General features: G+C 30.3%; 54 protein-coding genes, 1 tRNA gene, 1 rRNA gene and 1 pseudogene. 14 read left to right on the top strand and 43 right to left on the bottom strand.

What is annotated here, in order from left to right:
• Positions 1–12 precede the first annotated feature (12 nt).
• The 7 genes from C1715_RS03445 to C1715_RS03415 all read right to left on the bottom strand — a co-directional run bounded on the left by C1715_RS03445 (position 13) and on the right by C1715_RS03415 (position 8,605).
• On the bottom strand, positions 13–972 hold the full coding sequence (locus C1715_RS03445) for a LysR family transcriptional regulator (RefSeq protein ID WP_180963975.1): 960 nt from the start codon (positions 970–972) through the stop codon (positions 13–15).
• Positions 973–1,057: 85 nt separating this feature from the next.
• Positions 1,058–2,011 carry a transketolase family protein gene (locus tag C1715_RS03440; protein ID WP_102399269.1) on the bottom strand — a complete coding sequence of 318 codons (954 nt, stop codon included), beginning with the start codon at positions 2,009–2,011 and terminating at the stop codon, positions 1,058–1,060.
• Positions 2,012–2,023: 12 nt separating this feature from the next.
• Positions 2,024–2,845 carry a transketolase gene (locus C1715_RS03435; RefSeq protein WP_102399268.1) on the bottom strand — a complete coding sequence of 274 codons (822 nt, stop codon included), beginning with the start codon at positions 2,843–2,845 and terminating at the stop codon, positions 2,024–2,026.
• Between the two features lie 504 nt (positions 2,846–3,349).
• A complete protein-coding gene (locus C1715_RS03430) occupies positions 3,350–4,612 on the bottom strand; it encodes a PTS ascorbate transporter subunit IIC (RefSeq protein ID WP_102399267.1) in 1,263 nt (420 codons plus the stop codon).
• A gap of 64 nt (positions 4,613–4,676) precedes the next feature.
• On the bottom strand, positions 4,677–4,955 hold the full coding sequence (locus tag C1715_RS03425; protein WP_102399266.1) for a PTS sugar transporter subunit IIB: 279 nt from the start codon (positions 4,953–4,955) through the stop codon (positions 4,677–4,679).
• 165 nt (positions 4,956–5,120) lie between these two features.
• A complete protein-coding gene (locus tag C1715_RS03420; protein ID WP_102398934.1) occupies positions 5,121–6,347 on the bottom strand; it encodes an IS701 family transposase in 1,227 nt (408 codons plus the stop codon).
• 125 nt (positions 6,348–6,472) lie between these two features.
• Positions 6,473–8,605: a BglG family transcription antiterminator gene (locus C1715_RS03415; RefSeq protein WP_180963974.1), complete on the bottom strand. Its 2,133-nt coding sequence runs from the start codon at positions 8,603–8,605 to the stop codon at positions 6,473–6,475.
• A gap of 467 nt (positions 8,606–9,072) precedes the next feature.
• Here C1715_RS03415 and C1715_RS03410 point away from each other — a divergent pair, with 467 nt between their 5' ends.
• The gene (locus C1715_RS03410; protein ID WP_102399487.1) at positions 9,073–9,372 is read left to right on the top strand and encodes a DUF5661 family protein; all 300 of its coding nucleotides are present in this window, start codon (positions 9,073–9,075) and stop codon (positions 9,370–9,372) included.
• Between the two features lie 145 nt (positions 9,373–9,517).
• Here the strand turns inward: C1715_RS03410 and C1715_RS03405 are convergent, their stop codons facing one another.
• Together C1715_RS03405 and C1715_RS20265 are read right to left on the bottom strand one after the other, a co-directional pair.
• Positions 9,518–10,774, bottom strand: coding sequence for an alkaline ceramidase (locus tag C1715_RS03405; RefSeq protein WP_102399264.1), 1,257 nt, complete (start codon positions 10,772–10,774; stop codon positions 9,518–9,520).
• 360 nt (positions 10,775–11,134) lie between these two features.
• On the bottom strand, positions 11,135–11,230 hold the full coding sequence (locus tag C1715_RS20265) for an IS3 family transposase (protein WP_146005364.1): 96 nt from the start codon (positions 11,228–11,230) through the stop codon (positions 11,135–11,137).
• A gap of 112 nt (positions 11,231–11,342) precedes the next feature.
• On the opposite strand from C1715_RS20265, the pseudogene C1715_RS20260 reads away from it, so the two are divergent.
• A pseudogene (locus C1715_RS20260) lies at positions 11,343–11,475 on the top strand (IS982 family transposase); the annotation flags it as partial.
• Between the two features lie 102 nt (positions 11,476–11,577).
• On the opposite strand, the gene dhaL reads toward C1715_RS20260, so the two are convergent.
• From dhaL to C1715_RS03370, 6 genes are all read right to left on the bottom strand, one after another.
• Positions 11,578–12,210: a dihydroxyacetone kinase subunit DhaL gene (dhaL, locus tag C1715_RS03395; RefSeq protein WP_102399486.1), complete on the bottom strand. Its 633-nt coding sequence runs from the start codon at positions 12,208–12,210 to the stop codon at positions 11,578–11,580.
• A 234-nt stretch (positions 12,211–12,444) separates the two neighbouring features.
• Positions 12,445–13,449, bottom strand: coding sequence for a dihydroxyacetone kinase subunit DhaK (locus C1715_RS03390; RefSeq protein ID WP_102399263.1), 1,005 nt, complete (start codon positions 13,447–13,449; stop codon positions 12,445–12,447).
• A gap of 5 nt (positions 13,450–13,454) precedes the next feature.
• Entirely contained in the window at positions 13,455–14,117 is a 663-nt protein-coding gene (locus C1715_RS03385; protein ID WP_102399262.1) for a class II aldolase/adducin family protein, read from the bottom strand.
• A 30-nt stretch (positions 14,118–14,147) separates the two neighbouring features.
• Positions 14,148–15,506 (bottom strand): PTS galactitol transporter subunit IIC, encoded by a 1,359-nt coding sequence (locus C1715_RS03380; RefSeq protein WP_102399261.1) that lies wholly within the window; start codon positions 15,504–15,506, stop codon positions 14,148–14,150.
• Between the two features lie 122 nt (positions 15,507–15,628).
• Complete coding sequence (locus C1715_RS03375; RefSeq protein WP_341457733.1) at positions 15,629–15,919, bottom strand: PTS sugar transporter subunit IIB; 291 nt, start codon at positions 15,917–15,919, stop codon at positions 15,629–15,631.
• A 51-nt stretch (positions 15,920–15,970) separates the two neighbouring features.
• On the bottom strand, positions 15,971–16,441 hold the full coding sequence (locus C1715_RS03370; protein WP_102399260.1) for a PTS sugar transporter subunit IIA: 471 nt from the start codon (positions 16,439–16,441) through the stop codon (positions 15,971–15,973).
• A gap of 512 nt (positions 16,442–16,953) precedes the next feature.
• Between C1715_RS03370 and C1715_RS03360 the strand changes: the two genes are divergently transcribed.
• Positions 16,954–19,776, top strand: a complete 2,823-nt coding sequence (locus C1715_RS03360) for a sigma-54-dependent transcriptional regulator (protein ID WP_102399258.1) — start codon at positions 16,954–16,956, stop codon at positions 19,774–19,776.
• A gap of 571 nt (positions 19,777–20,347) precedes the next feature.
• On the opposite strand, the gene C1715_RS03355 is transcribed toward C1715_RS03360, so the two are convergent.
• From C1715_RS03355 to yedF, 15 genes are all read right to left on the bottom strand, one after another.
• Complete coding sequence (locus tag C1715_RS03355; RefSeq protein ID WP_102399257.1) at positions 20,348–21,232, bottom strand: DUF4351 domain-containing protein; 885 nt, start codon at positions 21,230–21,232, stop codon at positions 20,348–20,350.
• Positions 21,233–21,503: 271 nt separating this feature from the next.
• A tRNA-Thr gene (locus C1715_RS03350) sits at positions 21,504–21,579 on the bottom strand.
• 230 nt (positions 21,580–21,809) lie between these two features.
• On the bottom strand, positions 21,810–22,664 hold the full coding sequence (locus C1715_RS03345; protein ID WP_102399256.1) for a DMT family transporter: 855 nt from the start codon (positions 22,662–22,664) through the stop codon (positions 21,810–21,812).
• Positions 22,665–22,881: 217 nt separating this feature from the next.
• The gene (locus tag C1715_RS03340; protein WP_102399255.1) at positions 22,882–24,216 is read right to left on the bottom strand and encodes a replicative DNA helicase; all 1,335 of its coding nucleotides are present in this window, start codon (positions 24,214–24,216) and stop codon (positions 22,882–22,884) included.
• Between the two features lie 13 nt (positions 24,217–24,229).
• Positions 24,230–26,146, bottom strand: a complete 1,917-nt coding sequence (gene lonC / locus C1715_RS03335) for a Lon family ATP-dependent protease (RefSeq protein ID WP_102399254.1) — start codon at positions 26,144–26,146, stop codon at positions 24,230–24,232.
• Between the two features lie 30 nt (positions 26,147–26,176).
• Entirely contained in the window at positions 26,177–26,620 is a 444-nt protein-coding gene (gene rplI / locus C1715_RS03330) for a 50S ribosomal protein L9 (RefSeq protein ID WP_102399253.1), read from the bottom strand.
• Positions 26,620–28,602 carry a DHH family phosphoesterase gene (locus C1715_RS03325; RefSeq protein WP_102399252.1) on the bottom strand — a complete coding sequence of 661 codons (1,983 nt, stop codon included), beginning with the start codon at positions 28,600–28,602 and terminating at the stop codon, positions 26,620–26,622. The genes rplI and C1715_RS03325 overlap by 1 nt, the downstream gene beginning before the upstream one ends.
• A gap of 24 nt (positions 28,603–28,626) precedes the next feature.
• Positions 28,627–29,619, bottom strand: coding sequence for a DUF2232 domain-containing protein (locus C1715_RS03320; RefSeq protein ID WP_102399251.1), 993 nt, complete (start codon positions 29,617–29,619; stop codon positions 28,627–28,629).
• 10 nt (positions 29,620–29,629) lie between these two features.
• Positions 29,630–29,947 carry a MazG-like family protein gene (locus tag C1715_RS03315; RefSeq protein WP_035293108.1) on the bottom strand — a complete coding sequence of 106 codons (318 nt, stop codon included), beginning with the start codon at positions 29,945–29,947 and terminating at the stop codon, positions 29,630–29,632.
• 107 nt (positions 29,948–30,054) lie between these two features.
• On the bottom strand, positions 30,055–30,291 hold the full coding sequence (rpsR, locus tag C1715_RS03310) for a 30S ribosomal protein S18 (protein ID WP_102399250.1): 237 nt from the start codon (positions 30,289–30,291) through the stop codon (positions 30,055–30,057).
• A 26-nt stretch (positions 30,292–30,317) separates the two neighbouring features.
• Positions 30,318–30,770, bottom strand: a complete 453-nt coding sequence (locus C1715_RS03305; RefSeq protein ID WP_102399249.1) for a single-stranded DNA-binding protein — start codon at positions 30,768–30,770, stop codon at positions 30,318–30,320.
• Positions 30,771–30,781: 11 nt separating this feature from the next.
• Positions 30,782–31,069 (bottom strand): 30S ribosomal protein S6, encoded by a 288-nt coding sequence (rpsF, locus tag C1715_RS03300; protein WP_102399248.1) that lies wholly within the window; start codon positions 31,067–31,069, stop codon positions 30,782–30,784.
• Positions 31,070–31,179: 110 nt separating this feature from the next.
• Positions 31,180–31,383: a DUF951 domain-containing protein gene (locus tag C1715_RS03295; protein ID WP_102399247.1), complete on the bottom strand. Its 204-nt coding sequence runs from the start codon at positions 31,381–31,383 to the stop codon at positions 31,180–31,182.
• 330 nt (positions 31,384–31,713) lie between these two features.
• Positions 31,714–31,962: a putative Se/S carrier protein gene (locus tag C1715_RS03290; RefSeq protein WP_102399246.1), complete on the bottom strand. Its 249-nt coding sequence runs from the start codon at positions 31,960–31,962 to the stop codon at positions 31,714–31,716.
• 94 nt (positions 31,963–32,056) lie between these two features.
• Entirely contained in the window at positions 32,057–32,650 is a 594-nt protein-coding gene (yedF, locus tag C1715_RS03285; protein ID WP_102399245.1) for a sulfurtransferase-like selenium metabolism protein YedF, read from the bottom strand.
• A 242-nt stretch (positions 32,651–32,892) separates the two neighbouring features.
• Here yedF and C1715_RS03280 point away from each other — a divergent pair, with 242 nt between their 5' ends.
• Genes C1715_RS03280 through yyaC form a run of 3 tightly spaced genes read left to right on the top strand, consistent with a single transcriptional unit; the run spans position 32,893 to position 35,743 of the window.
• Complete coding sequence (locus C1715_RS03280; protein WP_102399244.1) at positions 32,893–34,047, top strand: aminotransferase class V-fold PLP-dependent enzyme; 1,155 nt, start codon at positions 32,893–32,895, stop codon at positions 34,045–34,047.
• Between the two features lie 4 nt (positions 34,048–34,051).
• Positions 34,052–35,104, top strand: a complete 1,053-nt coding sequence (gene ytvI / locus C1715_RS03275; RefSeq protein WP_102399243.1) for a sporulation integral membrane protein YtvI — start codon at positions 34,052–34,054, stop codon at positions 35,102–35,104.
• Positions 35,105–35,152: 48 nt separating this feature from the next.
• Positions 35,153–35,743, top strand: coding sequence for a spore protease YyaC (yyaC, locus tag C1715_RS03270; RefSeq protein WP_102399242.1), 591 nt, complete (start codon positions 35,153–35,155; stop codon positions 35,741–35,743).
• Positions 35,744–36,389: 646 nt separating this feature from the next.
• On the opposite strand, the gene C1715_RS03260 is transcribed toward yyaC, so the two are convergent.
• From C1715_RS03260 to rpmH, 13 genes are all read right to left on the bottom strand, one after another.
• Positions 36,390–36,641: a YkuS family protein gene (locus tag C1715_RS03260; protein ID WP_102399240.1), complete on the bottom strand. Its 252-nt coding sequence runs from the start codon at positions 36,639–36,641 to the stop codon at positions 36,390–36,392.
• Positions 36,642–36,718: 77 nt separating this feature from the next.
• Positions 36,719–37,213, bottom strand: coding sequence for a DUF4446 family protein (locus C1715_RS03255; RefSeq protein ID WP_423240819.1), 495 nt, complete (start codon positions 37,211–37,213; stop codon positions 36,719–36,721).
• 159 nt (positions 37,214–37,372) lie between these two features.
• Entirely contained in the window at positions 37,373–38,233 is an 861-nt protein-coding gene (locus tag C1715_RS03250; protein ID WP_102399238.1) for a ParB/RepB/Spo0J family partition protein, read from the bottom strand.
• 52 nt (positions 38,234–38,285) lie between these two features.
• Positions 38,286–39,059: a ParA family protein gene (locus C1715_RS03245; protein ID WP_102399237.1), complete on the bottom strand. Its 774-nt coding sequence runs from the start codon at positions 39,057–39,059 to the stop codon at positions 38,286–38,288.
• Between the two features lie 540 nt (positions 39,060–39,599).
• Complete coding sequence (gene noc, locus C1715_RS03240; RefSeq protein ID WP_102399236.1) at positions 39,600–40,379, bottom strand: nucleoid occlusion protein; 780 nt, start codon at positions 40,377–40,379, stop codon at positions 39,600–39,602.
• 154 nt (positions 40,380–40,533) lie between these two features.
• Positions 40,534–41,253 carry a 16S rRNA (guanine(527)-N(7))-methyltransferase RsmG gene (rsmG, locus tag C1715_RS03235; RefSeq protein WP_102399235.1) on the bottom strand — a complete coding sequence of 240 codons (720 nt, stop codon included), beginning with the start codon at positions 41,251–41,253 and terminating at the stop codon, positions 40,534–40,536.
• Positions 41,254–41,279: 26 nt separating this feature from the next.
• Positions 41,280–43,175: a tRNA uridine-5-carboxymethylaminomethyl(34) synthesis enzyme MnmG gene (gene mnmG / locus C1715_RS03230; RefSeq protein ID WP_102399484.1), complete on the bottom strand. Its 1,896-nt coding sequence runs from the start codon at positions 43,173–43,175 to the stop codon at positions 41,280–41,282.
• Positions 43,176–43,183: 8 nt separating this feature from the next.
• Positions 43,184–44,563, bottom strand: coding sequence for a tRNA uridine-5-carboxymethylaminomethyl(34) synthesis GTPase MnmE (mnmE, locus tag C1715_RS03225; RefSeq protein WP_102399234.1), 1,380 nt, complete (start codon positions 44,561–44,563; stop codon positions 43,184–43,186).
• Positions 44,564–44,857: 294 nt separating this feature from the next.
• On the bottom strand, positions 44,858–45,484 hold the full coding sequence (gene jag / locus C1715_RS03220; RefSeq protein ID WP_102399233.1) for an RNA-binding cell elongation regulator Jag/EloR: 627 nt from the start codon (positions 45,482–45,484) through the stop codon (positions 44,858–44,860).
• A 36-nt stretch (positions 45,485–45,520) separates the two neighbouring features.
• Positions 45,521–46,198 carry a membrane protein insertase YidC gene (yidC, locus tag C1715_RS03215; protein WP_102399232.1) on the bottom strand — a complete coding sequence of 226 codons (678 nt, stop codon included), beginning with the start codon at positions 46,196–46,198 and terminating at the stop codon, positions 45,521–45,523.
• 24 nt (positions 46,199–46,222) lie between these two features.
• Positions 46,223–46,432, bottom strand: coding sequence for a membrane protein insertion efficiency factor YidD (gene yidD, locus C1715_RS03210; protein WP_102399231.1), 210 nt, complete (start codon positions 46,430–46,432; stop codon positions 46,223–46,225).
• The gene (rnpA, locus tag C1715_RS03205; protein ID WP_102399230.1) at positions 46,404–46,772 is read right to left on the bottom strand and encodes a ribonuclease P protein component; all 369 of its coding nucleotides are present in this window, start codon (positions 46,770–46,772) and stop codon (positions 46,404–46,406) included. Before rnpA ends, yidD begins: the two co-directional genes overlap by 29 nt.
• A 53-nt stretch (positions 46,773–46,825) precedes the next feature.
• On the bottom strand, positions 46,826–46,960 hold the full coding sequence (rpmH, locus tag C1715_RS03200) for a 50S ribosomal protein L34 (protein WP_035293155.1): 135 nt from the start codon (positions 46,958–46,960) through the stop codon (positions 46,826–46,828).
• 622 nt (positions 46,961–47,582) lie between these two features.
• On the opposite strand from rpmH, the gene dnaA reads away from it, so the two are divergent.
• From dnaA to C1715_RS03160, 8 genes are all read left to right on the top strand, one after another.
• Positions 47,583–48,932: a chromosomal replication initiator protein DnaA gene (gene dnaA / locus C1715_RS03195; RefSeq protein WP_102399229.1), complete on the top strand. Its 1,350-nt coding sequence runs from the start codon at positions 47,583–47,585 to the stop codon at positions 48,930–48,932.
• A 257-nt stretch (positions 48,933–49,189) separates the two neighbouring features.
• On the top strand, positions 49,190–50,293 hold the full coding sequence (gene dnaN, locus C1715_RS03190) for a DNA polymerase III subunit beta (protein WP_102399228.1): 1,104 nt from the start codon (positions 49,190–49,192) through the stop codon (positions 50,291–50,293).
• A gap of 23 nt (positions 50,294–50,316) precedes the next feature.
• Entirely contained in the window at positions 50,317–50,523 is a 207-nt protein-coding gene (gene yaaA, locus C1715_RS03185; protein WP_102399227.1) for a S4 domain-containing protein YaaA, read from the top strand.
• Between the two features lie 70 nt (positions 50,524–50,593).
• Complete coding sequence (recF, locus tag C1715_RS03180; protein ID WP_102399226.1) at positions 50,594–51,694, top strand: DNA replication/repair protein RecF; 1,101 nt, start codon at positions 50,594–50,596, stop codon at positions 51,692–51,694.
• Between the two features lie 18 nt (positions 51,695–51,712).
• Entirely contained in the window at positions 51,713–51,976 is a 264-nt protein-coding gene (remB, locus tag C1715_RS03175; RefSeq protein ID WP_035293163.1) for an extracellular matrix regulator RemB, read from the top strand.
• Between the two features lie 24 nt (positions 51,977–52,000).
• Entirely contained in the window at positions 52,001–53,908 is a 1,908-nt protein-coding gene (gene gyrB, locus C1715_RS03170) for a DNA topoisomerase (ATP-hydrolyzing) subunit B (RefSeq protein WP_102399225.1), read from the top strand.
• A gap of 21 nt (positions 53,909–53,929) precedes the next feature.
• Entirely contained in the window at positions 53,930–56,485 is a 2,556-nt protein-coding gene (gene gyrA / locus C1715_RS03165; protein ID WP_102399224.1) for a DNA gyrase subunit A, read from the top strand.
• 326 nt (positions 56,486–56,811) lie between these two features.
• A 16S ribosomal RNA gene (locus C1715_RS03160) occupies positions 56,812–57,671 on the top strand; the annotation flags it as partial.

Here is a 57,671-nt window from a genome sequence, read left to right as displayed (position 1 = left end):
AACAACGCTAATTTAATCATTAGAAGTTGCTTCTTTACAAAAACTCATAAAGTCTTTTGAAAACTCTGGCTCTTTATTACCTTTATATATAAAATTAAATTCTCTTTTCATGTTAAATCCCTTTATGGGTACCCTTATTAATGTACCCTTTTTTAATTGCTCTTTAACTGCTTCCTTAGATATAACTGTACAGCCTAGATTCTCACACACTAAAGACACCGTAGCACTTATATTAGATATTTCCATATGAATATGTTCATCTGTAAGCATGTGACCGGATTTTATTAAATATTTTTCAAATACCTCTCTAGTTCCAGAGCCTTTTTCTCTTAAAATAAGTTTGTCTCTTAAAACCTCTTCCACATTAACTTCCCCTCTGCCAGCGAAGGGATGCTTTGGCGATGCAACTAATATAAGTTCATCCTTTTTAAAAGTAGTGTACTTAACCTTAGTTTTATCAAAAGGTCCTTCTACTGCTCCCAAATCTATATTTCCATCTAAAAGCTTATTTACTATATTTTCTGTATTATCTATAGTCAATATTATATCTATATTGGGATTCTTATTCATGTATGTACTTATTAAATTAGGTATAGTAAAACCTCCTATAGTGAGACTTGCCCCTAATCTATATTTTTTAATAAAAGATGTACTGTTTTCTAAAGAGTTTTCTATAAATTTACTAAGTCTATCTAGTTCTAAGGCATTTTGATAAAGAAATTCCCCTTGAGACGTGAGCTCTATTTTATTTTTACTCTTTCTAAATAATTTCACCTTATAATATTGTTCAAGAAATTTAATATGTTGAGAAATAGCTGGTTGGGTCATATTTAGAATATTTGCAGCCTTAGTAAAATTTTTAGTTTGTGATACAGTTATAAAAGTTTTTAATTTTATATCTATCATAACTATAATTCCTTTCATTATTATAACTAAACATACTTTACTAACTATATTATCATACTTAAACATTCTAAATCTTAAAAAATAAAGAAGGAACTGCATATAATAAATAGAAATACATTATATACAGCCCCCTGGCATAAATTTCTTTAAATTAAATAGTTCTTATAAGTTTTTTACTTATAACTTCCTTTGCAGCTTTAATTATATCCTCTGATGTCATATGATATTTTTCCTTTAAAAAATCTAAACTTCCCACTTCTCCAAAATGATCTTGAACACCCACTGCCTTTAATGGAACTGGACATTCCTCAGCTAAAACCTCTGCCACAGCACTTTTTAATCCACCTACTACATTATGGTTTTCACAAGTTACCACAGCACCAGTTTTCTTTGAGGATTCAATTATTGTTTCTCTATCTATTGGCTTAATTGTGTGTATGTTAATAACTTCTGCCTCTATATTTTCCTTTTTAAGCTTATCTGCCGCTTCTAATGCTTCTGCTACCATAATTCCTGAAGCAAATAATGTGACATCATTGCCCTTTCTTATATAATCTGCTTTAAATAAATTAAATTCATAATTTTCATCAAATACTATAGGTGAGACTTTTCTAAACAATCTTATATAAATAGGTCCTTCATACTCTATTACCTTAGGAAGAGCTTTTTTAAGTTGCACTATATCTACTGGTTCAAATATAACCATATCTGGAATACTTCTTAATACTCCTATATCCTCCATGCTCATATGAGTGCCACCATTCAATTGTGCGGCAATTCCTGGTGCTGTACCTAATATCTTAACATTTTGTTTTGCATAACATATGGATACCGCAATTTGATCACAAATTCTTCTTGAAGTAAATGGTGTAAAACTAGCTATAAATGGTATACATCCATAGGACGCCATTCCTGCTGCCATGGAAGCCATGTTTTGTTCTGCAATACCCACATCAAAAGCTCTGTCTGGAAATTTACTTCTCAAAGGCATAGTACCGTTTGGCTTAGCTAAATCTGCATCTATAACTACTATTCTCTCATCCTCAGTCATTAATTTTTCTAACTCTTCACACAATACTTTTCTCATCTCTTTATTTTCTAACATTAAGTTCCCCTCCTATTCTAACTCTTTTAATGCTTGTACTCTTTGTTCTTCCGTAATTGGCATACTGTGATTAGCAGTTCCCATTTTCTCTATAAATGAAACTCCTTTACCTTTTATAGTTTCTAAAATAATCATTGTAGGCTTTGATTTAGATTCTTTAGCTTCTTCAATTGCATTATAAATTTTCTCTATGTCATGTCCATCAACAGTTATAACATTCCATCCAAAAGCTTCCCATTTTTTATCTAATGGAGCTACATTCATTATTTCCTCTAAAGTACCATCTAACTGAATCTTATTATAATCTGTAAAACATATAAGATTATTTAATTTAAACTGTACAGAAGTCATGGCTGCTTCCCAAACCTGTCCTTCCTGACTCTCACCATCTCCAACCATACAATAAATATATGCATTATCCTTCATTATTTTTGATGCTTTAGCCATACCTACTGCACAAGATATACCTTGTCCTAATGAACCAACTGTCATGTCAACACCTTTGGTTTTATTCATATCGCAGTGACTAGGTAAGTTAGTTTCCGGCTTATTTAAAGTATCTAATTCTGAAATGTCAAAATATCCCTTCTCCGCTAAAACTGAGTATACTGCCGGACCTGCATGTCCTTTTGACATTACAAACCTATCTCTTCCCTTCATTTTAGGATTTTTAGGGTCTATATTCATTACCTTATTATATAAAACTACTAGAGCTTCCACAGCTGAAAGACTTCCGCCTACATGTCCCTGTCCTAGTTTTGCTATTTGATTAATAATAAGCCTACGTATTATCTTGCTTTTTTCTTCCAACAATTGAATTTCCTTCTTATCCATTTTTATTCCTCCTTTTATTGCATTTAATATTAAGTCACATTCAAATAAATAATAAGTCAGTATACTAGTCTATTTTGCGTCATACTGCGTCAGCAGAACCCGACGATAGTCCTACTATCGACAGAACCTGCTTCCTTGTCTGACACAAAATATACTAGCATCTTTGACTTGTTATTTCTTTTCATGTACCTAAATAACCTTTTATGCATTAAATATTTATTTAATATAAATATTGGGGTTAAAAATATAGGATTTGCTAAAGATACTTAAAGCAAATCCTATATTAAAGCACTATATAATATATTATTATTCATGGGCTTAACTCTCATTATGTCTATTTTTATATAATACTTAATAACTACAGTAAGCATCCATAAAATAAATATTTTTAAATATCTTTGTTTACTAGTTCAATTTTATATATTAAAATATATTTGTGTTTTTTATATAATTTATTTTATTTTCAGGATAGATAATGATCCATTACCTATCCTATTTTTTGTATTAGTGAATAAATATCTTTAATAAATTTCCAAGAAGTATACCTACTATACCAAAATCAGCATCACTAAATGTAGTGTTTGCATATCCTAATCCGCCAAGTACTGGAAGTAATAATACTGGTAGGAAAGTTATAAGTAAACCATGAACAAATGCTCCAAAGAAGGCACCTCTTTTACCACCTGTAGCATTACCAAATACACCAGCTGTGGCACCACAGAAGAAGTGAGGAACAACCCCTGGAAGAATAACTGGAGCTTTTAATGCTATCAATATAACCATTCCAACTATACCACCAAGAAAACTTGATAAGAATCCTATAAGAACTGCATTAGGTGCATATGGATAAACCACTGGACAGTCAAGTGCTGGTTTTGCGTTTGGCACTAATTTCATTGCGATTCCTCTAAATGCTGGAACTATTTCTGCAAGTATCAATCTAACACCAGAAAGTATTACATATACTCCACCTGCAAAAGTTATAGCCTGAATAATTGAAAATACTATAAAGTTTTGTCCACCACTTAATTTTGTTTCAACATATGTGCTGCCACAAGCTATAGCAACAATTACATAAAGAATACCCATTGTTAAACTAACAGCTACTGAACTATCTCTTAAAAATGATAATCCTTGAGGGAAGTTCATATCTTCTGTAGATTTTGAACCTTTTCCTACTAACTTACCAATACCTGCTGAAACTAAATATCCTGTTGTACCGAAATGTCCAAAAGCTACGTCATCTGTACCTGTAATTTTTCTCATAATAGGTTGTGCCATTGCTGGGAAAACAGCCATTATAAATCCTAAAATTATTGAACCCACAACTATTAGTGGAGTTCCTTTCATTCCTCCAGCTACTAATATAGCTGCTATCATACATGCCATATATAAAGTATGATGTCCTGTTAAAAATATATACTTTAGCTTTGTAAATCTAGCTATTAATATATTTGCTATCATACCAAAAGCCATTATAAGCGCTGTTTGTGTACCATAGGTTTTAAGTGCAAGCGCAACTATTGCTTCATTATGTGGTACTATTCCTCTAATACCAAATCCTTGTTGAAACATAGTTCCAAAATGATTTAATGCGCCAACTGCTATTCCTGCACCACCGCCAAGAACTAGAAATCCAAGTATTGTTTTTATTGTTCCTTTAAAAATGTCTGATTTTGATTTTTGTTGTGCTATAAGTCCTATCATCGCTATAAGTCCAACTAATATTGCAGGAACACTTAAAATATCAAGTATTAATTTTAACATAATATTCCTCCTTTTGTTATTATTTTATTAATTCATACAGCTAATTGAAAATTAGCTGTATGAATTATAATAAACCCTTTTTAGTAAAGTAATCCGATAATTTTTCTTTAAGTTCACCAATATCTATCATGTTATTTAGTGAAATTACATCACCTAGAGATGTCAATTGAGATGCAATATCTCTTGTACCAACATAAAGGTCTGCTTTAATCCCTGCTGCTGAAGATAAGTCTGAATGATCCACCTGTGCATTTACATTTAACTCTTTTAATACCTTATTAATATTCATTTCAATCATAAAACTACTTCCAAGTCCACTTCCACAACATACTAATATTTTCATATTTACTCCTCCTTATTTTTCTAACAGTTTTCAAATTTTAAATTATTTACTTAACTTCTTTAATTTTAAAAGCTAAAAACCCAAATATAGATGTAAGTTCTTTAATAGGAATATAGTTACAGCATTTAATTCTATACTTTCCCTATAAGTAACTTACAAAATTTTTTAAGAAACTAATTTTAATTCAGCAAGTATTGTGTCTAAAGGTATATCATTTTTAGCTTCCTCATAAACAAAACGCACCAATTCTTTAGCCGATAGGCTTTTTATAGACTTTATAGTATCACCAATGGTTTCAAGTTTTTTAGGATTATATAATCTATAAATCTCTAAAAAATTGATTGCTAAAAATGTAAGTAGAAAATACCTCTCGATAGAGAGTATACCTTGAACTTTATATTCGTCAAAACCTAAGTGTGTTTTAAGATATTTGTAATTAGTTTCAATGTTCCATCTATATAGATAGTATTTTATTATAGCTTTATTACTAAGTTCTATGTCTGTAGACATTAGATATACTGGTTCTTTAAAGCTGTCCCCATCAACTTCATAGCAAATTAAGGCTAATGCATTTTCAATCTTTGAAACTTTGCCTTCGTATTTATATACTCTATAATCCTTACCTTCGACGGTAACTACATCTAAGGTAGATGGATTTATATATTTAGCAAATTCCTTAATTTGCATTGAAATTCCTAATGGAGAGATTTTTCTATTAGATTTTAAAGCCCCAATAAAGTTAAAACCTTTTAAAATACAACCATTAATTAACTTTTCGCTAGTGTACCAACTATCAGTAAGACAATATATTTTATCGCAGTTAGAAGGTTTTTCAAAAGAATTAATAAAACCTAAAGCTATATCTGGTTTACTCATAAATTTTTTATTATGATTTTTGCAGTTTTCTTCGTTAAAATAAGACTTATAGTTTAGCGGAATAGACATATCCTCTGCTACAAAATTAGAAGTAACTACACAGTGGGACCAAAGATTTTTACCTTCTGTATGGCAATGATTATAGCTTAATCCTTGCATCTTCTTTGCTTGAGTTTTTGGATTAACAGTATCATCTATAACTAAGAATCCTACGGATTTAGGCTTTATGAGTTTATTAAAATGTAGTTTTAAATAATTAATACGATTTCTATCTATGAGACTATCGTCCCATTTAGAGTTACTCAAAAATCTATATATGGAACTGCTGCTTTTAGCAGCTAGTATATATTCTGAAATCTTTAATAAAGATTTAGTGCCATCTAAATTTATTAATCCATTAATAATAGTGGATATATGATGAAATTGAGGTTTACTCATTCCATAATTTACATCATTTAAGTAATTGTAAAGTTCATCATTAATGGATACAATATGATTAGTAAATTTACTTGGCATACTGACAACCTCCCGTGTTTTAATTGAGTAGTAACTTTTATATATCACGGATAAGGTCAGTGTGCCATATTTATTTTTTGGTAATACTACCAATTTAACTTTTTATTTTGCAGAAGTTAAGTTATTTATTTTGAGTATCTAGTTATTACTTTCAGAACTTCTTCTTTATTTGTTGCCCTCATAATTTTTTGTAAATCATCATTATTCATAAACAATTCCATAAGCTGTGATAAAGCTTTCAAATGACATTCATTGTCTATAGCAGCAAGAGTAATCACTAATTTTACAGGATCATTTGTATCACTACCAAATTTAACTGGCTCTTTTAAAGTAACTAAACTCATAGACAATTTATTTACACCATTTTCCGGTCTAGCATGTGAAAGTACTATTCCTGGTGCTACCACCATATAAGGTCCCATTTCTTTGAAATTGTTAAATATTGCATCTTCATAAGATTTTTTAACATAATCTTTCTTTATTAATAAAGAAGTACCAGCTTTAACGGCATCTTCCCAAGAATGACAATCCACATTAAGTTTTATCATATCTTTATTTAATAAATCATCAAGCATATATATAATCCTTCTTTCTAAAACATTTTTTCTATTTCCTTTTAATTCATATAAAAATTCTAGTTGTAGCTGTTGCCTATCTTTTATAACCGCATTTTTTTCCACAATACTTATAAGTCTATTAACTAAGTACTCATCATTACCCTCTTTAGGCACATATTTTATCTGAAGGTACTTTTGGAGTTTATCATAATCCTTACTTAAAAGTAGTGGGCTTATCTTAATGTAATTTTTAGAATTTATCCCTTCTATATCAACTGTACTTATGATAAAGTCATAACTATTTGGATCAATACTTTTAACACTTCTATAGGACGCTGTATTTACAACTTCCACATTAAATTTTTTAGATATTTGCGATGCAATCATATTCGCCGTACCTATACCCGTACCACAAACTAAAACCACTCTTGCTACTTTATTTATACCTTCCTTAACGTTTTCAAGAGCTGCCCCAAAGTGAAGTGTTATGTAAGATATCTCTTGGTCGTTAATTTCACAGCCTATATACTTCTCTAGGTGTTTAATTACATGCTTTGTATTTAAAAATAAATTCTTATATTTACTAGTTACCTCCTGAAAAAGAGGATTTACAAGTTTAAGTCCAAATTTGATTCTATATATTGAAGGCCTTAAATGAAGTACAAGGCTTTCAATAATTTTCATCTTATCCTTTTGAAAATTTACATTGTATATTTTCTCAATTTCTTCTGTCATTATTCTTGCCACGTCATATAAATCATCGTATTTGCAGTCATCTATATCAAATATTTCATTTGTTTTCAATACTTTAGCCCCTAGTAAATGAAGAGTAATATATTCTGTTTCTTCTCTAGGCACCTGTATTTCATATTTTTTTTCAATCTTATACACAATATTTCTAGCAGCTTCATACTCTTTGTACTTCTCTATTGATTTAATATCAACCCCTGGTAGATAAATTTTTTTGTTAAGCTGAATTCTTTTTATCATTATTGCTAAATGTGTTATTAAATTTCCATAAGCTTCATCACTAAACTCTTTACACAATTCTAATTCTGCATTTCTTATAAGTCCATTTAAAAAATCAATGTCTATTTCAGAAAACAACATACTAAATTGTAAATTATTAATCTTAGACTGAGCCATTTTACTATTTATATAATTAAAAATATCTGTAGTTGATATAGTTTCTGAGGCTACTTCAATTATAGCTTTTCTTTTGCTTAATTCACTTCCTTCAACATAAATTCCAACTCTAGGTTTTCTAATCAAATATAGATTTTTAGTCTTCAACCATTTTTCAATTAAATCCATTTCCTTTAATACAGTATTTTTAGAAACACATAAAACCTTTTCAAAGAAGTTAACATTTATTGGAGAACTAGCTTGTAATAACTTTGTTATTATGAATTTAGTCCTCTCTTCTTTAGAATAAGTATACTTAAAAGGAGTATCTGTATTAACAAATTTATCAATAAACTCATCTAATCCTTTTTGCTTTACTAATTTGACCCCTTTGATATGATGTCTTTCAAAATATTTAAAACCATTTTTAACTAAAAATTTTTCTACTTTGTCAATATCATATCTAATGGTCCTGTCAGTGACATTATATTTTTTTGATAATTCAGAAATCTTTATGAAATCATATTTTTCCCTTAAGTACTGTAATATTTCAATACACCTTTTATTTAATTCCATATTTATCATTCCTTTAACTAGTATTCCGGAAATTTTAAATTATTTAATATTACACTTTTTTTATTTTCTATACTTGATATATATCAAATATGTGTTAATGCATGTATGCATTTAATAATTGTCATATTCAATTGTTTTGTTTTTATTTTACTGTCTTTATGAATATATTATACTATTTTTATGCAATAATCTATATTTTTTCTGCATATTGTCTTTCCACTTATTCCGGAAAAATTGAACTTTTTATAGGTGAAAATATAATGTAAAGATTTATATAATTTCTTGTACCTTTTGACTAAAGCAATATAATAATTTTTTATGACTTGTTATAAATAAAATTCAACTAATTTCCAAAGAAATATTATTGTTTTTTAACATATAATACTAATAGCATTGATGATTTTATAGGAGGGCTTATGTACTCAGAGTTATACATTAAATATCCAAAATACTTTGTAGAAAATTTTATGTTTAACATGGAAACACTTATTAGGCAAAAAAATAGTTTTACATCCGAAGAAGCAATGGAAATTGCAGAGCAACTTGGCATTGATTTTTCTAAAGAAAGATTTGATTTAGAAGAATTCCGAATGGGTTTAAACACTGAACTAGAACATGGGGAGAAATACTTTCCTACTAATGTTACACAAGATGATCCTATCACTACAGGTAAAATTGCTCTAGCACACCTAAGAGAATTTCCTGATTACTATACTAGACTTGCAAAACTTGAAGCAGAAGCAAAAACATACTGGGGTATACCATAGTAAAAACAAAAATATAGCGTAAGGATTTACATAACTCCTTACGCCTTTTGACGTACCTCCGTGCTTATTATACACTGAAGACACAATAACTTTACCTATATTCTTTTTTATTTTATGTTATTTACCCATTTTAAATGTAAGATAATTACCTGTGCATATATTTCCATTGGCTGAGTACGCTTTTTATAAGATAATCTGCAGTATCTTGCTTAAACGGCATAACATGTTCATAAAATTGATAGTATTGCAGATAACTATACAATGTCTCGTAGCCGCCTTTTACCCATTCTTCACTATGGGGAAGATACCCCGTACAACCATTGGTGTATCCATTCAAAAAAAGGTAAGGTGCATTTGCGCGTTTAGATGCTTCTAGAGAAATTTCACAGAAAATTTCATCCGGAACCCCACAGAAGCAACCCTCATTCAAATTAAAAAACTGAATTTTTCCTTCTTGAACCTGTATCTCAGTGCCGGATTTCCTAAGCCTTTCGCATTCCAGAAGCCATTCTGAACCATCAATGCCGCATAACCTTTTTGCATCATCCGCAATCTGTTTTGCTTCTTTTTCAGAAGGAACATGTGAGTAGTAATTAAAATCTTTCGAATACATTTGTAGCTTGCGCACTTCTGTCATATCAAAATGCAAGTGTTTCACAGAATCCAGAAGGATATCTGATATCCGATCTAAATCGGAAATACTACCGCCAAGTATTTTGTCCACGCCTACCGGCTTAATGTTTCCTGATGCCCCCTGAACAAGCATTACAGGGCAAAGAAAATATTTTTGCAACTTTTCACGTGTGACACAAAAGTAATCGCTTGAAATCCTGTTGTTACCACCCATCAATATATTGGCGTGTGCGGTTATCCGCAAAACAACAGCTAATGGACGTCCAGTAACAGAATCGGTTATCTTCAATGCTCCAAGACGTTTATCGACTGCAGTACAGCCTATCCTGCGATTTTCTCCGATTTCCGTATTCGTCATTGCCCAACCAACTTTACAAGGTCGAAGTTTTTCGGCTGCTTCTGCCAGACATTTTTCGATCTGATCACACATGAAACGAAAATATCTTTCGCCATTAACCTGCGATAAAGGCGCAGGGGCGGAATGTGTATGCGAAAAACAAAGCATGACACAGGAAATGTCGGTTTTTAATTTCTTAGATACAATGGTACGCAGTTGATCCGAAAGAGTTGTTGTCAATCCAAGACTGTCAATTGCAATTAAGCAATAACACCTACCGCAAAACTCCAGTATAAGTATCTGCGCATACAGAGGATGCAAAACACCTTGAGAATTACTATTCTCCCTGTAACATCCAATTAATTCCACTTGAAAATCAGGTGTAATATCAGTTTGTGTAAAAAAAGCTTTATTATTATATTTTTTATTCATTTGGCTCTCTCCTTTAAAGTATTTATACAATGGACAAAGCCTAAAAACAGGGTAATCATTACTTCATGCATCCTTTACCCTAATAGGCTTTGCATGAAGCATTAACAATCATAAGTCTCATATCATCACCTCCTATTTATAAACATCTATAAAAGCAACCCTTTAATATTTACTATACTAAGATAAATTTTATATCACTTCAAGTGTTAACTCACCATTTTTACTGTCCATAGTTCAGCCGTTTGAACAAGCCTAAGCGATGCCTTCTCCTGCCATGACCTTTTGAAATAATCCTCCAGAGTGCCATTGTAAAGTTGCGGATTGCTCCCTCAATTATCAACATTTTCTAACGAATACTAATTAATTCATAGTTTTTCTCATAAATTCATTTGGACTCATATAATCTAAACTACCATGAATTCTTTCATCATTATAAAACTTTATGTAATCATTAATTAACTTGTTGTGCTAGTTCTTTCACCAGCAATATTTACAAATAAAAAAACTCCAGCACAATATGCTAACCTATCATTAAAAAGCATAACCAATTTAATGAGGGGGAACATACATGCTAGAGCTTTATAATAAAGATTCATACAGTTATAGAGGGTTTAAAAGACTTTATAACCACCATATTTGTTATAATTAATAATACTTACAAAGAACTAACTCCGTCACATATTAAAAACCCAAGAAATATTAATTATAACTTTAATAGTCATGCTACCCACTAAATCTACGGAATAATAAACCTAAATATGAATATACGGGAATTGTTTTTTTATTTAGCGTATCGGGTTAATTTATATGAAACTTAGCATTATACCTTTAAAAATAAGCATAACAGCTACTGCTCCCGAATCTGGTCTTCCCAAGGATTTTTCTCCATAATAAGCTGCTCTTCCATGTACTGATTTTAATTCTTTTGTGTTCTCAACTCCCTGCTCTGCAGCTTCATATGCCATTTTAAAAGCTTCTTTAATGTTAACTTCTGACTTTAAAGATTGCTCTAGGGCTTCCACTGCTGGATATAACGCATCCAGCATAGTCTTATCTCCAATTTTTGCTCTTCCCTTTTCCATAACACCATTGATAGCTGCTTTCCCTATCGATGTTAAATCTTCAAGAGTTAATTCTTCCTTACCCTTTGTTTCTTTAGCTCCTTTTATTAAACATATTGATATTAAAGTACCCATGGTAGACGGAACTTTAGAATTCATAAGCATTCCAAGTTTCATAAATATATTTCCTAAGTCATTAGATTCGATTTTATCAAATTCCTCATATAAGTACTTAAATCCAGTAGTCATGGTTATTCCCAGATCCCCATCTCCCATGGCAGAATCTAGTTCCGTTAAATAATCTTTTTGTTCGTATAAAACACCTACTATACATTCTAATATATCCTTTATAAATAACTTTGTTATATTTTCCATGCTCACCGTTGTATAAAATCTACTCAAAGCTAATATTTAGAGATTTATTCCTTATTCATACACTAACACCCTCAAGGTTCTACCCTATGATTACACCACTTTCGCAATGTATGGGATTCACAATAGCTAATTAATATCATACACAAAATAAGATAAAATATACATGTGAATTTATATTAGGTTCTATTATATTTTGGTAGATTTAATACAACAGTTCACCTCCCTCCCTATAAATTATTTAAATTGTTGAAAAAATGGTGAATAAGCTTGGAAATCTAATAATTCTTTAAGTTCCTCATCAAGTTTTAGTAATGTTATAGACATACCTGCCATCTCAAGAGATGTAGCAAACTCGCCTATATAATTTCTATATATTTTTATTTTCTTTTCCTCTAACACTTTACAAGCTTTTCTATATGCTATATATAGTTCTTCCTTTGGTGTTGCTCCTAATCCATTTACTAAAATAGATACTTCGCTTCCCTCTTCAAAAGGTAAGTCTTCCAATATTTTATTAATTATATAATCTACAACTTCATCTAAAGGTTTTAACTCACACCTTTTAATACCCGGTTCTCCGTGTATTCCCATACCTATTTCCATTTCATTGTCATCAATTGAAAATGTTTCCTTGCCTACTTCTGGAACTATGCAGGAAGTAAGTGCCACTCCCATGGTTCTTGTATTATCAACTGCTTTTTGTGCTAGCCTTTTTACTTCATTTAATTCATACATTTTTTCTGCAGCTGCACCAGCTATTTTATACGCATAGAAAAGGCCAGCTACACCCCTTCTATTTGATTCTTTTCCTTTTGGTGCTGAAGCTACATCATCTGTCACAAGTACTTCTTCAACTTGTATATCATCCATTTCCGCCATATCCTGTGCCATGCCAAAGTTCATTCTGTCTCCGCCATAATTCCCATACAAATGTAAAACTCCAGCACCATTTTCTATTGCCTTGTCCACTTCATACATACATTCTGCACTTGGTGATGCAAATACATTTCCTACAGTTACTCCATCAGCTAATCCATATCCTACATATCCTAGAAAAGTAGGTAGGTGACCTGAGCCACCTCCCGTTGCAATAGCTACCTTACCCTTTTTCTTTTCATCAGCTCTTACTATACATCTAAAATTATTATTTACCATCTTAAGACATTCACTATGGGCCGTTATAATTCCTTCTACGGTTTCTCTTACAAAATCTTCTGGTCTATTTATTAATTTCTTCATATTTTTTACCTTCTCACTTTATCAAAATTTATTTCAGAAGGATATGCCCAGCTCTGTAATTCATCTTGTGGTAAAACATTAGGTTCCTTGCCTCCGTTTATAAGTAGAGCTCTAAAATATACCTCTGCTATCTCTTCTACATAATGAGCATTTAAAAGTGCATCGTCAATATTTTCAGCTACAGCTACTACTCCATGACTTTCTAATAAACATGCATTTGACTTTTTCAATGGTTCAATTACACTCTCTGCAAGAGCTCTTGTGCCTGGTCTTCCATAAGATGCTACAGGTACTGTTCCGCCATAAGACATTGACTCATATACTACTGCAGGAATTTCCTTTCTTAGTACCGCAAAGGATGTTGCAAATCTAGAATGAGTATGTACTACAGCATTTATGTCTGGTCTTGCCTTGTAAGCCTCAAGATGCATCATAACTTCACTAGAAGGTCTTAAATTTGTTTCCATCTCTATTACATTTGCATCCAAATCTATAACACAAACATCTCTATAAGTTAATTTTTCTCTTGCAACTCCTGATGGAGTAATTACTACATATCCAGACTCTTTATCTCTTATACTAAAATTGCCTGATTTATGCTTACATAATCCAGATTTATCTGCTTCTCTAGCAATTTCTACTACCTTTTTCTTTAATTCTTCTAACATCAAAATTCCTCCTCATTATATTAATAAATTTTACTTTAAAGAATCTAGTGCCTCATCTTTTTTCTTCATATATTTAGCATACCAGAAAAATAGTACTGCTAAACCTATTAGCACTGCTAAGCCAGCTATTTCTCCATGTATTATATTAAATCCATGTGCTAATCCCCATCTTAGAGCAGGCACTTCAAATGCAAACCAACTTAAGAATTGTCCATTTGGCACTGTTATACTTCCAACAGCTTTTGCAAGACTAGTAACTGTTCCACTGAAGTTAGTTGCTACTATTAAGAATAATGGTGTTACTATAGTACTTAATACTAACATTCTAATTATATTTCCACCTGTTACTATCATAGCTGGAACTACTACAGATATATTAATTATTGATCCTAAAGGTAATACTGTGTTTGATCCTGTTTTAGCCATAATTACTGCAAGTACTAGTTCTATTGGAACCATTAATATAGCTGCAACCCATATTTCTGATATTCCAGCAAGGAATGGCCAGTCAAGTCCTATATATAATTCTCTGTCTTTGAATTTTTTCTTCATAAAATCTCCTACTGCATCAGCAATTGGTGCAAGAGCTTGCATAAACAATTTTGCTACCATTGGGAAAAGTACCAATGCTGTTGAAACTTGAACTGCAGTATTTAATATTCCTTTTAAATCATATTTTGCAAATAGTGCAATAAGTGCACCTACTATAAATCCCATAACACTATTTTCACCAAATACACCTATTTTCTCCTTAAGTTTTGCTGCATCTATATTACTCTTATTTAATCCTGGCACAAAATCTAGTAATCTATTTATAGGTGCTAGTAAAACAGCTGTTAATGTCATACAGTGAGTACATGCTATTCCAGGTATTTTAGTTAATTCATATAATTGCTTTTGTGTAATATCTGCATTTTTAAGTTCCACTATTACTTGAACTGCTGCCGCAATTATTCCAAGTGGAACACTCTTAGTAACAGCTGTTACTAATGTTGCGGTAAATATTTTACCCCAAACATTCCATAAATCTACATTTAAACAGTTTGTCCATCCCAAAACTAACATCAATATATTTATACCTATTGTTATAGGGAAAACTAAAAGTGCATACGGCCACGCCCAAGCAATGGCTGACATTGGTGCCCAACCTACATCTATTGAATTTAGCTTTATTCCTGTAGCTTTTACAAATTCACTGGCTGCTGGACTTATAGCCCCAAACATAAATTCTAGAATTAAATTCATCCCTGTAAAGGCTATTCCTAATGTTAAGCCAGCTATTATTGCTTTTTTAGGTTTCATTTTCATACAAAGTCCTAGTAAAATCATTATAACAGGTAAAAATACAGCTGCGCCTAAATCTAGAATATAATGTATTATAGTATTCATATTCTAACCTCCCATTTTCTTTTTTTATTTTTTATGATAAGATAAAATAGCTTATTTTTTTATTTCTATCTCCTAGATTCATAAAATAAATCTGGGAGATATTTTTTATTTTTTATATTTTTCTATTCATTTATATAATTTTTAAGCTTTTCGAATTCTGCATCAATTCCCATGCCTGTTAAAAATGGTATTCCACTTATAGTTGGTTTATCCCAGTTTTGTGATTTTAGTGGAACTATAGATACATAAATATCACATTGATCAATTAGACTTTCTAGTGACTTAATATCTACAGCTTCTACACTAACAGGTAACTTTTCATCTTCACACATACTAGAAATTTTTGATGCAACAGTTTGAGATGTTGCTACACCTGAACCACACGCTACATAGATTTTTTTAATTTTACCCATAATAATATCCTCCCTTTTTTTTTAATATATTTTAATTTTTAATTACCTATATTATTTTTCTAAAACATTTTTTAGTATTGAATTTATTTGACTTTTTTCATGAGAATTATATATATTTAAAAGGATTTCCTCATTTGAAAATATAGACATTAATTTACTTAATGTTTTTACTTGTTGATCAGGATTTTTAATAGCTAACATAAATATTAATTTTGCTTCCACATCATTAATATCACTACCCATTTCTTTAAAAACAACCGAATTTTTTAACTTTGCTACAAGTATAGTTGGCTTTTCAACATGTTTTGCATATGTATGTGGAATTGCTACACCTACCCCTGGGGTATTAAGTCCTGTTGGGAATTCTTCTTCTCTTTGCAAAACTCCATCAATGTATGTATCTTTTACGTATCCTTTTTCTTCTAATATATTTGCTAAACCTCTTAGCAAGCTTTCTTTATCCTCTGCTTCATAATCTAATATTATAAATTCTTCATTTAATAATGATACATCCTCTTTCATGTTCCTATTCTCCTTTTCTTATGCTTTTTATATTTAAATCTATAGCAATTTCAATGCCAATTTAGTGCATAAGCTTACAATCCTTGGATTTGTAAATGTTTTCTTATTAAATTATGCACTAACAAATTTTAAATTTATTAGTGCATAACTTTTCTTAATCCTTAATTTTAAATTTAGATATCTAACAATTCTAACAATTCTTAATATCGTACAATTCAATCGAGTATTATGGTTGTATTTTCAAAATTATTATATTATGATTGAGATAAATATAATTTATTTAAAATTCCAAAGGAGATTATTTCATTGAAAAATTCTATTTGGTACCTTTTTGTTTTTTTAAATCTAATACTTTTTATTTTTTCCCTAATATATCATAATATTTACTTAACTCTATTAACCTTTGCTCTTGCTATGTTTTTAAACAAATTTTCAAAAAATATTTCTTCTCCTAAAGCCTTTGATAAATTCAAGACTATAAATTTTAAAAAGGAAAAATTGTAGGTGATATTTTGAAAAACATAGATGCAATATTTGATTATATAACTAACAAGATAACTTTATCTTATATTAAAAATTGTATTAATAATAATAATTACATAGGTGTGGATGCTACCGAAATAGAAAATACTTTTAACATTGTAAGAAATAATGCTAGTACTATTTTAAATCAGTTAGTTAAGCAGGATAAATTAATTAAAATAAACTCTAGACCTGTGTCTTTTTTCCCAAAACAAATTCTCATTGACTGTAATCTAATTAATGAAAATGAATCAAATATTATATATAGTCTAGAGAAATTCAGAAATTGTATTTACTCAATAAATAATCCTAGTATTAACGATAATAGTACTATTAAGAAGGATCCTTTTAACCAATTAATTGGATCGCATAGCAGTCTTTTAACTCAAATCGAACAAGCTAAGGCTGCCCTTATGTATCCGCCTAAAGGTCTACATACTTTACTTTTAGGAGAAAGTGGTGTTGGAAAAAGCACTTTTGCATTGGCCATGTACCAGTATGCAAAAATCAATAAAAAATTAGATGAAAAAGTTTATCCTATTGTTTCTTTCAATTGTTCTGATTATTTCAACAATCCGCAACTTTTGCTATCCCAACTTTTTGGACATGTTAAAGGTTCTTTTACTGGCGCTAATTGTGATAAAGATGGTTTAGTTTCAAAGGCTAATGGAGGTATACTTTTCCTTGATGAAGTTCATAGATTACCTTCTGATGGTCAAGAGATGTTATTTTCCCTTATAGATAAAGGTGAATATCATAGACTAGGTGAATCCAATTGTACTCATAAAAGTAATGTGATGATCATTGCTGCTACCACAGAGGATCCTCATAAATCTTTATTATCCACTTTTTTAAGAAGAATTCCTGTTATAATTACTCTTCCACCTTTCAGGAAAAAATCCATTCAAGAAAAAATGGAAGTTATAGAAACTTTATTTTACTATGAGTGTACAAATTTAAATAAAGAGATAAAAATATCTCCAGAAGTTTTAAAAGCTTTAGCTTTATATCCATTTAAAATAGGTAATATAGGGCAATTAAAATCAGAGGTAAAACTCATATGTGCTAAATCTTTTTTAAATCATCTTAAAAACAACAGCACCATTACTGTAGAATTTAAGATGCTTAGCGAAGATATTATTGATTTTGTTTTTAGTAACAGTGAAATTAGAAATGAAGATAAATCATATTTAGAAATGTTTAAGAATTATTTAGTTTTATCACCTGGAAATTATAAAATTTTTCATCCCGAAAAAATAAACGATAACATATATAAAAAAATAACATATTATGTAAGTAAATATAAAAAATCCAATTTATCAAAGGAAGAAATTGATTCAAAAATAGACAATATAATAAAAGACCACTTCAAAAATATGCTTAACAAAATTAATGTTAAAAATATAAATAAAACTGCTCTCTACAAAATAGTGCCTGAAGAAGTGGTAAATACCTCCATAGAATTAATTAGTATAGCAGAAAAAGAACTTCATACTTCTTTAAATCCAAAATTTATATTTGCCTTTGCTTTTCATATTAATTCTTTGCTACAAAGAATCAGAGAGGGTGAACCTGTTGTAAATTCAAATTTACTTAAAGCTCGTTTATCTCACCCTAATGAATACAATGCTTCAAAAGTACTTGTAAAAAAAATTAGTGATAAATTTGGTGTAATTGTGCCTGAAGATGAAAAGGGTTTCCTATCCATACTTTTAGCCAATAATAAAATTGATACATGTACTAATTCAAACATACCAATAATTATTCTATGTCATGGTAATAGCACAGCTTCTAGTATGGCCGATGTTGCTAATAAACTTCTTAATAGTGATATTATAAAAGCCATAGATATGCCATTAGATGCAAACATTCAGGACATATACACAAAATTTAAATCCACAGCAGTAGCTGTAAATAAGGGGCATGGAATACTTGTTGCCGTAGATATGGGTTCACTGTGTAACTTTGGTACTAATCTGGAAAAGGAAACAGGCATAAAGGTAAGAACCCTATGTAATATATCTACCTTGATTCTCTTAGAAGCTTTAAGAAAAGTAATGTATAACAACGAGGATTTAGATACCATATGTGACTCTCTTTCCTCAAATTCCTCCTCTTTTACTCTTAAACCTATTAAAAAGCCAAAGGCAATACTCACTTTATGTGTTACTGGTCAAGGTGGAGGTATGATAGCTAAAAAGATTTTATTGGATAATTTAAACGAAGAATATAAAAAACATATTAAAATACTCGCAACTAATTACTCCGAAGTTAAAAATAATATAAAAAGTTTTACAAACAAATACCATATAATAGCTTGTGTTGGCAGCATAAATCCAAACTTAAATGTTCCATATTTCCCCATTAATAAAATTTTAAATAATTCTTTCAAAGAAGAATTTACTAAATTTTTAGATACTAAATTTGAAAAAGATGCATTTAATAAAAATGGTGAAAAAGAGAATTCTAAAAGCGTATATGAATTATCTAAAGAAATGCTAGAGGAATATTTAAAATTTGTTAATCCTAAAATTGCCATATCTAATATTAAAAAATTTATCATAAAATTAGGTTTAGATGATTCTTACAATAATAAAAATAATATTATGGATTTAATGCTTCATATGGGCTGTATGCTAGATAGGTGTATACATGGAGACAAAGTTAAATTTGACAATGTAGAAAATTTTAAATTAAATAACTTAGAAAAATTCATGTCCATAAAAACCGCCTGTACTTTACTTGAAAAAGAATATGATATTTGTATTAATGATGATGAGATCTGCTATATAGTACAAGTTATTAATAGATAACTTGTAAAAAATTAATTTCTATAATAAAACTGTTAAAAAAGTAGCTATTACACTAACTAATAAGTGTAATAGCTACTTTTTTTGGTGCTCCCGACAGGATTTGAACCTGCGGCCTACTGATTACGAATCAGTTGCGCTACCAGCTCCTTATATATCAATGCTTTACGCCGATTTTACACCTCAACTGTGTAACGGGCATCCTTTTTTTAAAAGGGTATCATACAATTGCAGAATTTTCAATGGGGTGTGGTAAGTTGTTTTCTACTAGCAATAATTTATTATCCTTTTGAAGTTTTAAATTAGCAGCTTCAAGCATAAGCTTTTTTTGTTCTACAGCAATCCTTACCTGTTTTTTCTACTTCTTAACACTACTAAATACAAACCACTTTCATTGATTAAAACAATAGTCCTTACTTTATCTTACACTCCATATTGTATAGTGTAAAAATCCCTTATAGAAACCATACTCTTTTTATGTTCATCAAGTATTCCTATCATTTGAGTTGTTCCATTATACTTCAATGATACAAAATAAAAATAAACGCTAAAAAAGAAGCCCATTACAGACTTCTTACTTCAAATATTTATTCACTTCTTCAAGCTTGTTAAAATCTAATATATCATCAACAATTATTTCTAATACTGTTATATCTGCCTTTTCAAGTTTTTCTTTTATTTCATCAGGTAATACACCAAATTTCTTTGTAAGTAGTTTTGTAGATGTTCTTAATAATTCCTGCTTTCTACCTTCTTTTATGCCTTCTTCAATACCTTCTTCTTTTAACAATTTCCCAAGTTCAGTCATTCTGAACACCTCCTTGACCCTTTCAATATTTTTATCATCAATAAACTTTTCTGCAAAGGCATACAGCAGTGCCAATGAATTCATCTGATTTTCCTTATCTTTTATTTCTTTTGCCAATTTTATTGATTCTATAATACGTTCATTTTTATCTTTTTCACTATGCATTATAGGTAAAAACACCAATGCCAATAAATCCTGTCTTGTTAATACTTCACCCTGCTTTATCTTATTTTTTAAATGTTCATACTGCTCATCACCATTAATTTTATCCATATAAAAAGCTTGAACTGAATATTTAATAGAACCTACATCAATACTTGTTTTTGCATTCTTAATGCTTGACGAATATACAACAATTGTATTAACAGGTCTATTTTCTTTGTAATGAAGCACAGCATCATATGCTAAAAATCTTGCTAAGTCCTGTTTATTATTTGTAGTTTGAAATTCAAAATGTATAAATGAACCATCATCCAGTAAAAAGGTATAATCCATAAATGATGTGTTAATCTGCAAATCTTTTAATTCAGTCCTTGCAGCAGTTATTATTTTAGAATCTATTCCAAAAAACTTCAATGCATCCTCTTTAAAAACATCCAAGATACTTTTCATAACAGCATCTTCAACATTTTTTACTTTTCTTTTAACCATCTGTTTTCCACCTTTTTTGTTTAGTATATTATAATTTTACCACATTACAATGAAAAAATTACATTCTTTGCTTTAGATTATATAATTCTTTGCCTTAAATAAGCTTATCGATGATGTTCACCTATTTATCCTTCCTTATCAAATCTACCGAATATATTTCCCTATATATTTGAAGTTAATAGTTTTGTCCACTTTAATTAATCCTCAAAACTTAAAAAGGCTCAGACTAAAATCAGCCTGAACCATTGATATTAAACGTTTTATAAACTACTGGAGCTCCTGAGGGGATTTGAACCCCTGACCTACTGATTACGAATCAGTTGCGCTACCAGCTGCGCTACAGGAGCATTTCACCAGAATATTTTATCATATTATGATAATTTTTTCAAATTGATCAAGAACGTAAATTGGTAATAAATTTATGCCTCAAGGCCCTAATTACCTGAAATTTAATGGCATGATCCACAATTAAAGATTTTCCATAGCATAGCGGAGGAAAATCCACCTTAACTAGCCCTCTAGCCCCCTAATCCTCCAGCCCTCCAGCCCTCTAAAAATTGTGTTCCACCACAATTTTTTACTTTATCAACATGGTTGCCACGATGACCAAAACAATTCCCACTGCTTGGGTAATAGAAACTGTTTCTCCTAAGAATAAAAAAGCTATAAAAACTGCGCTGGGTACCTCAAGATTTGCTATGATAGAAACTTTAAGGGCTCCTATATATGATATGGCTGCATATAAAAGCGTAAGAGGTATTACTTCACAAAATACTGCAAGAATTATTATAGAACTTATCCCCTTCACACTTAGAGAACCTACCGTTGAATAGGTCAAAGGCTTATAAATTAAAAGTGCTATAAGAGAAAACAAAGTAGAGTATGCATTTATAGTAAGCGGAGGCACATTTTCTAGTTTGCTTTCGGTAAATATATTCATAAAAGCATAAAAAATAGCACATAAAATCCCGTATGTTATTCCTTTTATAGAATACTGTATTTCACCACTTAGAAGCTCTAAAGTAAGAATGCACCCAAAAAAAGCTAATGCCACTGCCAAGGACTTCTTTAGTGTAACTTTTTCTTTCTTAAAAATTGTTGAATAAAAAAACACCATTATAGGATAAGTATAAAGTAGTATAGTTACTAATGGAACTGGAAGATATTCAAAAGCCTTGTAGTAAAATACAGTCATAAATGTATTACCTACTACTCCCATTATAGCCAAATTTATAAGTGTTCTCTTATTAACTTTAACTTCTCTATTATTTTTTATCATTATTAAGCTAAACATTATTATAATTGCAAATATGTATTGTATGGTTAAAAGACTTACAGACTCCAAGCCAGTGCTATGAGCATATTTTACAAATAAACCAGCACTTCCAAATAGTACTGCGGATATTATTGAATATATGTATCCTTTTTTCATAAAAATTTTATGATTCTCCCTTCATCCTATTAGTTTAGGTACATGAAAATAAATAACAAGTCAAAGATGCTGGTATATTTTGTGTCAGACAAGGAAGCAGGTTCCGCCGCTAGTAGAACTATCGGTGGGTTCTGCTGACGCAGTATGACGCAAAATAGACTAGCATACTGACTTGTTATTTATTTGAATGTGCCTTAACTAATACATTATTTACTCACTACTCTTGATGTATTATATCTAACCTTGCAAATTTACTATATTGTCCAAGCCATCCTAACTTAACAGTACCTGTTGGACCATTTCTCTGCTTTGCTATTATGCATTCCGCCACATTTTTGTCCTCTGTTTCCTTATTGTAGTATTCATCTCTATAAAGAAACATAACCACGTCTGCGTCCTGCTCTATAGATCCAGACTCTCTAAGGTCAGAAAGCATTGGTCTGTGGTCTGCTCTTTGCTCTGGAGCACGAGATAGCTGAGAAAGTGCTATAACTGGACACTTCATCTCTTTAGCTAAAGCTTTTATAGATCTGGATATTTCAGAAACTTCCTGCTGTCTACTTTCACTCCCACTACTTCCACTCATAAGCTGTAAGTAGTCTACTACAATAAGATCTATACCATGCTCTATTTTAAGTCTTCTACATTTAGATCTCATTTCCATAACTGAAACTCCAGCAGTATCATCTATATATATTTTTGCCGCTGCTAAAGGTCCTGATGCCTTAGCTATGTTTTCCCAGTCCTTGTCCTCTAAATCTCCTGTTCTCAGTTTAAGCATATCTACATTTGCTTCTGCACATAAAAGCTTATAGGCAAGTTGCTCTTTAGACATTTCTAGAGAAAATACAGCCACGCTTTTTCCACCTCTTAGTGCTGCATACTGAGCTATATTAAGAGCAAATGTAGTTTTTCCCATGGAAGGTCTTGCAGCTATTAGAATCATATCTCCCCTTTGAAATCCTGATGTCTTATCATCCAATTCAGGAAATCCTGTAGGAACGCCAGTTATCTCCCCTTTATTATTAAAAAGTCTTTCTATCTCTAAAAAGCCTCTTTCCAAAACTGTGTTCATAGGCTCAAAATCACTGGTAGTTCTATTTTCTGCAATATTGAATATTCTTCTTTCTGCTAAATCTATTACATTTTCTACAGCACCATGACTCTTATAACTTTCTTCTATTATTTCTGTAGAAGATTTAATAAGTTTCCTTAAAATGGATTTATCCTTAACTATTTTAATATGTGAAGTCAAGTTAGCTGTAGTAGGTACGGAGTTACTTATTTCGGTTATATAAGATATACCTCCACACTCCTCCAAATTTCCATTAGCTCTTAAATGTTCTATTAAGGTTATCATATCTATAGGTGTATCCTGTTGAAACAATTCATATATTGCTCCAAAAAGCACCTTATGGTGATCCTTATAGAAATCTTCAGAAATTAATGTTTCAGTGACCTCTGCTATAGCAGCCTTATCTATAAACATGGATCCTATAACTGCCTGCTCCGCTTCTATATTGTGAGGTAAACTTCTAAGAGGCATCTCCATATATCATTTCTCCTTAAAACACAATTTTTAATAATTCTTCTATAGTATCTACTGATTTAACTTGTATATCTGTAAGTCCTGTTGGTACTTCACTTTCATTATCTTTAGGAACTATAACTTGCTTTATGCCTTTTCTTCTAGCTCCAAATATTTTTTCAAAAATACCACCTACAGGCTTTACATTACCTCTAAGAGATATTTCTCCAGTTATAGCTATATCCTGTCTTATAGGTTTATTTAAAAGCGCACTTATAATACAAACAGTTATAGCTGCTCCAGCTGAAGGACCGTCTATTTTTCCTCCACCTATGGCATTTACATGTATATCATAGTCTCTTATATCCTTATCTGTAATTTTCCTTATGACAGAGGCTGCATTAAATACAGAATCCTTAGCCATGGAACCTGCTGTATCATTGAATCTTATAGTTCCTTTTCCCTTTTCTCTAGCTTCAAACACAGCTGCTTCTATTTCTATAACAGATCCAATATATCCTGATACTCCAAGTCCATTTACATGACCCACCTCAGATTTATTTAAGTCTACCTCTTTTTCATAAGGTATAAGTCTTCCTATGGATATTGTATCTTCAATATCCTTTATGGTTATATTCACTTTATCTTCATTAAATTTATTTTCTTTTTTGTTATAAAGTACATATCCATAGGCATCTGAAAGTATGTTTACAGCCTTTCTTCCTTCTATAGTGTATCTACTTATTAAACTTGCTACTCCATCCTCTAACTGAACATTTAACTTCTTAGCAGCATTATAAACTATATCCTCTATATCTTTTGATGATAATGGCTCAAAATATACTTCTACACATCTAGATCTTAGCGCTGGATTAATCTCACCAGGTTCCCTAGTGGTAGCCCCTATAAGTGCAAAATCTGCTGGTGCTCCATTTTCAAACAAATATTTTATGTACTTTGGAGTACTTTCATCATCTGGATCATAATAAGAAGATGAAAATTCAACTCTTTTATCCTCCAACACCTTTAAAAGTTTATTTTGAAGTATATTATCCAACTCTCCTATTTCATCTATGAAAAGAACGCCTCCATGAGCTTCTGTCACAAGACCTGGCTTTGGTTCTGGAATTCCAGTTTCAGCTAAATCCCTCTTGCTCCCCTGATATATAGGGTCATGAACTGATCCTAAAAGCGGGTTAGTTATCTCTCTAGGATCCCATCTTAAAGTAGTTCCATCTACTTCAACAAACTTAGCATCTTTACTAAATGGTGTATATCCAAGCTTTTTAGCCTCTTCAAGAGCCAATCTTGCAGCAGTAGTTTTTCCTACCCCTGGAGGCCCATATAAAATAACGTGTTGTGGGTATGGTGAAGCTATTTTTGACATTAAAGACTTTATGGCTCTTTCTTGTCCAACTATCTCTGAAAAACTTTCAGGTCTTAACAAAGCTTGAACGCTTTTAGATATTTTTCTCTCGTCTAATTTTTTCAGACTTTCATACTTTTTAATAGTTTTTGAATTCTCAGGGCCTTTCTTCTTTTTGATTATGCCCATTCTCATTTCATCCATAAACTTATCTTGTTTCTCTACTAAAAGCTTCTCTATCTCTTTTTCTATTTGATTTTGCACATATCTCTTCGCTAAAATTTCGGAAATATTATCTTCCGTTTTCTCTAAAACCTCTCTAATATTCTTGTCATCTGGAACTATATCTATACCTTTTCCGTCAGTAACTATCTTATTTATTGCATATATTCTTTCATAGTCATTCTTACTTTTTATATACTTATCTAATTTATATCTAACTACTCTAGCTCTTATAGTACCTTTTTCAAAAGAGTTTCTCATAATTTCCTCTAGCACATCTACATGTTCCTTTAGAGATATACCAAATTTTAATTCCATTACTTCACTTTTATCAATTTCCTTATTCAATTCATCTTCCACCTTCATAAAAGAAGATGTTCCTCCCTTCGGTGTGTACTAATTTGAAGTCACAACTACTTTTATTTTTGTTGACACCTCTGGATATACCTTAACTTCCACTTGATATACCCCTTCTTGCTTTATTGTATCTGAAACTATTTTTTTCTTATCTATATCTATGTGATATTGTTTATTCATAGCCGCAGCAATATCCTTGCTTGTGATAGCTCCAAATAATCTTCCACCTTCGCCAGCTTTAGCTACAATCTTAACTTCTTTTCCCTTTAAATCTGCAGCTAACTTTTGAGCCTTCTGCATTTCTTCTAATTTTTTCTTTCTCTCCACTTCTTTTCTTAAATTTAATTCTTTAACATTTCCATCAGTTGCTTCTTTTGCTAAATTCTTTGGAAATAAATAATTTCTTGCGTATCCATCAGAAGTATTGGCTACATCTCCACTTTTTCCTAATCCCTTAACATCTTTTAATAATATAACCTTCATTACTTGTCACTCTCCTTTAAGTATTCGTCTATTTCTTTCTTTAATAATTCAAAAACCCCATTTATACTGCTATCTTTAATTCTAGCTCCTGCCATGGTAATGTGTCCACCACCACCAAGCTTTTCTAGTATTATTTGAACATTTATGTCACCTAAGGATCTTCCACTTATAAGTATATCATTATCAATTTCTATAAGCACGAAAGATGCCTCTATATCTGTAATATTTAATAGTTCGTCTGCAGCCTGTGCTGCTACTATAGGGTCTTTTATATCTTTCGGGCATATTGCCACTGCTACGTTATTACTAACATTAGCAGATTTTATAATTTCTGCTCTCTTTAAATATCTATCTAAATCATTTGAAAACACCTTTTTTATATCTATGGTGTCGGCTCCAAGCCTTCTTAAAAAAGCTGCCGCCTCAAAGGTCCTAACCCCTGTTTTAAAATAGAAGTTCTTAGTGTCAACACATATGCCCGCCAATAATGCCTCTGCTTCTTCTACTTTAAGTTTCGGATTTTCTACCATATACTGAAGCATTTCTGTTACTAACTCTGAGGTAGAGGAAGCATATGCCTCTATATAGCTTAAAATACTCTTATCTATATACTTAGGTCCTCTTCTATGATGGTCTATTATTACTATTCTATTACACTTATCAACTATATCCCTATTCTGTACATAATCTATGCCATGTACATCAACCAATACTAAAAGAGTATTATCCTCTATTATCTTTTTAACACCATCGTAATTTATAAATGTGCTTTCATACAACTTAAGTTCTTTAACTTTATTGTATATTATTTTGATGCCATTGTTAACTTCATCAACAATAATATTACATTTCTTTTTAAGCATTCTACATGCAGCATTTATTCCTATGGCAGCTCCTAAAGAATCCACATCTGGGTTTATATGTCCCATTATAATAACATTACTGCTTTCATTGATAAGTTGCACTAGAGCATGTGCTATAACTCTAGCACGTACCTTCGTTCTCTTTTCAAACTCCTTAGTCTTACCACCATAAAAATTAAGTTTATCCTTGTTTTTAACTACTACCTGATCTCCCCCTCTTCCTAGGGCTAATTCTTTAGCTGCTATGGCATATTTGTGATTTTCAAGAGGACTATTACCGTTTACTCCTACTCCTATACTTAAAGTAGCCGATAATTTATTACCCATATCTAAATCCCTTATATGATCTAGTATATCAAATTTCTTATCCATTTCCATACGAATATATTTATCCTCAACAGCCAATATATAGTTGTTTTGAGATTTCTTTTCTATCATAGCATTTAAATTTTGTGCGTAACCATTTATACTTCTTTCAATTTCTGCTACTAAAAGTGGTTTTTTATCTTCTTCTGTAGTTTTAACCACTTCATCCAAGTTATCTACTTCTATTAACATTATAGACACCTTATTCTCTTGCACATATTTTAGAAGCTTATACTTTTCTGTTACATCTATAAAATATAAAAGTATTACCTTATCAGGATTTTCACTTTCCTCATTTATAGTTACCACATTAGCACTAACATCATAAAACTTATTTCCTATAGGCACTAAAGAAATTTTTTCTGTTCCATTTAAAAACTTTAATACATCCACTTTTTTAGCTATACTTTGAATTTTTTCTCCTAGTATTTTTTGTTCATTTGATATATTATGAAATTTTTCATTATACCACAATATAATACCTTTGCCACTAACTATTATAAGAGGATATGGGAGTTTTACTAAGTTGTTTTGACTAGCTATATCTAACTTAGAAGAAAACTTCTCTATTTCACTCCATTCATCCTTTTTAACCTTATTCATCCTAAAAATATAAATAGCTATAAAAGTACAGAACATAAAAATTACAGCGCCTAATATTTTATTGTAGAAGAATATTACTCCTAATAAAGATATAATTATGGCTATTTGCAATCTAGAGTTACCAATGGAATTTTTGCTTTTATTTTTCATAATTACCCCTCAATTTGTTTTTATTTAAGCCTTTCTATTTCCTTGGAAATCTTCTATCAGCTTTCTTATGTTAAAAATACTATCCATAATACCTATTATGAAGTAAATATTACCAATTCTAAATATAAAAGTTATTAAAATTATTATAAACATCTTAGTTTTTGAAACTTTATATTTATATTTTAATAAATAAACTATTACAGATATACCTAATATAAAGAAAATAAATCCACCTACAATAGTGGCAATATATAAAATATATTCCGCTCCAGGTACTTTTTTAGATTTCATTATTACTCCAATGGCCATAAGTGCTATAGTAATAGCTGCTACCTTATCATTTACATGCCAACTAGTAAAATTCTTAATTTTATTTATTTTAATATTTAATTTACTTAATATAATTCCTGCTACTATATAATTTAAGAAAGAAAATATCATGCCTATCACCATCATATATCCTGGGAAAGTATGAATTATTAATTCTCTAGTTAATTTAGGCATTTTATTTTGTAATTCAACAAGTTTATCTTCTCCTATTCCAAGTTGCCTATATTGTTCTAAAACTGATTTCATTTTTTCGTTATATATTTTCACAGTTTCATCTATAGCACTAGATAAATCTACATTAAAAATAAACTTGCTTGCTAAAAAAAATGCCAAAAACATTCCAATAATATATGCAATTGCTGTAGTTATCAAAGTATACAATACAGATTTTTTGTTTTTTATACCATACCCTAATGCTAGCCCGGGTAAAACATCTAAGCATATAAATACAAATGCTGCCCATACGTTACCTATCAGGATTATGCATATAAAACTACATATTACAGCTAATATAGTAACCTTAAAATCATGCCTTATAAATAGTACACTCACTATCAAGGGTACAATTACTACACCCAAAAACTCGAAAAATGGTAAATATAAATTTGCTGCAGTAGCTATAACTATTAATACACTAAGTAATGCTGCTTCAACTATTGATTTTGTACGTATATTTTTATTTTTCATATGTCCTCCACTATTCTCTCTTTTTTAGATGATTATACAGTCTACTTAAATCCTTTCCGTCTTTTTCTACTTCATCTTCTTCTATTATACCCAATTTTAATTTATCTTTTATCTCTTCGTCTATAGTTATAAAAGAATATCCTAGTCTATCTCCAATTACGTATAATAGTATTATGGCACCTGAAATACAGTTTAAAATAGCATTTTGAGCTACATTACTCCCCTTAGTCAGTAGTTTAAAAAACTGCCCTATCACACATAGTAAATCAGCTTTCAAACTTTCTATGATTTTAATATTTGCCATTATATTGAAATCGTCCTTTTTCATAGTATACCATCCCCTTTCCCGCCTATATATTATATTTTAGTTATTTCCTCATATTTATGCAACGTTAAAATAAAAAGCAACACCAAAAGGTGTTGCTTAACTTCTTACTATTCAGTAGTAAATGGTAATAATGCTATATTTCTTGATCTCTTTATAGCAATTGTCAATTCTCTTTGATGTTTAGCACAGTTTCCAGAAATTCTTCTTGGAAGTATCTTTCCTCTTTCTGTTATGTACTTTTTAAGAGTATTGATATCTTTGTAGTCTATAACTTTTGTTTTATCAGCACAGAAAGTACAAACTTTTTTTCTTCTTCTCTTAACTCTTTTACGTTCATTTGCCATCTTCAAATACCTCCTTACCTTTTAAATTAGAACGGGATATCCTCATCATCCATTGGAGTTATATCCTCATCAAAACTTTGCTCCTTTGATTCCTCTGTTGAGAAATTATCAAAAGATTCATTATACTCAGAATTATTGCTTGACATAGATGATCTATTTCCATTTCCCCACTCAAGGAATTGGACTTCTTCAGCTACAACTTCAGTGACATATCTTCTAGTGCCATCCTTAGCTTCGTAGCTTCTTGTTTGAATTCTTCCACTAATTCCTATAAGTCTTCCTTTACTCATATAATTAGCAGTAGATTCTGCTTGTTTACCCCATACCACAATTGGAATGAAATCCGCTTCTGGTTGACCTGGACTCTTAAATCTTCTATCTACAGCAACTGTAAAAGTAGCAACAGCTGTGCCAGAGCCTTGGATAAACTTAAGTTCTGGGTCTTTTGTGAGTCTTCCGATTAATACAACCTTATTCATCAAAACACCACCTAGTTTTCTTGATTAGTTATTAAGTGTCTTATAACACTGTCAGCAATTCTGAAGTTTCTGTCTAATTCTTTTGGTAGATCAGTATCTGCAGAGAAGTTGATTAGGACATATATTCCTTCGTTAACTTTTGCGATTTCGTAAGCAAGCTTTCTCTTACCCCAAACGTCAACGTTATCGATTTGTCCTCCACCATTTTCTATAACACCTTTGAATTTCTCAATATTAGCATTAAGAGCTTCTTCATCTAATGATGGGTGTAATACAAATAGAGTTTCATATTTTCTCATTACGTTCACCTCCTCCCTCTGGACTAACGGCTGCAATATCTTTATGTATTACAGCAGGGATTACATCAATATATTCTAACATTGGTACAAATAAAAAGCAAGGATTTATTTTAAGAACTTTTAGGTATTTCTAATACTTTCTTCATATTCTTTTCAAATTTATTTCTTTCGATCATAACTATCCTACCACATTTTACACACTTTATTTTTATGTCTGCGCCCATTCTTATTATTTCCCACTGATTAGCTCCACAAGGATGACCCTTTTTCATCTCCACTATGTATCCAATATCAAATTCTTTCACTTTTTTCACCCCTTATTATAACTTTTACCAGCTATATATTACCAATTATATTTATTGATTCTTTCCTTTTGTGATGATATTATACCATAGTCCAATAAAACTAATAAAGTGAAACTTAATAAGGGAGTAGAAATCTATGCTTTTATGCTATATTATTACTTATTTGAGCAATAAAACTAATCCGTCCTTAAAATAGTCTCAATCCCTTAGGCTTATAATAAATACAAAAGAGGCTTATGTCTAAGCCCCTTTATAATATTTACTTATACTATGATTCTATTATGTTTCTCATGGATTTACCTCACATAATGCGAGTAATGATGAAACTGAAAAATGTAATTACATTATAATTTCTACCTTTTCACCATCTTTTAAGTATATATTTTTAGTGTTCATTTTATTTTCTTCCACTAATTTTTTTATACTTTCTATATAATCCTCTGTTACCTTTAAACTTATGCCGCAGCTTTTAGTTATATATGTTGGTGTTGGAATTACTTGCACCTTTAATCTATTTTCTTTTGCAACCTTTTCTCCATTCATAGCTTCATGAGTATTTTGAAAAGTTACAACATAATATTTTTCCATACTTTACCACCTTTTGTAGTTCCATATACTTTATAACTTTACTATAATTTTTTTGCATAGATTTTGCAAAATCAAATTATAGTATCTATATCATTTATAGTTTCACTATTTTATCTGATGTATTCATTGTTTCTACTATTGAATACATATTACTTATTTCTCCAATTTTTAATTGTTCTTTAATTTTGTAGAAATCAAGACATGTTCCACACACTTGAATTTTAACTCCTCTTTCCTTTAATTTGCTTAAACTCTCTAATACTTCAGATCCTTCCACTGTTAACTTTACTCCAGCATTTACAAATATTAAATCTGTAGGAATCACATCAGCTTCTGAAAGTGCAAACAAATAACTTTTTATTAATATATTTCCTAAATCTTCATGTCCATTTCCTAATTTATTATCCATTATAGCTATTGTAAATTTAGCATTTTTATTTTCTTTGTTTTCCTCTTTACAATCAGTAGAACCTTCTCCTTTTACTATGTTTACATAATAAAGTCCTTCTTTTTCTTCTGCATTAGCTTCAAATCCATTGTTTTGTGCAAATTTAATTACATTATTTTTAGCAACTTCATTGTCCACTATAGTAGTAGCTGTTCCACTTTCTATAGAATCAAAATATTTTTTTGTACTTACAACTGGTATTGGACAATTCATTCCCTTACAATCTATTATCTTTGCCATAATAACCCTCCTAAAATATAAACATATTATTTGAAATATTACTAATCCTATTGTACTTAATTCAGATTATAAACTATAATTGTAATATACTTATCATTAAATCTTCAATTTTCATTATATCAAAGATTTTTAACTTGGTTATATTTTTTATACATATTCAAATGTTTATTGTAAATTCAAATAGATTCTTTATTTACTATTTATATATCAAATACTTATTTATATTAATGGAGGTTTTTTAAATGAAAGTTTATTTAGATAATGCAGCTACAACTTTTCCAAAACCAGATACTGTAGTATCTTCTATTATGACATATATGACACAAGTTGGTTCTAATCCTGGTAGAGGAGCCTCATCCTCTTCTTTAGCTGGAAATAGGGTTGTTTTTCAATGTCGCGAAGCACTGGCAAATTTTTTTAATTTTTCTAATATAGAAAATGTAATTTTCACCTCAAATATTACTCAATCCTTGAACACTTTAATAAAGGGTGTAGTTGAAAAAGGCTGGCATGTAATAACATCATCAATGGACCACAACGCTTCTTTAAGGCCCCTTTGTTCTCTTGAAGAAAAGGGAATAATCGAACTTACTATATTAGATTGCTCTAAGGAAGGCGTTATTAATGTAGATAATTTTAAAAACTCTATAAAGAATAATACTAAATTAGTTGTTTTATCACATGCTTCCAATATAATAGGAACTATTCAACCCCTTGAAGAAATAGGACGTATATGTAAAGAAAAGGGCATTTACTTAATAATAGACTCAGCCCAAACTGCCGGAGTTTTAGATTTAGATTTTGAAAAGTTAAATTGTAATGCATTAACTTTTACAGGACATAAAAGTTTATTAGGACCTCAAGGTATAGGTGGTTTTATTATAGATGATAAACTTAATGAGATCACAAAACCTTTTATAGAGGGTGGTACTGGAAGCGTATCTTCTAATGTAATACAACCAGATTTTTTACCTGACAAATTTGAAAGTGGAACTATGAACACCCCTGGTATAGCTGGACTTCTTGCAGGAATTAATTTTATAAATCAAAAAGGACTTAAATACATAAGAGAGTATGAAGAAGATTTATGCCAAAAGTTTATAAACGGCTTGTTAAATATAGATACTGTAGAAGTTTATGGCGTTAGGGATGTTTCTTCAAGAACCTCCACAATATCTATAAATTCTTCAAAAATAGATAATGCAGAATTAGGATTTATATTAGATAGTGAGTTCGGTATAATTACAAGAACTGGTTTACACTGTGCACCTTTAGCTCACAAAACTATAGGTACTTACCCTAGTGGAACTATTAGATTCAGTTTTGGTCTATTTAATGATGAAAAGGATGTAGACTATGCTTTAAGTTGTATAAATAAAGTTATAAAAAGGATGTGATAACTTGGATAACTTACTTGAAAGATTAGATAGGACTATTCTATTTATAGTAATATATACCCTTGTTTTTATACTCTTTTTCTCAACCATAGGCTATACGCTTCCCTTTGTACTGGGTATTTTATTTGCTATTTTATTACAAAAACCCGTAAAATTTTTAATCAAAAAATTTAAAATAAAATCTTGGATTTCTTCTTTAATAGTTACTGTAATATTTTTTGCCATAATTATAACGTTACTTTCTTTAGGCATTACTTCCCTTACATCAGAAAGCATTCAACTAGGCAAAAATATACAAACTTATATTACTAAAAATTCAGATGAGATAATGGGCTTTTTTAATAATTTAGAAACCAACTATCAACATTTAGATCCTTCTATAATATCTACTATAGAAAAAAATCTTTCAAGTTTTACATCTAAAAGCCTTAATCTTACGATGGAATTTACTAAAAAAGCTCTATCTTTATTTTTAATCTTTCTAACTAAAATACCTTACACTATTATGGTAATATTATTTACTTTACTTTCAACTTACTTTTTTACTAAAGATCTTTCCGCTGCAAAAGATAAAATATTTAATCTTTTACCTGAAAGCAAATTAAATAGGTTATACAATATAGTACTAGAATCTAAAAAAATGTTATCAAATTATATGGCGTCCTACTTACTTATAATATCTATAACATTTTTAGAAACTCTCATTGGTTTTTTAGTATTTAAAGTTAAGTATGCTGTACTTTTAAGTATTCTTTGCGGAATTTTTGATCTATTACCAGTGTTAGGCATAGGAGCTATTTATATACCACTAGCCATAATATATTTTCTTTCTAAAAATTATATTGCAGCAGTTGGAATATTAATTCTATATGGGATTGTTTCTGTTATAAGACAGATAATAGAACCAAAAATAGTTTCTTCGTCCCTAGGTCTTCATCCTGTAGCTGTATTAGCCGCCATATTTATTGGTCTTAAAGCTAATGGCATAAGTGGAATGTTTTTCTGTATATTTTTAGTTGTTTTCTATAATATATTAAAAAAAGTTGAAGTTTTATAGTATATAACACCTGTCCTTTGTTAATAATTAGAAGGGGAGGTGTTTTTTATGAATAATAAAATTATTTTAGATACATCCGAAAAAAGTTGTATATTTAAATTAAGAGATATATTAAGTGAACAAATAACCTATGCTTTAAATTCACAAAAACAAATTGCTATTTTGTGCATTGGAACTGATAGATCCACTGGAGACTCCTTGGGTCCATTAGTAGGAGATAAATTAAAATTTTTAGTAAGAGACAAAGTTGCTTTATACGGTAATTTAGAAAAGCCCGTTCATGCCAAAAATTTAAGTAAAAATCTTAAGGATATTAAAGATACTTTACAAGATCCTTTTATAATAGCTATAGATGCTTCTTTAGGTGCTATCTCTAATGTAGGAAATGTTATCGTTGAAAAAGGTCCATTACTGCCCGGTGCTGCGTTAAACAAGAATCTTCCACCTGTTGGTAATGTAAGTATAAAGGGTATAGTGAACATCTCTGGTAACTTAGAGTTTTTAGTACTTCAAAATACTAGATTGTACACAGTTATGAATCTAGCTGATATAATTTCAAAAGGCTTGTACCACTCTATTTTAAAAACAATAGGTGGCCCGAAACTACGTAAAGAATCCTTAGAAGATTTCGCAAAATAAACTTTAAAGATGTTTCACGTGAAACATTTTTAAATACGTAATTAAAATAATTAATTTATTAGAATATATATTTCTATTTATATCTATGAAGAAATTTTGAATTCCTAACATATAATTATACATTAAATACTAATACCAAATTGAAAGATGTAAGTTTGAATTATTTCGTGAATACATTTTTCCTATTTCTTAATAATTAATGAGCCCTTTACATTACTATTGAATCCAAGACTTCATTTGAACAATCCACTATCCACTCTACGACTTTTGTCATAGCATTTTTTGAGGATTGGTTCTAAATCGAAATCACTACAACTATTTGTATAATTTTTTTCTTTAAATTTAGCTTTAATTCCTTGTAACTCTGCCTTATATTTAATTAATTTATTAATTAGTTTTTGCACGGGTATTTGAACAAAGTAATTTATATGCAATTCCATATTTTATCTATAATTGTGTATCGAATATTTATAATTTTAATCAATTATTTTTAATTCTAATTTTTAAATTAAGAAAAATTTCTAATTTTTAATTTTAAGCCTTTCAAATTTTGAATTAAAATATATCAAAAATGAGAAAGTTAAGATGACAGTAATTCAAGTTATATTTACAGAAAAAGATTTATAATGTAAAATTCTTACCTTTACTAATATATAGAACTATATACTCTATTAAATATTATCCTATCAATTTCATCTATGGTTTTTCTACCAGAATCAATTATTAAAGTACCTTCAGCTTTTAAATTATTTTCTAAATTAGTATCCATAAGACCGTGATTCTTCAAATCACATATTATAATATCACAAGCTTTTTCCTTATCATTAGTTACTTGGTACCCTCTATTTTTTAATTCATTGCTTATATACTGCATATCGCTAGGTACAAATATAATCATAATAAAAACCTCCCTAAGAGTATTATTCCCTTAATGGAGGTTTTTATAAGTACTTTTTAATAATTTTACTTTTGTTATTAATTAATAGCTATATTTAAAACTTCTTCCTCTTCTTCAGATAAATCATATCTTGATATTCCTCTATCGATAGGTTTTGCATAAACTACACTATCTTGTCTCCCATATATACCTGTTATAATCATTCCACTGTTGTATTCATTAAGTAAAGCTATTGAGAAACTTAAATCACTTCCTACATTTTCAAAAGCTTTATATCTTTTTATAGCTGTCTTCTGTATACAATTTTTTAAGTTTTCGTTTAAAACCTTATAATTTTCAGCTAAAGAATCAACTTTGTCTCTGCTTTCTTCTATTTTATTAAAATAATTTTCAATAACTTGTTCTATATTTTTATTATCTACTCCACGTGTAAATTTTCTAAATCTTTTCTCTAATTTACCTATAGCTTTAAATGAAATAATAAGCATTATAAATAATATAAATATTATAATTGCCATTCCAGCTATAATATAGGGTTGAAAAGCTGATAAATTTTCAAATATTGTATTCAAGTAACTCATTCCTTTCTGCTATTGTTTCACGTGAAACATTTTAATATTTTATGTAATATAATTTGAGCTTCATTTAATTATATATAAATTATTTTCTATTATCAATATTGCTTTAACTTTAATTATAATAATTATTTGCAACTTTTTCTTTAAACTCTATTATTGCATATTTAAAATATCTATTATTCTTTGAAGATCATCCTCTGAATAATACTCTATTTCTATTTTCCCTTTATTATTTTTATTATTTTTTATAAAAACCTTAGTTCCAAAATACCCTTCTAATCTATTTCTAATATCTTCGTAGTATGGATTTGCATCCGCTACTTCTTTTTTTATCTGCTCTGCATTTTTAGAAGCATTTCTTATTAACTTTTCTATTTCTCTAACACTTAAGTTTTCATCAATAACCTTTTGAGCTAAAGAATATTGTAAATCTTTATCTTCAATAGATAATAAAGCTCTTCCATGCCCTTCTGATATAACTTCGTCTATAAGATATTGTTGCACTCTTTCATCTAGATTTAAAAGTCTCATACAATTTGCTATAGCAGTTCTAGACTTTCCTATTCTACTAGAAACATCGCTTTGTGTTAAATTAAATTCTTCAATTAATCTTTTATATGCCTTTGCTTCTTCTATTGGATTTAAATCCTCTCTTTGTATATTCTCTATTAAAGATACTTCTAGAACTTCCTTTTCTGGCATATTCATAACCACAGCTGGAACCTCTTTAACTCCCACAACCTTAGCAGCTCTCCAACGTCTTTCTCCTGCTATTATTATATAACTCTCACCCTCTTTTTTTAAAACCAAAGGCTGAATTATTCCATATTGTTTTATAGACTGAGCTAATTCCATTATTTTGTCCCCATCAAAATTCTTTCTTGGCTGTTCTTTATTAGCCTTTATTGAATTTAAAGGGATTTTTAATATAGTCTCTTTATTCTCCACTTCCGAAGAATCTTGTTCTGGAATTAAAGCTCCTAACCCTTTTCCTAATCCATACTTTTTACTCAAGCTTCTTCCTCCTTATCAGTATTAAACCATCCTTTGTTTAATATTTTATTATTTAGGCTCTAACCTTTTGTCTCTTTAAAAATTCTTTAGTAAGTTTTTGATAAGCTTCAGCCCCTCTACATTTATCATCAAATAATAATATTGGAAGTCCAAAACTAGGTGCTTCTGCTAATCTTATATTTCTTGGTATCGTAGTGTTGTATACTTTATCCTTGAAATATTTCTTTACTTCTTGAACCACTTCATTACTAAGTTTTGTTCTACTATCATACATGCTCATTAAAATGCCTTCTATTTCCAAAGATTTATTTAAAGATTTTTTAACTAGCTGAACCGTATTTATAAGTTGTCCAACACCCTCTAATGCATAAAATTCACATTGAATTGGAATCAAGACACTATCTGCTGCAGAAAGAGCATTTATTGTTAAAAATCCTAAAGAAGGAGGACAATCTATAAACACATAATCAAATTCCTCATCTAAATCCTGTAGAGCATTTTTTAATATATTTTCTCTACTTTCCTTATTTATTAACTCTACTTCCGCACCAGCCAATTCCATAGTAGATGGTACAATGTAAAAATTATCAATAAGCTCTATTTTAATTATAGATTCTTTTATGCTCTTTTCTCCTGATAACACATCATAAATGGAACTTTCAATACTTCTCTTGTCCAATCCCAATCCACTAGTAGTGTTTCCTTGAGGATCAATATCTATAGTAAGTATTTTATGTCCTTTATTAGCTAAATAGGAGCATAAGTTTATATTAGTTGTAGTTTTACCCACTCCACCTTTTTGATTAAAAATGCAAATAATCTTCATTAAACTCATCACCTTTAATTATATTTTAAAAACCAGTTTACATTATTAAATTACCACCGATACTATGCGGTGGCTAATATATTTTAAATTTATCTTCAACTTCTATTATAATATTAATACATCTCTTGTGCTAGTAATTTTTCATCCCTCAACACTATAAAAAATAAAAAAAGATAAAATCAGTATAAAAGTTTTTTCTACACTAATTTTATCTTTAAGTTTTTTTATCTATTTAACGTAGTAACATCTATATTAAAATATTCATTTAATAATTTTACTAAGGTACATGAAAATAAATAACAAGTCAAAGATGCAGGTATATTTTGTGTCAGACAAGGAAGCAGGTTCCGCCGCTAGTAGAACTATCGGTGGGTTCTGCTGACGCAGTATGACGCAAAATAGACTAGCATACTGACTTGTTATTTATTTGAATGTGCCTTATTATTTATACACATAATAATATCAATTATTAATCATACCAACTTGTATTACCTCTCTAAACAATAATTATATATAATTTTAAAACTACATAAAATTTAATTATTTCTTTGGAATACATATAGTAACTTCTATAGAATCTTCTAATTCTTTAGATTTATAATTAGCTTTTATTCCGTATTTATCAAAAACTTGCTTTATGGTATTTACATAAATTCTTGGACTGAATATTCCTTTTATTCTTTTCTTACCATCGGCTGCTACTTCTTGACTACATAATTTAAGAAGTTCCCTTTCTATTACTTCCTCTGTTTTCTTTACATTTAAAGACTTACTAATAACTTCTTTCAAAACTTTATTTCTAAGCTCTTCTGAAGGCAACTTTAAAAGCGCTCTAGCATGTCTTTCTGTAAGGTTATTTTCCAAAAGAATTTGTCGGATCTTAGGTTCTAACTTGAGAAGCCTTATTTTATTTGCAATGGTAGATTGCTTCTTTCCTATAACTTCTGCCAACTGTTCTTGAGTATAAGAATGATCTTTTATTAAATTATGATAAGCTTCTGCTTCTTCTAAAAAGTTTAAATCTTGCCTTTGTAAATTTTCTAAAAGTGCAATAGCTGCTGAGTCTTTATCCGTTATATCAACTATTATAGCTGGTATTTCAGTTAATCCAGCTAATTTAGCAGCTCTAAGTCTTCTTTCACCAGCTATAAGCTCATATCTCTCTGCTGATAACTTTCTTATAGAAATTGGTTGAATAACCCCATATGCTTTTATTGATTGTGCCAACTCTTCTAAAGCTTCTTCATCAAAATGTTTTCTTGGCTGATAAGCATTTGGAACTATGGATTCTACAGGTATATAATTTATATCTTTTTGCATAGCTACCATCCCTCTTATTGTTTTCCTAATATTAACATTTCTATAAAAACATTAATATTCCTTCTTTTTTGCAAACTTTTATATACTTTATTTTATTTTTTTAATATTTATTCGCTATTTATTTATTTTCCATGGTTATTTTACTTTTTTTTCCTTATTTTAAAGGATTTTTAGAAACCGTTCCTGCTTTTCTCGGATACCCCTTGGGTGTATCCTTCACTTTTTTAACTACAACTAAATTGTGTCTTAGGTCACTTCCTTCTATATCCACCTCTATTATTTGTTGGATTTTCCCACCTAAGACTTTAATAGCTTTTTGTGCTTCCTCTAATTCTTGTGTAATAGCAGGTCCTTTTAAAGCTACAAAATATCCGCCTTTTCTTACAAAAGGGATACAAAGTTCACTTAAAACAGTCATATTAGCTACAGCTCTAGAAACCACTGCATCGTATTGTTCTCTGTATTTTTTATCTTTGGCAAAGTCTTCTGCTCTCCCATGAAGTGTTTCTACAGAATTTAAACTCAAATTATTCACTACTTCATCTAAAAATGTTATTCTTTTTTTCAATGAATCTAACAAAGTTATTTCTAAATCATCTTTAACAATCTTCATAGGTATTCCTGGAAATCCAGCTCCCGTACCTACATCTATTATTTTTTTGCACTCTTTAAGTTTTTCAAATTTAAATATTTTAAAGGAGTCAATAAAATGCTTTTTTATTATTTCTTCATCTTCTGTTATAGCAGTTAAATTTATTTTTTCATTCCACTCCTTTATCATATCCTTATAGAGAATGAACTTATTATATTTTTCTTGGCTAAATTCCAAACCTTCTTTTAAGGCTGCACTATTTAAAATATCGTAATACTCCATTTAACTTCCTCGCTTTGCACATTACTTTATTTTATTTGTTTTTCTCTATTAATTCTTTTTAATTGCTCCAAATATATCATTAGAACAGATATATCCGCTGGAGAAACTCCTGAAATTCTTGAAGCCTGCCCTAAGTTAGTAGGTCTTATTTTATTAAGTTTTTGTATAGCTTCTATTCTAAGACCTTTTACATTATTATAATCTATATTTTCTGGTATAATTTTATTTTCCATCTTCTTAAAGCTATTTACTTGCTCTATTTGTTTTTGTATATAACCCTCATATTTGGCAACTATATTTACCTGCTCTTTAACATTTTCAGGTAACTTAGGTCTTTTCACATCTAAAGGCTCTACTGTATAGTAATTAAGCTCCGGTCTCTTTATTAATTCGTACAAACTAATAGGCTTCTTTAATTCTACAGAATTTAATTCCTTTAAAAATTCATTAACTTCTCGTTTATTAGTTATTTTTAATGCCTTAATTCTATCTATTTCTTTTTCTATAGCTTCTTTTCTTTCTAAATATTTTTTATATCTATCTTCCTTTACAAGACCAACCTTATATCCTGCTTCTGTTAATCTTAAATCTGCATTATCCTGTCTTAAAATAAGTCTATATTCAGATCTGGATGTCATCATTCTATATGGCTCATTAGTACCTTTAGTGACTAAATCATCTATCAAAACCCCTATATAAGCATCTGAACGATTTAATATAAAAGGGTCTTTTCCATTGATTTTAAGAACAGCATTTATTCCTGCAATCAATCCTTGAGAAGCTGCTTCTTCATATCCTGAACTTCCATTTACCTGACCTGCTGAAAAGAATCCATCAATATTTTTAAATTCTAAAGAGAGTTTAAGCTGAGTTGGATCTATACAATCATATTCTATGGCATACCCAATTCTTGTAATTTGGGCATTTTCAAGTCCAGGAACAGTCTTAACCATCTTAACTTGTACATCCTCTGGAAGAGAGCTAGACATACCCCCTACATACATCTCTTCTGTAAACTCACCTTCTGGTTCTATAAATACCTGGTGCTGTTCCTTATCTCTAAATCTCATTACCTTATCTTCTATGGAAGGACAATATCTAGGTCCAACCCCCTCAATACTTCCATTATATAGAGGTGATCTATTTATATTATCTGTAATAACGCCATGAGTATTCCCGTTGGTATAAGTTAAATAACAAGACACCTGCTCCTTTTCTATATAATCATTCATAAAAGAAAAAGGAACTATTTTTTTATCTCCCGGCTGCTCTATCATTTTTGAAAAATCCAATGATTTTCTATTAACCCTACATGGAGTTCCAGTTTTAAATCTTCTTAAAGAAATGCCTAATTCCAAAAGATTTCTTGATAATTCATTAGCAGGCATAAGTCCACTTGGTCCTTCATTTCTACTTACTTCACCTACAATTATTCTAGATTTTAAATATGTACCTGAAGCTAAAATAACAGCCTTACAATCAAAATACCCTCCATTAGAAGTTAATACTCCTTGTACTTTCCCATCCTTAACATCTATCTGAGTTATCTCTAGTTGTTTTAAAACTATATTATGTTCTTTTTCTAATATCCACTTCATTCTTTCAGAATACTTTCTTTTGTCTGCTTGTGCTCTTAAAGAATGAACTGCTGGTCCTTTAGAGGTATTTAACATTCTAGATTGTATGAATGTTTCATCTATGTTTACTCCCATTTCTCCACCTAAGGCGTCTATCTCTTTAACTAAATGACCCTTAGCTGTTCCACCTATATTAGGATTACAAGGCATAAGAGCAATACTATCTAAATTTATTGCACACACTAAAGTCTTGCATCCAAGCCTTGCTGAAGCAAGTGCAGCCTCGCAGCCTGCGTGTCCCGCACCTATAACAACTACATCAAATTCTCCTGCATGGTAACTCATCTTCATCCCTACTTTCCTAAACAGAATTCTGAAAATATCTTATCTATTATATCCTCTTCTACAGTATCACCAGTTATTTCTCCTAATGCCGTCCATGCATTTCTTATATCTATAGATGCTAAATCTATAGCCTCTACATTTTCTAAAATTTCTATAGCAGCCTTTAAACTTTCTTTAGCTCTTATTAAAGCCTCTTTATGTCTATTGTTAGTAACATATATATCTTCTGCTTTTATTTTTCCCTTAAAAAATAATTGCTTTATACAATCTCTTATTCTATCTATTCCTTCTCCTGTTTTTACAGAAATATCTATAAGATATTGAGAGTCTAGTTTAGAAAGTTCTTCTACTTCTATCTGTCTATTTAAATCTTTTTTGTTTAAAAGGACTACATACTTTTTATCTTTTATATATTCTATAATTTCTTCATCTTCTCTATCCAATTTTCTACTTAAATCTAGCATCAATATTATTAAATCTGATTCTTCTATTTTTTCTTTAGATTTCTCTACACCTATTTTTTCTACTATATTTTCAGTTTCTCTTATACCAGCTGTATCAATTAATTTTATAGGAATTCCATCTATATTTATATACTCTTCTATTACATCTCTAGTGGTCCCAGGTACATCTGTAACTATAGCTCTATTCTCTTGAATCAATGCATTTAAAAGAGATGATTTCCCAACATTGGGTTTACCCACTATTACTACCTTTATACCTTCTTTTAGCATTTTTCCCTCTTCAGCAGTATTTAATAATTTTTCTATCTCTTCTATAACATTTACTAGTTGAATATTTGCTTTTTTAGAAGTAACTTCCTCTAGATCGTCCTCAGGGTAATCTACTGTAGCTTCTATATGAGCAATAAGCGCTAGAAGTTCACCTCTTATGCTGGATATTTCCTTGGAAATTATGCCTTCTGATTGTTTAATTGCAGATTTCATGCTAAGTTCTGTTTTAGCATTTATTATATCAATTACCGCCTCTGCCTGACTCAAATCTATTCTACCATTCAAGAAAGCTCTCTTAGTAAACTCTCCTCTTTCTGCAAGTCTTGCTCCAGCTTTTATAGTTTCCTTTAAAACTCTATTAGTAGCTACCACTCCGCCGTGGCAGTTTATTTCCACAGTATCTTCCGCTGTAAAACTTCTAGGGCCCTTCATATAACTTACAATAACTTCATCTATTACTTCTCTACTATCCTTCTCTACAATAAACCCATACCTCATAGTATAAGTCTTCATTTCCTTTAAAGATTTACCATTCTTAGCCTTAAAAATACTATCTACTATAGGCAAAGCATTATCCCCAGACACTCTTATTATTGAAACTCCACCTTCACCTAAACTAGTTGATACAGCTGAAATGGTATCAAATTCTTTCATACTTCTAACTTCCTCCCGATTTTATATGTTTACTTAGCATTATTATTTTAGCCCAATATACTTTTTTTACACTGTATTAATTTTATCAAATAAAAATATAAATTTAAACAGTTACATAGGTTATATTTTCTAATTTATAACTAACTATAAAATAAAAGAAAAAGATATACCTTATATATTAATGAGTATTTATTTAATTTGTAATCCTTAGTACCCAATACCTAGTAAAGCTTCACTTAGATATTATAGACTATGAATTTTCTTACTTATAATCACTAATAAAAAGAAAGCCCTTTAGGCTTTCTTTAAATCAATGACTACTCTTCTATATGGTTCCTGTCCTTCACTATAAGTTTTTATTTCCGAATCACTTTGAAGCGCAGAATGTATAACTCTTCTTTCATATGGATTCATCGGTTCTAATTTAACACATCTACCTTTTTGCTTAACCTTATAAGCCATTTTTTCAGCTAATTTTTTTAGAGTCTGCTCTCTTTTATATCTATAATTTTCAGTATCCAAAATAATTCTCTTGTACGGCTGATCATTATCCTTATTAACAGCAAGACTAACTAAATATTGAAGTGAATCTAACGTTTCCCCTCTATGTCCTATTATTATTCCCATATTAGGTCCTGAAAGGTTTATTTTTAAAGCAGAGCCTTCTTCTTTTATTCTTATTTCAGATTTTATATCCATAGAATTTAAAACTTTTCTTAAAAAGCCTCTAGCTTCTTCTGTATAATCCTTTTTCTCTGTAAGTTTAACCTTAGCAGATTTAGCTCCTATAAAACCAAATAATCCTTTGCTTCCCTCTTCAAGTATTTCAACTTCTACTTTATCCTCAGTTAAATTAAGCTGTTTCAACCCACTTTGTATAGCTTCCTCTACACTTTTCCCCATAACTTCAATACTTTTCATTACCGTAAGACACCGCCTTTCTACAACAAATCATTCTTAGGCATTTTGCTTACTTCTTTTCTCATTCCTTTTCATTATAGCAGTTTGACCAATTTGGAATAAGTTATTTGTTACCCAATAAAGTACCAATGCCCCTTTAAATTTTAAACTCATATATGTGATAAACACAGACATAAATATGTTCATAATAGAAGTTTGCTTTGCCTGCATGCCATCACCTTTCATTGCCATCATAGCTGATGAAAGATATGTAGTTACTCCTGACAATATTGGCAATATTAATGAAAGTGGATCTTTAAGTGATGCTACTCCTCCTAAATCTTTCATCCATAAAAAGCTTACACCGCTTATGTTAGGTAAATTTAAAAATAAATAATACATGGCAAATAATATTGGCATCTGTATTATTAAAGGTAGACATCCACTTAGAGGACTTACACCATTTTCTTTATAAAGCTTCATAACTTCTTCTTGCATTTTTTGAGGATTATTTTTATACTTTTCCTGTAATTTTTTCATTTCTGGTTGTATTTCACTCATTTTAACAGTAGATCTTATCTGTTTAAAGTTTATAGGCAATAATATTATTCTTATTATTGCTGTAAATAATATTATGGCTAAGCCATATGTGATGTTATTGTTGGGTATAAAACTATTTAACCCAGTGTGCAACATTTCAAAAAATTTCGATAACCATTGTGATAAAAACTGCACTTTTAAACCTCCCAAAATTAAATATTATTTGACAGGATCGTATCCACCATCATGAAAAGGATGGCATTTTAAAATCCTCTTTATGGCCATAATACCTCCTTTAAAAGCTCCATACTTTTCAATAGCTTCTAAAGCATACTGTGAACATGTAGGATAAAACCTACAACAGGGAGTTTTTAATGGGGATATGTATTTTCTATAAAATTTAATCATGCAAATTAGAACTCTCTTCATTATTATATAAACCAGCTTTCTTAATTATATTGATTAAAGCTTTCTCTATTTCTTTGTATGTTCTATCCTTGCAACTAGTTCTAGCTATTATAACTAAATCAAGGTCATTCACTTTGAAATTATATTGGTTTAATCTGTAACTTTCCTTTATCAATCTCTTAACTCTACTTCTAACCACACTATTTCCTACTTTTTTGCTAACTGAAATTCCTAATCTATTAGTATTATCGTTTTTTTTATTTTTATACTTATATAAAACTAACAAGTTATTTGAAAAAGACTTTCCTCTTCTATATACAGTTTTAAACTCAACATTTTTTTTTAAACCTTCAAGTTTCATTTAAACCTTACTCCTTTTATCTGCAGTTGCAGAAAAAGGCCACTTATGCGGCCTTATGCTGTCAATCTTTTTCTACCTTTAAGTCTTCTTCTTTGAAGAACATTTCTTCCAGACTTAGTGCTCATTCTCTTTCTGAAACCGTGTTCTCTTTTTCTTTGTAACTTCTTTGGTTGGTAAGTTCTTAACATCCTACTGCACCTCCTTCATTTGAAGTTAGTATATAGCAAAGTATTACTTACTAACTATATTTATGGTTTTACTATTAAATTATATAGTTATAGATACCCAATGTCAAGAAGAACAAAATGTATATTAATGTTAAAAAATATTGCATTCTAAAATCACTTTTTTTTATATTTTCTATTATTAAAAAACCAAATTTTAAAATTATACTAAGAAACTGTGAATATTTTTTCATATTTTTAATATTTTTGTGGATAACTTCTTGAATACCTTTATTCCTTTTGATATTATTAATTGTGAACTGTGAATATTTTTTTATTATTAATAATTATACACAGGCTGTTGATAACTTTGTGGATAAATTGTTTTAATCTGTACATATTTTTTTAATACATTTATTTGTACCGCTTATTTATGCGGATTTTATCATTTTTTTTTATGTAAATAACTTTTTTTATGCATCTGTTGATAATTTATGTTATAATGAGATTCTCTGAAATTATAAACATAATTATCAACATGTGAATATTTTTATATACATTTGTCTAGTATTTATAGATGGGTTAATAATTGTAGATAACTCTGTTTATATATTGTTTATTATTTTTTTGAACTGGAGGATAAGAAATGGATGTTCATCTTACTCAAATTTGGGAAAAAACCTTAAATATCATAAAAGGTGAACTTACAGAAGTAAGCTTTAATACTTGGATTAAAAGCATAATTCCTATATCCATAGACAGGGATTGCTTAAAATTAGGGGTACCTAACAATTTTACTAAAGAAATATTAGAAAATAGATATAAAAATCTAATTTCTAATGCTATTAAATTAATAAGTTCGAAATCTTACAATATTGAATTTATAATTGCCAGCGAAGAGGCAGTAGACGTTCAACCAAAGGAGCAAATAAAACCAGAACAGAGTAAAATAATAGTTAGCCCTGAAATAACATCTACTCTGAATCCTAAATATACCTTTGATTCTTTTGTTATAGGTAATAGTAATAGATTTGCTCATGCAGCTTCTTTAGCGGTAGCAGAATCCCCGGCTAAGGCTTATAACCCCCTTTTTATTTATGGAGGCGTGGGATTGGGTAAAACGCACCTTATGCATGCTATAGGCCATTATGTATTAGAGAATAACCCTAATTCAAAGGTTGTATATGTTACTTCTGAAAAATTCACTAATGAATTAATAAATTCTATAAAAGACGATAAAAACGTAGAATTTAGAAACAAATATAGAAATGTAGATATTCTTCTTATTGACGATATTCAATTTATCGCCGGTAAAGAAAGAACGCAAGAAGAATTTTTCCACACTTTCAACGCTCTTCACGAGGCTAATAAACAAATAATACTATCTAGTGATAGACCTCCAAAGGAAATTCCTACATTAGAAGATAGATTAAGATCTAGATTCGAATGGGGGCTGATTGCAGATATTCAAGCTCCAGATTTTGAAACTAGAATAGCCATTCTTAAAAAGAAGGCAGATGTGGAAAATCTAAATATTCCTAACGAAGTTATGGTGTATATAGCTAATAAAATTAAATCTAATATTAGGGAATTAGAAGGAGCTCTTATTAGAATAGTAGCCTTTTCTTCTTTGACTAATAAGGAAATTAGCGTAGATTTAGCTTCTGAAGCACTAAAAGATATAATCTCTAATAGTCAAAGTAAACAAATAACTATTAGTTCTATCCAAGACATTGTTTCTAGTTATTTTAATCTTAGCGTGGATGATTTTAAATCCTCTAGGAGAACTAGAAATATAGCCTACCCTAGACAAATAGCTATGTATCTATGTAGAAAATTAACGGATATGTCTCTTCCTAAAATAGGAGAAGAATTTGGCGGAAGGGATCACACTACTGTTATACATGCTTACGAAAAAATCTCAAACAACTTAAAAAAAGATAACGGACTTAAGAGTACTATAGAGGACTTAAGCAATAAAATATCTCAAAATTAACATGTGTTTATAATATATATTTAATTACTTGTGGATAAAAGAAAATATGGTTTTCATCTCTGGATACTGTGGATAAAATATTAAATTTATTATTTATTTATCCACAATTATTTTTGTTTGTGTTTTACGCATTTTTAAAGGGTTGACCTACTTATCCACATACTAACAGCCCCTACTACTATTACTACTATAATATCTATATATTATCTTCTCTTTCTATATAAAAATTCGTTGTTTATAAATAAGGAGGTTTTACTTTGATATTTACATGTGAAAAAAGTAAATTACAAGAAGCTATTAATATAGCTCAAAAAGCTATTACAGGAAAATCTACTATGTCTATATTACAAGGAATACTATTAATAGCTGAAAATAATACTGTTACTTTAATAGGTTCAGATATAGATCTAAGTATAGAGACTAAAGTAGAAGCTAATGTACTTGAAAATGGAAGAATAGTTCTAGATTCAAGACTTTTTGGTGAAATAATTAAAAAATTACCTAATAGTACTGTAGAAATACGAACTACAGAAAAAAATAGTATAGATATAAAGTGTGAAAAATCCAACTCCACACTTTTCCACATGAGTGCAGATGAATACCCAGAAATACCAACAATAGATGAAAATAAAATGTGCTTATTATCACAGAAATTACTTAAAAATATGATAAAAGGAACAATATTTGCTGTAGCACAAGATGAAACAAGACCTATATTAACTGGTGTTTTATTTGAAATAACAAAAAATAAACTTAATCTAGTTGCTCTAGATGGATATAGACTTGCTTTACGCAGTGAAAATATTGATGAAGAAAATGATATAAATTGTGTAATTCCTGGTAAAACACTAAATGAAGTATCTAAAATATTAGAAGATGATGAAAAAAAGGTTGCTTTATCTTTTACAGATAATCATATATTGTTTAATTTAGGAAAAACTAAAATTATATCAAGACTTTTGGAAGGAGATTTTATAAAATACGACTCTATAATACCAGAGGAATACAACCTTAGAGTTACTACTAAAAAAGATGAAATACTAGGTTGTATTGAAAGAGCATCGCTTATGGGTAAAGATGGAAATACTAATTTAGTAAAATTTGATATAAAAGATGACAATATGATAATTACATCTAATTCTCAATTGGGAAAGGTTAGAGAAGAATTAAATATAATTTTGCAAGGTGAGTCTTTAAAAACTGCATTTAACTCAAGATATTTAATTGATGTGTTTAAAATAATGGAAGAAGAAGAAATATACATGGAATTTTCTAGCAGTGTTAGTCCTTGCATAATCAAAAATAAGGAAAATAATAACTGCACATATTTATTGCTTCCAGTTAGAGTTGCTGTTAGATAAATAACAAAAGGAGTTTATATATTATGGAAAAAATAAGTATAAATACTGAACAAATAAAGTTAGATGCTTTTTTGAAATGGAGTGGTGCAGCTTCTCTAGGATCAGAAGCTAAAATATATATACAAGAAGGTGAAGTTAAAGTTAACGGCGAAACAGAAACAAGAAGAGGTAGAAAATTAGTTAAGGGTGATATAATAGAACTTCACGGAACAGAGTACCAAATAGTTTAAAAAAATACTATTTAGATTAATTATTTTAGTCACTAATCATATTGTGATATAATAAAAAGGTGTATGAATTATGTATGTTAAGGGATTACAGCTTATAAATTTTAGAAATTACCATAATTTATTAATAGATTTTAAAAGGGGGGTAAATGTTCTTGTAGGAGATAATGCACAAGGAAAAACTAATATACTTGAAAGTATATACTACTGCAGTTTAGCCAAATCTCATAGAACAAACAGAGATAAAGAACTTATTAATTGGGATTCAAATAATGCGTATATATCTCTTGCAGTGGGAAGAGAAAGGTTAGATAAAAAAATAGATATAAAAATATTTAAAGAGGGAAAAAAGGGCATTAATGTAAATTCTATAAAGGTTAATAAAATAGCTGACCTTATTGGAATTTTTAATGTAGTTATGTTTTCCCCAGAGGATTTAGATACTGTTAAAGGTTCTCCCTCTGCAAGAAGACGACTTTTAGATATAGAGCTTTGCAAATTAAGTAAAAAGTATTATTATAATTTATCTGCATATAAAAAGACTTTAGGAGAAAGAAATTCCCTTTTAAAATGTATGAAAGTTGATGAAGGTATTTTAGATGTATATGATACTCAAATGAGTTCTTTTGGAGCGTATTTAATCACAGAAAGATTAAAATACATAAAAATGCTTAATAAATATGGAGAGAGTATACATTCAAATATAACTAGTGGAAAAGAAAAAATAAGTTTTAGTTATGTATCTCAAATTAAAAATATTCAGGATACAAAAGACGTAGAACAGGCTCTTTTTTATTTATTAAAAAGTCATAGAAAAAGTGATATGGATAAGAGAAATACATCAGCAGGACCACACAGAGATGATTTTGATATAAAAATAAACGATATAGATGCTAGAGAATATGGTTCACAAGGTCAACAAAGAACTTCTGTATTAACAATAAAGTTTGCTTTTTTGGATATAATTAAAAGTATAACAGGGGAATATCCTGTTCTTTTATTGGATGATGTTTTATCAGAATTAGATATTAGGAGACAAAAATATATATTAAGTTCTATAAAAGACATTCAAACAATTATAACCTGTACGGGCATGCATAATATTCAAGAATATCTAGGAGAAGACTCTTTAGCTTATGAAGTTAGAAATGGAAATATAGAAAGAATTAAGTAGTTCTAAGGAGGATATTTTATGTTTTTACATTTAGGTGAGAATGTAGTAGTGCCAGTAGAAGATGTCATAGGAATTTTTGATATGGAAACTACTATGTATAGTTCAGATACCAGTCAATTTTTAAGATTGGCAGAAGAGGATGGTTTTGTAGAGAGAGTTACTAAGGAAAAGCCTAAATCCTTTGTTATTGCAGAAGTTGATAAGAAGAGCAAAATATATTTGTCTCCAATATCGTCATCTACTCTTCAAAAAAGAGCTAAAACCATATACTTTCAACTATAGCGTAGGTTAGGAGGTAAAGTTTTAATGGAAAATAACGGAGTTTATGATGAAAGTCAAATACAGGTACTAGAGGGTCTGGAAGCTGTAAGAAAAAGACCAGGAATGTATATAGGTAGTACTAGTTTAAGAGGACTTCATCACTTGGTTTATGAAATAGTAGATAATAGTATAGATGAAGCATTAGAAGGTTATTGTGATGAAATACAGGTAAATATACATAAAGATAACTCAGTTACCATAGAGGATAATGGTAGAGGTATGCCTGTAGGTATGCACCATAAGATGAAGATGCCTACAGTTGAAGTTATAATGACAGTACTTCATGCTGGAGGTAAATTTGGAGGGGGAGGATACAAGGTATCCGGAGGACTTCATGGTGTTGGTGCTTCTGTAGTTAATGCTTTATCAGAGCACTGTAGTGTTACAGTTTTTAGAGATGGGGATGTTTGGAAGCAGGAATATTCAAGAGGAAAGGCTGTTACAGGTTTAGATAAAGTAGGAAATTCAGATAAGCATGGAACAAAGACATATTTTCTTCCAGATTCCGAAATTTTTGAGGAAATAGATTTTGATTATGATACATTAGCTCAAAGATTAAGAGAATTAGCATTTTTAAACAAGGGAATTAAAATAATATTTAAAGACGAAAGAGAAGAAAAAGAAGAGATTTTCCACTATGAAGGTGGAATAAAATCTTTTGTAAGTTACTTAAATAGAAATAAACAGGCGTTGTATCCAGAACCAATATATGTAGAAGGTACTAAAGATGATTATATTGTAGAAATGGCCCTTCAACATAACGATACATACTCAGAGAACATCTTTTCTTTTGCAAATAATATAGATACTGTAGAAGGTGGAACACATTTAGCTGGTTTTAAAGCTGCTCTTACAAGAATAATAAATGATTATTCTAAGAAATTTGGATTTTTAAAAGAAAATGATAAAAATCTATCAGGAGAGGATATAAGGGAAGGACTTACAGCTGTAATATCTGTAAAACTTACAGAGCCTCAATTTGAAGGGCAGACAAAAACAAAACTAGGAAATAGTGAAGCACGTGGAATAGTAGATAGCATACTTACAGAAACAGTAGAGGCTTATCTTGAAGAAAATCCTCAGATTGCAAAAATTATAGTAGATAAGGGACTTACTGCATCTCGTGCAAGAGAAGCTGCTAAAAAGGCAAGGGAACTCACAAGAAGAAAATCTGTACTTGAAAGTACATCATTGCCAGGAAAACTTTCGGATTGTTCTTCAAAGGATCCAGAGAAATGTGAAATATACTTAGTAGAGGGAGACTCTGCAGGTGGTAGCGCAAAACAAGGAAGAAATAGAGAATTTCAAGCTATCTTACCTCTAAGGGGTAAAATAATGAATGTAGAAAAACAGAGGCTTGATAAAATATTAGGTTACCAGGAAATAAGATCTATGGTAACAGCTTTTGGTGCGGGTATAGGAAAAGAATTTGATATAAGTAAAATAAGATATAATAGAATTATAATAATGACAGATGCGGACGTTGATGGTGCCCATATAAGAACTTTGCTTTTAACATTCTTCTACAGATACATGAAAGAATTAGTAGAGCAAGGACATGTATATATTGCACAACCTCCACTTTATAAAATATCTAAAGGCAAGAAAGAATATTATTCTTACAGTGATAAAGAATTAGATATGATATTACAGGAAGTTGGAGGAAAAGATACAAATACAGAAATTCAAAGATACAAAGGTCTAGGAGAAATGGACGCGGAACAACTTTGGGAAACTACCATGGATCCAGATAAAAGAACCTTACTAAAGGTAACGGTAGAAGACGCTATGGCTGCAGATGAGATATTCACTATACTTATGGGTGATAAAGTAGAACCTCGCAGACAGTTTATTGAGGAAAATGCTAAAAAAGTTGTTAACCTAGATATATAAAGATAAAAGAGGTGTAACTACATGTTTGAAGGTAAAATACTACCAGTAGATGTAAAGAATGAAATGAAAAAATCTTATATAGATTACGCTATGAGTGTAATAGTAGGTCGTGCACTGCCCGATGTAAGAGATGGTTTAAAGCCAGTTCATAGAAGAATAATTTATTCTATGCATGAGCTAGGTTTAACACCAGAAAAGGGATATAGAAAATGTGCAAGAATAGTCGGAGACGTTTTAGGTAAATACCATCCACATGGTGATACTGCAGTTTATGATGCTCTTGTTAGAATGGCTCAAGATTTTAATATGAGATATACTCTTGTAGATGGCCATGGAAACTTTGGTTCTATAGATGGCGATGGTGCTGCGGCTATGAGGTATACTGAGGCTAAAATGAGCAAAATAAATCTACAGATGATTAGGGATATAAATAAAAATACTGTAGATTTCATACCTAACTTTGATGGAGAAGAAAAGGAACCTTGCGTTTTACCATCTAGATTTCCTAATTTATTAGTAAATGGTTCAGCAGGTATAGCAGTAGGTATGGCCACTAATATACCACCTCATAACCTAAGAGAAGTAGTAGATGGCATAATAATGCTTATAGATAATCCCGAAGTTACAATACAAGAACTCATGACAAAGATAAAAGGACCAGATTTCCCAACAGCAGGAATAATAAAAGGAACTGCTGGAATTAGGCAGGCTTATGAAACTGGTAGAGGAAGAATAGTCATGAGGGCTAAAACAGACATAGAAGAAGAAAAAGGAAGAACTAGAATAATAGTTACTGAAATACCTTATCAGGTAAATAAGTCAAGACTTATAGAGAATATAGCTAATTTAGTTAAAAATAAAAAGGTAGATGGTATATCTGATTTAAGAGACGAATCTGATAGAGAAGGTATGAGAATCGTCATTGAACTAAAAAGGGATGCCAATCCTAATGTGGTTTTAAATAGGTTATATAAGCATACTAGACTTCAAGATACCTTTGGAGTAATAATGCTAGCATTAGTAAACAATGAACCTAAAGTTTTAAATTTAAAACAAATATTAGTAGAGTATGTGAAATTCCAAGAAGAAGTAATTACAAGAAGAACTCAATTTGAGCTAGATAAAGCTTTAGCAAGAGCTCATATTTTAGAAGGATTAAAAATAGCATTAGATCATATAGATGAGGTAATAAGCTTAATAAGAGCTTCTAAAACTACTCAAGAAGCAAGAAATGGCCTTATGAGTAAATTTAATCTTTCTGAAAAACAATCCCAAGCAATACTAGACATGAAGCTTCAAAGATTAACAGGTTTGGAAAGAGAAAAAATAGAAGATGAATATAACGCATTACAGGAAAATATAAAGAGATTAAAAGAAATATTAGGAAATAAGGAGATACTTTTAAACCTAATCAAAGAAGAACTTTTAGAAATAAGAGATAAATATGGTGATGAAAGAAGATCTGCCATAGAAAAAAATATTCATGATATAGACATTGAGGATTTAATAGAAGAGCAAAATGTAGTTATAACATTAACTCATGAAGGTTATATTAAGAGATTGCCGGAAGATACCTATAGTGCTCAAAAAAGAGGCGGAAGAGGAATACAGGCTATGGCAACGAAGGAAGAAGACTTTGTTGAACATTTATTTATTACATCAACACATAATGAATTGATGTTCTTTACTAATGAAGGTAGAACGTATAAGTTAAAGGCATATGAGATACCAGAAGCAGGAAGAACAGCTAAAGGAACCAACATAATAAATATAATTCCTTTAAATCAAGAAGAAAGAATTCAAGCGGTAATAGCTTTAAAAGAATTTGATAAAGATAAATACCTAATGATGGCTACTAAAAAAGGTATAGTAAAGAAAACATCCTTAAGTCAATATGCTAATATAAGGAAATCAGGATTAAATGCTGTAACATTAAAAGATGGAGATGAGCTAATAGATGCTAAATTAACAGATGGAAACAATGAGCTTATAATGGTTACAAGAAATGGATACAGCATAAGATTTAAAGAGACTGATGTTAGACCTATGGGAAGAAATGCAGCAGGTGTTAAAGCTATAACTTTAAGAAATAATGATATAGCAGTGTCTATGAATGTAGTAAATGAAGATGAAAAATTATTAGTTGTAAGCCAAAATGGATTTGGTAAGAGAACTCCTATTTCAGAATATAGTACTATAAAAAGAGGCGGAAAAGGTATTATAACTTATAAGGTTACAGATAAGACCGGGTATATAGTTGGAGCTAAGATGGTCAAAGAAACGGATGAAATAATGCTTATAAATAGTAAAGATATAGTTATAAGGATAAATGTTTCTGATATATCTATTACAAGCAGAAATACTATGGGCGTAACTCTTATGAAAACTGGAGAAGAAATAGAAGTAGTGGCTATGGCTAAAATTAACTGTGAAGATGAAAAAATGTGTGAAGAAAATATTGATGAAGATAATAGCCTAGCAGAGAAACAACAAAATGGCAATCAAGAACAGAACATTGATTCAGTAGACCAAGAAGAGAATAATGAAATATTAGAACAAGAACAAAGTGAAGAATAATAAAGTGAAGAATAATAAAGTAATAAAAAATGCTACATAAACATGTAGCATTTTTTTATTGGTTTATATAAAACAAATATTTACCAAAAAATAATAATAAACTTAACCTTGCGTATCTATATAAGAAAAACTAAGTAAAAAGAAATAAAAAAGAGAAAATTGTATTTAAACTATATAATTTAATTAATTTATAAAAATATAGTTTTGTTTATATGATATTATATATTTCGTCGCAAGGCGACAGAGAAAAACTGGTCTTTGAAAATTAAACAGAGATGATGATGATAAATCATAAAGTCAGTGAATTTGAGTTTGAGATTGAACTTTAAATTGAGAGTTTGATCCTGGCTCAGGACGAACGCTGGCGGCGTGCCTAACACATGCAAGTCGAGCGATGAAGTTCCCTTCGGGGAACGGATTAGCGGCGGACGGGTGAGTAACACGTGGGCAACCTGCCTCAAAGAGGGGAATAGCCTCCCGAAAGGGAGATTAATACCGCATAAAATTACGAAATCGCATGGTTTTGTAATCAAAGGAGTAATCCGCTTTGAGATGGGCCCGCGGCGCATTAGCTAGTTGGTAAGGTAAAGGCTTACCAAGGCGACGATGCGTAGCCGACCTGAGAGGGTGATCGGCCACATTGGAACTGAGACACGGTCCAGACTCCTACGGGAGGCAGCAGTGGGGAATATTGCGCAATGGGGGAAACCCTGACGCAGCAACGCCGCGTGAGTGATGAAGGCCTTAGGGTTGTAAAGCTCTGTTATCTGGGACGATAATGACGGTACCAGAGGAGGAAGCCACGGCTAACTACGTGCCAGCAGCCGCGGTAATACGTAGGTGGCGAGCGTTGTCCGGATTTACTGGGCGTAAAGAGTGCGTAGGCGGATGTTTAAGTGAGATGTGAAATACCCGAGCTCAACTTGGGTGCTGCATTTCAAACTGGGCATCTAGAGTGCAGGAGAGGAAAGCGGAATTCCTAGTGTAGCGGTGAAATGCGTAGAGATTAGGAAGAACACTAGTGGCGAAGGCGGCTTTCTGGACTGTAACTGACGCTGAGGCACGAAAGCGTGGGGAGCAAACAGGATTAGATACCCTGGTAGTCCACGCCGTAAACGATGGGTACTAGGTGTCGGGGGTCCAACCTCGGTGCCGCAGTAAACACATTAAGTACCCCGCCTGGGGA

It is taken from the genome of Haloimpatiens massiliensis (genome assembly GCF_900184255.1).
GTDB lineage: Bacteria > Bacillota > Clostridia > Clostridiales > Clostridiaceae > Haloimpatiens > Haloimpatiens massiliensis.
Note: the sequence above shows the minus strand (reverse complement) of the source record. Positions and strands in the feature narration are given on the sequence as shown.

Coding starts and splice junctions, on each gene's coding strand:
- C1715_RS03445 (WP_180963975.1), bottom strand. CDS start 972: ATGTTTAAGTATGATAATATAGTTAGTAAAGTATGTTTAGTTATAATA.
- C1715_RS03440 (WP_102399269.1), bottom strand. CDS start 2,011: ATGTTAGAAAATAAAGAGATGAGAAAAGTATTGTGTGAAGAGTTAGAA.
- C1715_RS03435 (WP_102399268.1), bottom strand. CDS start 2,845: ATGGATAAGAAGGAAATTCAATTGTTGGAAGAAAAAAGCAAGATAATA.
- C1715_RS03430 (WP_102399267.1), bottom strand. CDS start 4,612: ATGTTAAAATTAATACTTGATATTTTAAGTGTTCCTGCAATATTAGTT.
- C1715_RS03425 (WP_102399266.1), bottom strand. CDS start 4,955: ATGAAAATATTAGTATGTTGTGGAAGTGGACTTGGAAGTAGTTTTATG.
- C1715_RS03420 (WP_102398934.1), bottom strand. CDS start 6,347: ATGCCAAGTAAATTTACTAATCATATTGTATCCATTAATGATGAACTT.
- C1715_RS03415 (WP_180963974.1), bottom strand. CDS start 8,605: ATGGAATTAAATAAAAGGTGTATTGAAATATTACAGTACTTAAGGGAA.
- C1715_RS03410 (WP_102399487.1), top strand. CDS start 9,073: ATGTTTAACATGGAAACACTTATTAGGCAAAAAAATAGTTTTACATCC.
- C1715_RS03405 (WP_102399264.1), bottom strand. CDS start 10,774: ATGAATAAAAAATATAATAATAAAGCTTTTTTTACACAAACTGATATT.
- dhaL (WP_102399486.1), bottom strand. CDS start 12,210: ATGGAAAATATAACAAAGTTATTTATAAAGGATATATTAGAATGTATA.
- C1715_RS03390 (WP_102399263.1), bottom strand. CDS start 13,449: ATGAAGAAATTAATAAATAGACCAGAAGATTTTGTAAGAGAAACCGTA.
- C1715_RS03385 (WP_102399262.1), bottom strand. CDS start 14,117: ATGTTAGAAGAATTAAAGAAAAAGGTAGTAGAAATTGCTAGAGAAGCA.
- C1715_RS03380 (WP_102399261.1), bottom strand. CDS start 15,506: ATGAATACTATAATACATTATATTCTAGATTTAGGCGCAGCTGTATTT.
- C1715_RS03375 (WP_341457733.1), bottom strand. CDS start 15,919: ATGGGTAAAATTAAAAAAATCTATGTAGCGTGTGGTTCAGGTGTAGCA.
- C1715_RS03370 (WP_102399260.1), bottom strand. CDS start 16,441: ATGAAAGAGGATGTATCATTATTAAATGAAGAATTTATAATATTAGAT.
- C1715_RS03355 (WP_102399257.1), bottom strand. CDS start 21,232: ATGGTTAAAAGAAAAGTAAAAAATGTTGAAGATGCTGTTATGAAAAGT.
- C1715_RS03345 (WP_102399256.1), bottom strand. CDS start 22,664: ATGAAAAAAGGATACATATATTCAATAATATCCGCAGTACTATTTGGA.
- C1715_RS03340 (WP_102399255.1), bottom strand. CDS start 24,216: ATGGAGATGCCTCTTAGAAGTTTACCTCACAATATAGAAGCGGAGCAG.
- lonC (WP_102399254.1), bottom strand. CDS start 26,146: ATGAAGGTGGAAGATGAATTGAATAAGGAAATTGATAAAAGTGAAGTA.
- rplI (WP_102399253.1), bottom strand. CDS start 26,620: ATGAAGGTTATATTATTAAAAGATGTTAAGGGATTAGGAAAAAGTGGA.
- C1715_RS03325 (WP_102399252.1), bottom strand. CDS start 28,602: ATGAAAAATAAAAGCAAAAATTCCATTGGTAACTCTAGATTGCAAATA.
- C1715_RS03320 (WP_102399251.1), bottom strand. CDS start 29,619: ATGAAAAATAAAAATATACGTACAAAATCAATAGTTGAAGCAGCATTA.
- C1715_RS03315 (WP_035293108.1), bottom strand. CDS start 29,947: ATGAAAAAGGACGATTTCAATATAATGGCAAATATTAAAATCATAGAA.
- rpsR (WP_102399250.1), bottom strand. CDS start 30,291: ATGGCAAATGAACGTAAAAGAGTTAAGAGAAGAAGAAAAAAAGTTTGT.
- C1715_RS03305 (WP_102399249.1), bottom strand. CDS start 30,770: ATGAATAAGGTTGTATTAATCGGAAGACTCACAAAAGACCCAGAACTT.
- rpsF (WP_102399248.1), bottom strand. CDS start 31,069: ATGAGAAAATATGAAACTCTATTTGTATTACACCCATCATTAGATGAA.
- C1715_RS03290 (WP_102399246.1), bottom strand. CDS start 31,962: ATGGAAAAATATTATGTTGTAACTTTTCAAAATACTCATGAAGCTATG.
- yedF (WP_102399245.1), bottom strand. CDS start 32,650: ATGGCAAAGATAATAGATTGTAAGGGAATGAATTGTCCAATACCAGTT.
- C1715_RS03280 (WP_102399244.1), top strand. CDS start 32,893: ATGAAAGTTTATTTAGATAATGCAGCTACAACTTTTCCAAAACCAGAT.
- yyaC (WP_102399242.1), top strand. CDS start 35,153: ATGAATAATAAAATTATTTTAGATACATCCGAAAAAAGTTGTATATTT.
- C1715_RS03260 (WP_102399240.1), bottom strand. CDS start 36,641: ATGATTATATTTGTACCTAGCGATATGCAGTATATAAGCAATGAATTA.
- C1715_RS03245 (WP_102399237.1), bottom strand. CDS start 39,059: ATGAAGATTATTTGCATTTTTAATCAAAAAGGTGGAGTGGGTAAAACT.
- noc (WP_102399236.1), bottom strand. CDS start 40,379: ATGCAAAAAGATATAAATTATATACCTGTAGAATCCATAGTTCCAAAT.
- rsmG (WP_102399235.1), bottom strand. CDS start 41,253: ATGGAGTATTACGATATTTTAAATAGTGCAGCCTTAAAAGAAGGTTTG.
- mnmG (WP_102399484.1), bottom strand. CDS start 43,175: ATGAGTTACCATGCAGGAGAATTTGATGTAGTTGTTATAGGTGCGGGA.
- mnmE (WP_102399234.1), bottom strand. CDS start 44,563: ATGAAAGAATTTGATACCATTTCAGCTGTATCAACTAGTTTAGGTGAA.
- jag (WP_102399233.1), bottom strand. CDS start 45,484: ATGAAAAGTATTGAAGTTATGGGGAAAAGTGTAGAGGAAGCTATACAA.
- yidD (WP_102399231.1), bottom strand. CDS start 46,432: ATGAAGAGAGTTCTAATTTGCATGATTAAATTTTATAGAAAATACATA.
- rnpA (WP_102399230.1), bottom strand. CDS start 46,772: ATGAAACTTGAAGGTTTAAAAAAAAATGTTGAGTTTAAAACTGTATAT.
- rpmH (WP_035293155.1), bottom strand. CDS start 46,960: ATGTTAAGAACTTACCAACCAAAGAAGTTACAAAGAAAAAGAGAACAC.
- dnaA (WP_102399229.1), top strand. CDS start 47,583: ATGGATGTTCATCTTACTCAAATTTGGGAAAAAACCTTAAATATCATA.
- yaaA (WP_102399227.1), top strand. CDS start 50,317: ATGGAAAAAATAAGTATAAATACTGAACAAATAAAGTTAGATGCTTTT.
- recF (WP_102399226.1), top strand. CDS start 50,594: ATGTATGTTAAGGGATTACAGCTTATAAATTTTAGAAATTACCATAAT.
- remB (WP_035293163.1), top strand. CDS start 51,713: ATGTTTTTACATTTAGGTGAGAATGTAGTAGTGCCAGTAGAAGATGTC.
- gyrB (WP_102399225.1), top strand. CDS start 52,001: ATGGAAAATAACGGAGTTTATGATGAAAGTCAAATACAGGTACTAGAG.
- gyrA (WP_102399224.1), top strand. CDS start 53,930: ATGTTTGAAGGTAAAATACTACCAGTAGATGTAAAGAATGAAATGAAA.